The 49,662-nt window shown below is 45.4% G+C and carries 44 protein-coding genes; 30 read left to right on the top strand and 14 right to left on the bottom strand.

Features of this window, described 5'->3' with window-relative positions; genetic code table 11:
* Window positions 1-213: 213 nt before the first annotated feature.
* Window positions 214-1,017, bottom strand: a complete 804-nt coding sequence (locus tag QUB70_RS15035; RefSeq protein ID WP_332981482.1) for an SDR family NAD(P)-dependent oxidoreductase — start codon at window positions 1,015-1,017, stop codon at window positions 214-216.
* Between the two features lie 404 nt (window positions 1,018-1,421).
* Between QUB70_RS15035 and QUB70_RS15030 the strand changes: the two genes are divergently transcribed.
* Together QUB70_RS15030 and QUB70_RS15025 are read left to right on the top strand one after the other, a co-directional pair.
* Window positions 1,422-2,348, top strand: a complete 927-nt coding sequence (locus tag QUB70_RS15030) for a DMT family transporter (protein ID WP_332981483.1) — start codon at window positions 1,422-1,424, stop codon at window positions 2,346-2,348.
* Window positions 2,349-2,873: 525 nt separating this feature from the next.
* Window positions 2,874-3,731 carry an Hpt domain-containing protein gene (locus tag QUB70_RS15025; protein ID WP_332981481.1) on the top strand — a complete coding sequence of 286 codons (858 nt, stop codon included), beginning with the start codon at window positions 2,874-2,876 and terminating at the stop codon, window positions 3,729-3,731.
* Between the two features lie 124 nt (window positions 3,732-3,855).
* On the opposite strand, the gene QUB70_RS15020 is transcribed toward QUB70_RS15025, so the two are convergent.
* On the bottom strand, window positions 3,856-4,245 hold the full coding sequence (locus tag QUB70_RS15020; RefSeq protein ID WP_332981480.1) for a hypothetical protein: 390 nt from the start codon (window positions 4,243-4,245) through the stop codon (window positions 3,856-3,858).
* A 488-nt stretch (window positions 4,246-4,733) separates the two neighbouring features.
* Here QUB70_RS15020 and QUB70_RS15015 point away from each other — a divergent pair, with 488 nt between their 5' ends.
* The 3 genes from QUB70_RS15015 (at window position 4,734) to QUB70_RS15005 (ending at window position 10,022) form a co-directional block, all read left to right on the top strand.
* The gene (locus tag QUB70_RS15015) at window positions 4,734-7,280 is read left to right on the top strand and encodes an ATP-binding protein (RefSeq protein ID WP_332981479.1); all 2,547 of its coding nucleotides are present in this window, start codon (window positions 4,734-4,736) and stop codon (window positions 7,278-7,280) included.
* 122 nt (window positions 7,281-7,402) lie between these two features.
* Window positions 7,403-8,866, top strand: a complete 1,464-nt coding sequence (locus tag QUB70_RS15010) for a CIA30 family protein (RefSeq protein ID WP_332981477.1) — start codon at window positions 7,403-7,405, stop codon at window positions 8,864-8,866.
* 277 nt (window positions 8,867-9,143) lie between these two features.
* Complete coding sequence (locus QUB70_RS15005; protein ID WP_332981475.1) at window positions 9,144-10,022, top strand: carbohydrate ABC transporter permease; 879 nt, start codon at window positions 9,144-9,146, stop codon at window positions 10,020-10,022.
* A 202-nt stretch (window positions 10,023-10,224) separates the two neighbouring features.
* Here the strand turns inward: QUB70_RS15005 and QUB70_RS15000 are convergent, their stop codons facing one another.
* Window positions 10,225-10,926, bottom strand: coding sequence for a DUF4079 domain-containing protein (locus tag QUB70_RS15000; RefSeq protein ID WP_332981474.1), 702 nt, complete (start codon window positions 10,924-10,926; stop codon window positions 10,225-10,227).
* Window positions 10,927-11,374: 448 nt separating this feature from the next.
* On the bottom strand, window positions 11,375-12,163 hold the full coding sequence (locus tag QUB70_RS14995) for a YHS domain-containing (seleno)protein (protein ID WP_332981473.1): 789 nt from the start codon (window positions 12,161-12,163) through the stop codon (window positions 11,375-11,377).
* A gap of 389 nt (window positions 12,164-12,552) precedes the next feature.
* Between QUB70_RS14995 and QUB70_RS14990 the strand changes: the two genes are divergently transcribed.
* The 3 genes from QUB70_RS14990 to QUB70_RS14980 all read left to right on the top strand — a co-directional run bounded on the left by QUB70_RS14990 (window position 12,553) and on the right by QUB70_RS14980 (window position 15,500).
* Window positions 12,553-13,164, top strand: a complete 612-nt coding sequence (locus QUB70_RS14990; protein ID WP_332981471.1) for a cupin — start codon at window positions 12,553-12,555, stop codon at window positions 13,162-13,164.
* 204 nt (window positions 13,165-13,368) lie between these two features.
* On the top strand, window positions 13,369-14,823 hold the full coding sequence (locus QUB70_RS14985) for a sensor histidine kinase (RefSeq protein WP_332981470.1): 1,455 nt from the start codon (window positions 13,369-13,371) through the stop codon (window positions 14,821-14,823).
* Window positions 14,820-15,500, top strand: a complete 681-nt coding sequence (locus QUB70_RS14980) for a response regulator transcription factor (protein WP_332981469.1) — start codon at window positions 14,820-14,822, stop codon at window positions 15,498-15,500. Before QUB70_RS14985 ends, QUB70_RS14980 begins: the two co-directional genes overlap by 4 nt.
* 93 nt (window positions 15,501-15,593) lie before the next feature.
* Here QUB70_RS14980 and QUB70_RS14975 read toward each other — a convergent pair whose 3' ends face one another.
* Window positions 15,594-16,016 (bottom strand): DUF6335 family protein, encoded by a 423-nt coding sequence (locus QUB70_RS14975; protein WP_332981467.1) that lies wholly within the window; start codon window positions 16,014-16,016, stop codon window positions 15,594-15,596.
* A gap of 246 nt (window positions 16,017-16,262) precedes the next feature.
* Window positions 16,263-16,469 (bottom strand): hypothetical protein, encoded by a 207-nt coding sequence (locus tag QUB70_RS14970; protein WP_332981466.1) that lies wholly within the window; start codon window positions 16,467-16,469, stop codon window positions 16,263-16,265.
* Window positions 16,470-16,631: 162 nt separating this feature from the next.
* On the opposite strand from QUB70_RS14970, the gene QUB70_RS14965 reads away from it, so the two are divergent.
* From QUB70_RS14965 to QUB70_RS14945, 5 genes are all read left to right on the top strand, one after another.
* Window positions 16,632-17,045 (top strand): peptide chain release factor 1, encoded by a 414-nt coding sequence (locus QUB70_RS14965; RefSeq protein WP_332981465.1) that lies wholly within the window; start codon window positions 16,632-16,634, stop codon window positions 17,043-17,045.
* 161 nt (window positions 17,046-17,206) lie between these two features.
* A complete protein-coding gene (locus QUB70_RS14960; protein WP_332981463.1) occupies window positions 17,207-18,052 on the top strand; it encodes an ABC transporter permease in 846 nt (281 codons plus the stop codon).
* Between the two features lie 151 nt (window positions 18,053-18,203).
* A complete protein-coding gene (locus QUB70_RS14955) occupies window positions 18,204-19,061 on the top strand; it encodes an ABC transporter permease (protein ID WP_332981460.1) in 858 nt (285 codons plus the stop codon).
* Window positions 19,062-19,112: 51 nt separating this feature from the next.
* Complete coding sequence (locus tag QUB70_RS14950) at window positions 19,113-20,174, top strand: ABC transporter substrate-binding protein (RefSeq protein ID WP_332981459.1); 1,062 nt, start codon at window positions 19,113-19,115, stop codon at window positions 20,172-20,174.
* Window positions 20,175-20,468: 294 nt separating this feature from the next.
* Complete coding sequence (locus tag QUB70_RS14945) at window positions 20,469-21,557, top strand: ABC transporter ATP-binding protein (RefSeq protein WP_332981456.1); 1,089 nt, start codon at window positions 20,469-20,471, stop codon at window positions 21,555-21,557.
* 146 nt (window positions 21,558-21,703) lie between these two features.
* On the opposite strand, the gene QUB70_RS14940 is transcribed toward QUB70_RS14945, so the two are convergent.
* Entirely contained in the window at window positions 21,704-23,842 is a 2,139-nt protein-coding gene (locus tag QUB70_RS14940; RefSeq protein WP_332981455.1) for a protein phosphatase 2C domain-containing protein, read from the bottom strand.
* 334 nt (window positions 23,843-24,176) lie between these two features.
* Between QUB70_RS14940 and QUB70_RS14935 the strand changes: the two genes are divergently transcribed.
* Together QUB70_RS14935 and QUB70_RS14930 are read left to right on the top strand one after the other, a co-directional pair.
* Complete coding sequence (locus QUB70_RS14935; protein WP_332981453.1) at window positions 24,177-24,608, top strand: NfeD family protein; 432 nt, start codon at window positions 24,177-24,179, stop codon at window positions 24,606-24,608.
* A gap of 291 nt (window positions 24,609-24,899) precedes the next feature.
* Entirely contained in the window at window positions 24,900-25,874 is a 975-nt protein-coding gene (locus QUB70_RS14930; protein WP_332981452.1) for an SPFH domain-containing protein, read from the top strand.
* A gap of 391 nt (window positions 25,875-26,265) precedes the next feature.
* Here the strand turns inward: QUB70_RS14930 and QUB70_RS14925 are convergent, their stop codons facing one another.
* A complete protein-coding gene (locus QUB70_RS14925; RefSeq protein WP_172184862.1) occupies window positions 26,266-26,658 on the bottom strand; it encodes a Fur family transcriptional regulator in 393 nt (130 codons plus the stop codon).
* Between the two features lie 626 nt (window positions 26,659-27,284).
* Between QUB70_RS14925 and purS the strand changes: the two genes are divergently transcribed.
* From purS to QUB70_RS14910, 3 genes are all read left to right on the top strand, one after another.
* The gene (purS, locus tag QUB70_RS14920) at window positions 27,285-27,569 is read left to right on the top strand and encodes a phosphoribosylformylglycinamidine synthase subunit PurS (RefSeq protein ID WP_332981447.1); all 285 of its coding nucleotides are present in this window, start codon (window positions 27,285-27,287) and stop codon (window positions 27,567-27,569) included.
* A gap of 526 nt (window positions 27,570-28,095) precedes the next feature.
* Complete coding sequence (gene purQ, locus QUB70_RS14915) at window positions 28,096-28,797, top strand: phosphoribosylformylglycinamidine synthase subunit PurQ (protein WP_332981446.1); 702 nt, start codon at window positions 28,096-28,098, stop codon at window positions 28,795-28,797.
* 323 nt (window positions 28,798-29,120) lie between these two features.
* The gene (locus QUB70_RS14910; protein ID WP_332981444.1) at window positions 29,121-29,924 is read left to right on the top strand and encodes a DUF4058 family protein; all 804 of its coding nucleotides are present in this window, start codon (window positions 29,121-29,123) and stop codon (window positions 29,922-29,924) included.
* Window positions 29,925-30,025: 101 nt separating this feature from the next.
* On the opposite strand, the gene QUB70_RS14905 is transcribed toward QUB70_RS14910, so the two are convergent.
* Entirely contained in the window at window positions 30,026-30,613 is a 588-nt protein-coding gene (locus QUB70_RS14905; protein ID WP_332981442.1) for a hypothetical protein, read from the bottom strand.
* A gap of 124 nt (window positions 30,614-30,737) precedes the next feature.
* Between QUB70_RS14905 and QUB70_RS14900 the strand changes: the two genes are divergently transcribed.
* The 3 genes from QUB70_RS14900 to QUB70_RS14890 all read left to right on the top strand — a co-directional run bounded on the left by QUB70_RS14900 (window position 30,738) and on the right by QUB70_RS14890 (window position 34,053).
* Window positions 30,738-33,047: a calcium-binding protein gene (locus tag QUB70_RS14900; RefSeq protein ID WP_332981440.1), complete on the top strand. Its 2,310-nt coding sequence runs from the start codon at window positions 30,738-30,740 to the stop codon at window positions 33,045-33,047.
* A 335-nt stretch (window positions 33,048-33,382) separates the two neighbouring features.
* Window positions 33,383-33,709: a hypothetical protein gene (locus QUB70_RS14895; RefSeq protein WP_332981439.1), complete on the top strand. Its 327-nt coding sequence runs from the start codon at window positions 33,383-33,385 to the stop codon at window positions 33,707-33,709.
* Window positions 33,706-34,053, top strand: coding sequence for a type II toxin-antitoxin system PemK/MazF family toxin (locus QUB70_RS14890; RefSeq protein ID WP_332981436.1), 348 nt, complete (start codon window positions 33,706-33,708; stop codon window positions 34,051-34,053). The genes QUB70_RS14895 and QUB70_RS14890 overlap by 4 nt, the downstream gene beginning before the upstream one ends.
* Window positions 34,054-34,285: 232 nt before the next feature.
* Here QUB70_RS14890 and QUB70_RS14885 read toward each other — a convergent pair whose 3' ends face one another.
* From QUB70_RS14885 to QUB70_RS14875, 3 genes are all read right to left on the bottom strand, one after another.
* Window positions 34,286-34,738: a type II toxin-antitoxin system VapC family toxin gene (locus QUB70_RS14885; protein WP_332981433.1), complete on the bottom strand. Its 453-nt coding sequence runs from the start codon at window positions 34,736-34,738 to the stop codon at window positions 34,286-34,288.
* Between the two features lie 2 nt (window positions 34,739-34,740).
* The gene (locus tag QUB70_RS14880; RefSeq protein ID WP_332981431.1) at window positions 34,741-35,016 is read right to left on the bottom strand and encodes a hypothetical protein; all 276 of its coding nucleotides are present in this window, start codon (window positions 35,014-35,016) and stop codon (window positions 34,741-34,743) included.
* A gap of 232 nt (window positions 35,017-35,248) precedes the next feature.
* The gene (locus QUB70_RS14875) at window positions 35,249-37,813 is read right to left on the bottom strand and encodes a PhoD-like phosphatase (protein WP_332981429.1); all 2,565 of its coding nucleotides are present in this window, start codon (window positions 37,811-37,813) and stop codon (window positions 35,249-35,251) included.
* A gap of 149 nt (window positions 37,814-37,962) precedes the next feature.
* Between QUB70_RS14875 and QUB70_RS14870 the strand changes: the two genes are divergently transcribed.
* The 3 genes from QUB70_RS14870 (at window position 37,963) to QUB70_RS14860 (ending at window position 43,214) form a co-directional block, all read left to right on the top strand.
* Window positions 37,963-40,143 carry a CBS domain-containing protein gene (locus QUB70_RS14870; protein WP_332981427.1) on the top strand — a complete coding sequence of 727 codons (2,181 nt, stop codon included), beginning with the start codon at window positions 37,963-37,965 and terminating at the stop codon, window positions 40,141-40,143.
* Between the two features lie 625 nt (window positions 40,144-40,768).
* The gene (gene bchL, locus QUB70_RS14865; protein WP_332981425.1) at window positions 40,769-41,635 is read left to right on the top strand and encodes a ferredoxin:protochlorophyllide reductase (ATP-dependent) iron-sulfur ATP-binding protein; all 867 of its coding nucleotides are present in this window, start codon (window positions 40,769-40,771) and stop codon (window positions 41,633-41,635) included.
* Window positions 41,636-41,669: 34 nt separating this feature from the next.
* Window positions 41,670-43,214, top strand: coding sequence for a DUF5331 domain-containing protein (locus tag QUB70_RS14860; protein WP_332981424.1), 1,545 nt, complete (start codon window positions 41,670-41,672; stop codon window positions 43,212-43,214).
* Between the two features lie 75 nt (window positions 43,215-43,289).
* On the opposite strand, the gene QUB70_RS14855 is transcribed toward QUB70_RS14860, so the two are convergent.
* Complete coding sequence (locus tag QUB70_RS14855; protein ID WP_332981423.1) at window positions 43,290-43,589, bottom strand: hypothetical protein; 300 nt, start codon at window positions 43,587-43,589, stop codon at window positions 43,290-43,292.
* 110 nt (window positions 43,590-43,699) lie between these two features.
* On the opposite strand from QUB70_RS14855, the gene QUB70_RS14850 reads away from it, so the two are divergent.
* From QUB70_RS14850 to QUB70_RS14835, 4 genes are all read left to right on the top strand, one after another.
* Window positions 43,700-45,109 carry a ferredoxin:protochlorophyllide reductase (ATP-dependent) subunit N gene (locus tag QUB70_RS14850; RefSeq protein WP_199292772.1) on the top strand — a complete coding sequence of 470 codons (1,410 nt, stop codon included), beginning with the start codon at window positions 43,700-43,702 and terminating at the stop codon, window positions 45,107-45,109.
* A 113-nt stretch (window positions 45,110-45,222) separates the two neighbouring features.
* Window positions 45,223-45,927, top strand: a complete 705-nt coding sequence (locus QUB70_RS14845) for an AbiU2 domain-containing protein (protein WP_332981421.1) — start codon at window positions 45,223-45,225, stop codon at window positions 45,925-45,927.
* 134 nt (window positions 45,928-46,061) lie between these two features.
* A complete protein-coding gene (locus QUB70_RS14840) occupies window positions 46,062-46,331 on the top strand; it encodes a type II toxin-antitoxin system HicA family toxin (protein WP_332955243.1) in 270 nt (89 codons plus the stop codon).
* Window positions 46,315-46,668, top strand: a complete 354-nt coding sequence (locus tag QUB70_RS14835) for a type II toxin-antitoxin system HicB family antitoxin (RefSeq protein ID WP_332981420.1) — start codon at window positions 46,315-46,317, stop codon at window positions 46,666-46,668. The genes QUB70_RS14840 and QUB70_RS14835 overlap by 17 nt, the downstream gene beginning before the upstream one ends.
* A gap of 136 nt (window positions 46,669-46,804) precedes the next feature.
* Here QUB70_RS14835 and QUB70_RS14830 read toward each other — a convergent pair whose 3' ends face one another.
* Entirely contained in the window at window positions 46,805-47,689 is an 885-nt protein-coding gene (locus tag QUB70_RS14830) for a hypothetical protein (protein ID WP_332981419.1), read from the bottom strand.
* Window positions 47,690-47,860: 171 nt separating this feature from the next.
* On the opposite strand from QUB70_RS14830, the gene QUB70_RS14825 reads away from it, so the two are divergent.
* Window positions 47,861-48,919 carry a hypothetical protein gene (locus QUB70_RS14825; RefSeq protein ID WP_332981417.1) on the top strand — a complete coding sequence of 353 codons (1,059 nt, stop codon included), beginning with the start codon at window positions 47,861-47,863 and terminating at the stop codon, window positions 48,917-48,919.
* Between the two features lie 67 nt (window positions 48,920-48,986).
* Window positions 48,987-49,634 (top strand): retropepsin-like domain-containing protein, encoded by a 648-nt coding sequence (locus QUB70_RS14820; protein ID WP_332981416.1) that lies wholly within the window; start codon window positions 48,987-48,989, stop codon window positions 49,632-49,634.
* Window positions 49,635-49,662 lie beyond the last annotated feature (28 nt).

Genomic DNA, 49,662 nt, shown 5'->3' with positions numbered 1-49,662 from the left:
ATCGCTGTGTTTCTTTAGGATGCTCTTCAATATGATTGAGTATGTCGCTCATGTTTCTGTGTCAAAAAAGCTTTATGATGTGATCTTACCACGAAGTGTTACTATTTTGCAAGAGGTCTAGTAGATGCTCACTGTGCTTAATTCGTAGGTGCGCACTGCGCACCTTACTAATGAGTCATGACTAATGATTAATGATTAATGACTAATGACTAATTATAACTTGCCCTTTGCCATTGCCCACTGCATCAAACCGGGGAACAACCGATAAGCTTCCGACGCGAAAAAAGCAGGGCCGACGGTAATTTCTGCACGCTGATTTTTCACAGCATCCCAGATAGCTTTAGCAATATCTTCCGGCTGAGTTACCCAGTCAGATTTTAGCATTTGGCTCATTTGCTGGCGGCGCAATTCGACTGCGGGTTCGTCTCGATCGCGAAATTGAGCTCTTTCTAAAAAATCGCTGTTAATCAAGCCCGGATGCACGGCGCAAACGTGAATGCCTTGAGGCGCTAATTCCAATCGCAAAGTTTCTGTTAAACCGGTTACTGCATATTTGCTGGCGCAATAAGCAGTCATTTGAGGCAAGGGCATTTTGCCGCCAATGGAACCAACATTGACTATCGTCCCAGTTTTTCGTTCCAGAAAATGTGGCAAAATTTCTTGAATTGTGTTAACGCAGCCCCAAAAATTGGTATTCATTAATTGCTGCCAGTCTTCGGAGGTAGTTTGCTCGATCGCCCCCGCGAGACAAATCCCAGCACTGTTAACCAAAACATCGATGTTCCCGCAGGCATCTAGGGCTTTTTGGACGATCGCGCGCACTTGTTGAATGTCGCCAACATCCCCCGCAATAGCGACAGCCGAAGTGCCTTCGCGCTGCACTTGAGCCGCTGCTGCTGCCAATCTCTCTGGCCCGCGTGCCACCATCACTACATCGTAACCTTTACTTGCAAATAACAGTGCTGTTGCTTTGCCACTTCCTTGAGAAGCGCCTGTAATCAAAACTGTAGGAGCCATAGATAGTTATAAATTGTAAGTGGGGAAATCGTTTCCTGCGCTCTTGAGACTCTAACAGAGCTAAGGTGCTTTTTGGCTCACTCTATATAGTTTTTCTTAATTATACTAATTTTTAAGGATGCGCGATTTGGCTTTTTTAACGAACCGCGAAGACGCTTATGACGCGAAGGAAGACAGTCGGAGAAGGGAATAGAATAGAAAGTGTTCAGGATTTGTGCAAAAATTGCTCTGTAAATTTTATTTTTGGTAATTACTCACATCTTGCAACATTCTCAATAAGCTTTTTATGAACAGGCAAGATGCCTGTTCCACAAAGAGTGAATTTTCTTGTGGGACAGGCATATTGCCTGTTTCTGGCAATGGTGCAACATCTCAGTAATTACCAATTACCAATTACAAAAAAAATGAATCTTCCGAAACAACCGCCGAATTGGTCGATCGCCCTATTGTTAATTATCGGTGTTTTAGCCGTATCAACTTCCTCAATCTTAATCCGGCTGGCGAACTTGAAAGCAGGCGCGGGCGGCTTTGGTTTCAGTCTGGTACTCGCCGCCTCTCGCCTGACTTTATCTGCTTTAATTTTGCTTCCGGCTTGGCCCAAAATTCAGTGGAACGCCCTGCAACCGGGAGCTCGGCGCTATGCTGCTGCTGCGGGTTTGTGTCTCGCCCTGCACTTTGCTCTCTGGATTACCTCACTTTCTTATACTTCGATCGCCGCCTCGACAGCCCTCGTCACCACAAATCCCGTCTGGGTAGCGCTGTTGTCGCGCTTCTGGTTCGGCGAAAAACTCAGCAAAATGTCGATCGCTGGCATTACTGTAGCCCTGGCTGGGGGAATGGCGATCGCCCTCGGGAGTGCGGGCGCTGAAGGTGCCGGCAACAGCCAACTTCTGGGCAATTTCCTTGCTCTGGCAGGTTCCTGGGCTGTCAGCTTGTATTTGCTTCTGGGCCGGGAAGCTCAGCGGCGGGGACTGGGAATTGGTGGCTATATCGCGATCGCCTATACTGTTGCTGCGATCGTCCTGCTGCCTCTCCCCCTCGCCTTCGACACCAGTTATACCAATTATCCGCACATTGTATATTTTTATATTTTGTTAACGGCCGCCTTGCCTCAATTAGTCGGCCACACTATTTTAAACTGGGCTGTAGTGCAGATTTCCCCAACTCTGGTAACTCTTGCTATCTTGTTTGAACCGGTGGGGGCGAGTTGGTTGGGTTATTTGCTGTTTGGGGAAGTGCCCGCGCCGGCGGTACTCGCAGGTGCTGCGGTGCTGCTGTTGGGGGTAGCAACCGCTACTGTCGGAGCAAAAAAAATCACAGTCAACAGTTAAGAGTTAACATTTTTCAACATTGCCACTACAGTTGGCGTGAGTCAGAATAAAACAAATTAGGGCTTAAAAACACAAATAACCGATCGGTGAAATATCGATTCAAAACTATCAAATGTCAGACTAAGGACTAATGACTAATGACTAATGACTAATAGACCTCTTGCAAGAATAACTAGGACGGGCAAGATGCCCGTCCCACAATTTTTTTTTTCTTGTGGAATGGGCCCCAGAGCCCGTTCCAGAATTTGATTAAAAGGATTTTTGCAAGAGGTCTAATGACCAATGATTAATGATTAATGACCAATGACTACTGACTACTGACTACTGACTACTGACTACTGACTACTGACTACTGACTACTGACTAATGACTAATGACTAATGACTAATGATTAATGACTAATGATTAATGATTAATGACCAATGACCAATGACCAATGACCAATGACCAATGACTACTGACTACTGACTACTGACTAATGACTGATGACTAAGAATACTTGGGTGCTTTTCGGAAAATAAAATTATGCTGCCAGAACAACTACAGCGCATTATCGGCTACTTTCTCGAAGAAGCCGCAGAACACATCCAAATCATCGAACAAGGCTTGCAGGGTCTGCAAAACACCGTGCCAGCTCCCCAAAGGATACATCAGCTCATCCGAGCCGCGCACTCAATTAAAGGGGGAGCAGCTATGCTCGGATTTAGCAGCATTCAGCGAATAGCCCACCGCTTGGAGGATTATTTAAAACTGCTCCGAGAATGTCCGATCGCCGTTGATAGCAGGCTGCAATCGCTGTTAACCGAAGTTTTTGAGATTTTAGCAGCCCTCGTGTCCAAGGTTTCTAAGAGTTTTGGGCTCGGCCGCGAAGACGCAAACCAAATGCTCTCCCTCGCCGAACCGGTTTTTGACGAACTCGACGCTTGCCTGAGAGTGCTGATTCCCACTCGCGTGACTGTGAGGGCTACTACGGACGAACATATTCACATTTTCTCCGGTTACTGCACCTCCCCGGGCGAATTTTCCTCGGCGATTGTCTCGCGCGTCGGTTTGCTGGGAGGCACTATTACCCGCCACGAGCACGAAGGCGAGGGCATTCGCCTTTGTATTGACATTTACCTGCCGCCTTACAGCAGGATCGAAAACATCCGCCAAGCTGTCGAACTCTCAGGCGCTATTATCGGGACTGTTCAGACGCAGCGCGACTTTTCGCTGCTGGCGGCTGGGGATTATCCGGTTTACCAAAGTGCGATCGAACCTCCGGCAATTTGCACCGGATGCCGCTACTATTACGGCAGAAGCGACGGCGGCCACCTGCTCAACTGCACGATCCATCCCGGCGGCCCGGAAACAGAAGATTGTCGCGATCGCGAACCGGAATAAGCAGTAGAAAATCTGGACTCTGAGCCCAGATTTGGAACCAGGGAAAACTTTCTTCTCAAACCAAAATTCTCCCTGATATCTTTCACATTACCCCCGGCAAAATTCTTTTTGAGTTCCTAGATAACTAACTCTTTCTCTCCCAGATAACTAAATCCTTCTTCTTTCTGAAAGCTCCACTAACAACTGATACCGCAACTCGAATTAATTGCATCATGCTTGCAGGATGAGCGATCGCCCAGACATTGATTGTCAAACAAGTGATTCCCATAACTAGCAAGATGTATGTCGGAGGCATTACTACCCCGATCGCGAACCAGGTAAAAACGTGAAATATCATTGCTGTAGCCCAAATACTGGCCACAACCGCAGACGCCCAAACTTGTATTCGAGGTCGGTTTAGTCCTGTCAAAATCGCTGTCTGCAAAGTAGTCAGCAAGTTGGCCGGAACTAAAAATGCACAGATACCTATGCAGTAGGTATAAGAAAACTCAGTAACTGTATTGAAGTCGAGCATCGGTCTAATTGTCGGGCCTGTTGGATATACTTCTTAAAGAGCTTAACGTGACTTGACTTTCAAATCTTGTCACCCTTACTTTAACTTAATATTTTCGTCAGTAGGTCGCTCTGGAGACGCATTTTTCTCCTTCTTTTCCTGCTTGTAAAATTTTACCACAAATTTAATATTTGTGGAGAATTATTAAAACTACTTGAAGAATGGCAACAATTGCTGCGATAATTAAGATCGGGTTGGGATCGCAATTGAAGAGCCCAGTCCATAGAAATATCTAGAAGGCGGGTGCCGGTCGGCAACACAGCGGCAGGCGGATTTTAGACTCAATCATGTTCGACTCGCTGATTCTGGGATGATTGATTGTCAGCGTCGGTCAAGGAATCGAGCTGATGTGCGATCGAACATGATTGAGATGATTGAAAAGCCAATTTGAACTCAAATCTAAAATCCACAGAACCCAAAGAGAAATTTTACAGCGGAAAACAAAGAAAATGGATCTACAAATCACAATCCCAGCACTCGAAGAAGTTGACTTGACAAACTGCGACAGAGAACCGATTCATATATCGGGACACATTCAGCCGCACGGGGTGCTACTTGTTGTACGAGAACCTGAACTAGAAATAGTGCAACTCAGCGAAAACACCCAAGATATGTTAGGAATTGATGCGGAAAGTGCGATCGGTCGAAATTTGAGCTTATTATTCAATCGAGTTCAACTAAAAAAACTCAACCTTTGTTTGCGTAATGAAAACTTAAAAACCGTTAACCCCATTAAACTATCTGTCACAAACAAAGGTAAATATTTAGAATTTGACTGCATCCTCCACCGAGTAGAAGAAGTATTGATAGTCGAGTTAGAATTAGCCACAAACCCAGAAAATGTTTCTGTTTTTAGTTTTTATCATTCAGTGAGAGCCACCGTCAGCAAAATTCAAAGCGCCCAAAAACTCAAAGAATTATCTCAAATAACTGTAGAAGAAGTCAGGAAAATATCGGGTTTTGATAGAGTGATGGTCTATCAATTTGACCGCGAAGGCAACGGCGCTGTGATCGCTGAAGACAAAGCAGAAAAGCTGAGTCCTTTCTTAGGATTAAACTACCCCAGCTCAGATATTCCCAAACAAGCCAGACAACTGTATGCGTTAAATTGGCTGAGGTTGATTCCAGATATTAATTATCAACCAGTCCCCATTGTTTCAGGAAACAATGCTGTTACGAATCAGCCCCTAAACCTCAGTTTCAGCGTGTTGAGAAGCGTTTCTCCCATTCACATAGAATACCTGCAAAATATGGGCGTTGCAGCTTCGATGTCAATCTCCTTAATCAAAGACAAAAAACTGTGGGGATTGATTGCTTGCCACCACTATACACCAAAACACCTCAACTATGAATTGCGCGCAGCCTGCGAATTTATCGGACAAGTAATGTCCTTAGAACTGCAATCAAAAGAAGGAAACGAAGACTACGACTACAAACTACACTTAAAATCGATTCAAACCAAGATTTTTGAAGACCTATCCACCTCCGAAAACTTGTCACAACTGTTAGTTAAATGTCAGCATAATTTGCTGGAAGCAGTCAACGCCCAGGGAGCAGCAATAGTATTTGGAGACAATTGCTATCCAGTCGGGCAAACACCTCAAGGAGAATCCCTCAAATACTTAACTCAGTGGGTGCAAAATCACCTAAAAAAAGAAATTTTTTATACAGACTCGCTGACCAAATGCTATCCAGAAGCTGAGGAATTTAAAGACACGGCTAGCGGGTGTTTGGCCATAGCAATATCGCCGACTCAGAAAATATACATTTTGTGGTTTCGCCCCGAAGTAATTAAGACCGTAAATTGGGCGGGCAACCCCAACAAATTAGTTGAAACCGATGAAGATGGCAACCCTCGACTGTCTCCTCGAAAATCCTTCGCTATGTGGAAAGAAAATGTGAAGTACAAATCTTTGCCTTGGAAACAATGCGAAATAGACGCTGCATTGGAACTGAAAAAAGGAATGATTAATATAGTGCTGTGCCAAGTCGATAAACTCGAAAAATTAAATACAGCACTAGAAGCATCAGTCGCCAGAGAACGGGAAAAAACTGCTAATTTAAAAACAGCGATGTCCGAGCTTAAGCGGGCGCAAACTCAATTGGTGCAAAGCGAAAGAATGTCAAGTTTGGGACAGTTGGTGGCGGCGGTAGCTTATGAAGTCACTAACCCGATTAACTTTATCTACGGAAATCTTAGTTATGCCAACGAATACAGTCAAAAAATGATCGATTTATTGCAGCTTTACGAGCAGCACTATCCGTCGCCTTCGCCAGAAATTCAAGCACAAATAGAAATAGCAGAATTAGAGTTTATAGTTGAAGACTTACCGAAGTTGCTGGGTTCAATGAAAGTAGGAGCTAACCGCATCAGCGAGATAGTTCAGTCGCTGCGAAACTTCTCTAGAATTGACGAAGCCCAGATTAAACCAGTTGACATTCACGACGGATTGGACAGCGCTTTGTTGATTTTGAGCAACCGACTCAAACCGAAGCCCGTGAAGCAAAGCTATCCCGTAGGGAATCGCCCAGCAATTCATCTCATCAAAGAATATGGCTCTCTGCCTTTGGTTGAGTGTTACGCAGTTCAAATCAACCAAGTATTTATGAATGTACTGGCAAATGCAATTGATGCTCTCGAAGAGGCCTTTGTCAACAATAATTTATCGTCGCACGGCGGGGGCAAAGAAGAGCCAGTTAAGTACGGACAAATTCGGATCGTGACAGAAGTTTGTCCTGGAGAAAAAGCCGTAGCAATTCGGATCGAGGACAACGGTTGGGGCATGGAAGAAAAAGTTCGCCAGAAAATTTTTGAGCCTTTTTTTACCACAAAACAGGTGGGCAAAGGTGCGGGGATAGGTTTGACAATTTGTCACGAAATTGCGGTGGAACAACACGGCGGCAAATTGAGCTGCATTTCAGCCCCCGGAGAGGGAACCGAGTTGATTATTGAGATTCCCTTGAGCCAAACTCATGCCACACCCATTGTCAAGTGAAAAAAATTCCGCGCAGGCGTTGCTATCCCGAAAGTAGGAAATCGACAAAATTCAAAAATCGAAAATTCGATTAAAATACAAAAGCAGCTAAGTAGATTTGAGCCAATTCAGAGGAAGCGACTGTGACTGAAAAAAATACCGCCCAATGGGATGCCGGCCGGTTTCTCAAAACCTTGGCTTATTTCGGCGTCATTCCCTTCATTGGCAGCATTAGCTGGCTGCAACAACTATTTGGAAGCAGCAGCAAAACTAAAAAAGACCAACCCAAACTGATACTGGTAGCCGGTGCCACCGGCGGCGTTGGGAAGCGAGTTGTTAGGCGGCTGCAACAGCGGGGATATAAAATACGCTGCCTCGTCAGAGATGCTAAAAGAGCAACAGAAATTCTCGGCAAAAATGTCGAGTTAGTCGAGGCAGATATCACTCTACCAGAAACACTTACACCGCTAGTAACCGAGGGCGTAGAAGCCGTTATCTGCTGCACCGGCACTAAAGTTCAACCGATAGAAGGAGACACCCCAAATCGGGAAAAATACTATCAAGGCATCAAATTTTATATGCCGGAAGTTGTGGATGTTCCCGAAATTGTCGAATACAAAGGGCTGAACAATTTAGTGCAAGCTGTTCGCAGCCAGCTAATTAAAGCAGGCGAAAAAATCATTTTCGACTTCACAAAACCCAGCCAAGATTTAAAAGAAACTTGGGGTGCTCTCGACGACATCGTGATGGGCGGCACTAGCGAAAGTTCGATCGTACTTACAGACAATACGGCTATATTCACAGGCAATGTTTCTACTGCCAACTCGGGCGGCTTTGCTTCGGTGCGTACCCGCAACTTCGATCCTCCGCTCAATCTCGCAGGATTTAGCGGTCTCCAACTGCGCGTTAAGGGCGACGGCAAGCGCTACAAATTGATTGTTCGCAGCGAAGCTAAATGGGATGGAATTGGCTATTGCTATTCGTTTGATACTGTTTACAATATCTGGATTACTGTCGTCGTTCCCTTCGATGAGTTAATTCCAGTATTCCGCGCGAAAACTGTTAAGGATGGCTCTAAATTTGATGCCAGCAGTATTTTTTCTTTTCAGTTAATGTTGAGCAAGTTTGAATATGACGGCGCGCTCAATCCGAAATTTACACCTGGTATTTTTCAACTGGAGTTAGAATCTATTAAAGCTGATGGGGGACAGACTTTGCCGCGATTTGTGATGGTGAGTTCGGCAGGAGTTACCCGCCCGGGCCGCCCGGGACTTATTTTGGAGGAGGAACCGCCTGCTGTCAGGATGAATGATATGTTGGGCGGAATTTTGACTTGGAAGTTGAAAGGGGAGGATTGCGTGCGATCGAGCGGCATACCTTATACTGTTGTCAGGCCTTGCGCTTTGACTGAAGAACCGGGAGGCAAAGCTTTAATTTTTGAGCAAGGAGACAATATTAAGGGCAAAGTCAGTCGGGAAGATATTGCAGAATTGTGCGTGGAGGCTTTGGAACAACCCCAAGCTTGTAATGTTACTTTTGAGGTAAAAGAGGGGGGAAATGCTAGTTCTCCCGGAGACTGGCAGGCTTTGTTTTCTGGGCTGAAATAAGATAAATGAAAGGCGAATGGAATTCGCGTCTACACAGACAAAACCCGCCTCCGCGGGTTGAATAAAAAGATCGGACGGCGGTTGAAGAGACGGCGAATGGAAGACGGCGAATGGAATTCGCGTCTACACAGACAAAACCCGCCTCCGCGGGTTGAAGAGAGGGCGGGTGTTTGGAAATTACGTTGTTTTCTTCAGTCCGCGGAGGCGGACATCGTTTGTATAGACGCGGTTTCAACCGCCGTCTGCATCTACGAACCTAGACTAATTACCAATTATTATGTATTTAAATTTCTTCCGACGCTATTCGACGCCTTATTTGTTTTTGCTGCCGGCTTTATTTATTTTGAGTTTGACTGTTTTGTGGCCTGCGGTGCAAGCTTTTTATTTGAGTTTTACCAACTACGAATATGATTTGACTCAAATGCCGCAGTGGGTGGGGTTGAAGAATTTTAACAGGTTGTGGGGCGATCGCACATTCTGGCAAACTTTAACGAATACGCTGCTGTATCTGATCTGCGTTGTGCCTGTATTGGTTGTTGTGCCGTTGGGAATGGCGATTTTGTGCAACCAAAAACTCAGGGGGATGAACTGGTTTCGAGCCGCATACTACACGCCGGCGGTGATTTCAATGGTTGTCGCCGGGATTGCTTGGAAGTGGCTGTTTGCTGAGACTGGACTGCTGAATCAGTTGGGGGAATTGTTGGGTTTACCTCCTGTTTCTTGGCTGGCCAATCCGAAGTTAGCAATCTTTAGCGTGATGGCAGTTACTATCTGGAAAGGATTGGGTTATTACATGGTGATTTATTTGGCAGGGCTGCAAGCTATTCCGGCAGAACTTTATGAGGCGGCTGCTATTGATGGTTCTGATGGTTTGGGAAAGCACTGGGATATTACTGTGCCGCTGATGAAGCCGTATCTAGTTTTGGTAGCGGTAATTTCGGCGATTTCTGCTACTAAGGTTTTTGAAGAAGTTTATATTATGACTCAGGGCGGGCCTCGCAATAGTTCTAAGACTGTTGTTTATTATCTTTACGAACGGGCTTTTAAGGATTTGGAAATTGGCTATGCTTGTACGATCGGGCTGGTTTTGTTTTTGCTAATTTTGGGTTTGTCGATTTTGCAAGTTAGCCTTCAGGGTTTGACTCGCAATGATTGAGATTTATGGCTGATTGGTAGTGACTGATATCTTGCACCATTCTCATCTCAAAAACAGGCAAGATGCCTGTTCCACAATACATCACATCTCAAGAACAGGCAAGATGCCTGTTCCACAATACATCAAATTTCTTGTGGGGTGTCCCGCCCGCCCTTCTAATTTCTACTAATTTTAGACTGGAATCTCGAAATAATGCGATCGCTCACGGCTTTGGGCAGGTCTTATTGGCGAAATCACAGCTATAAATATAGGGTTTCTGCCAGGATAGAGGAATTTCTAATAAATCCCTGGTTCCGGTCATTCCCTGTCCCAGAAAGAGCAGCACAGCGATCGAATTCAAGATCACGTGGATAGTGCGCCAGCGATTCGATCGATCTTTGTAAATATCTTGAATGATGGCAAGGGAGAAAACCATAAGCAGCGCAGCGGTGATGCCAATGTAGTAGTGAGACCAATACCATTCATTGGTTCGCCGATAAACGCCATCTTGAGTGCCAAGAATCACCAAACCAGTACCTGTTAGCGTCGCAAATATGCCCCGCCATAAAGCGGGTGTAGCTCGATAGAGCATGACCAAAGAGGCAATAGTCGCCACAAACATCAGCACAATGAAAATAACCTGAAACGAGTTTTTGCTCCAAACCTGTTCGCTCAAGATATGCTCAAAAATCGCGTAGCCTAAACCCAACAACGTCACTCCTACCACCGAACCCGACAGAATTCGACCTGCTTTGACGTGTTCTTGACCGACTACAGGTGGAATTTTGCTCTTATCCCCCGATGCAATTTGCTTCCGACGCTGCATAGTTTGCCACGCCATATTGAGAACAATACCGAGCATCGGAAAAACAATCGCTACAGCTAAAATAGGATGCAGTAAAGCCAGAAAATCTTTAAATTCCATAAATCACCTTTTTGTTGAGGAGGGTTGGCTTCATCAACCTGGTTTTTGCCATACATCATATCATATCCGGCGATCTAACCACAGTAAGTTTGTAGTCAGGACTAATAGTAATTGTTCACCCGCATAGAGAGGAATTCAGTCCTCACTACAAACAGGGTTTATGAGGGGTAATTCACCGGATATCTTGACCGATAAGAAGATATAGCAGTTGTCATTGGGGTGAGTTACAGCTTTCTCGATTACGCAATTGCCCAATTACAATTATCTTGTTTTCCCTCCTGCCAATGAAAAGTGCTGGAGGTAATGTCAGTGGTGGTTAGCGACTAATTAAGCTGCCGCGCATTTAAATTGTATATTCAGGGCGGGCGGGACGCCCACCCCACAACAGTTTGATTGTTTCTTAACATACAATTTAAATGCAGAACAGCTTACCTGCATCAATTTGAGTTTAGCGAAACAGTTCTTTGTTATTCAGAATAGCGGGCCAATTTTTGTTTGCTGAAGCAATGTGACCAGGAATATCGCCCATCCACTGTGCTTGTACTGTTTTATCGTAGTTGAGATAAAGCTTCCCATTAACGATTTTCCAGGCGTCAGGCTGGCTCACAACAAGATGCGCTTCACTGGTTCCCTGGGCGCAATATCCACCGTATTGAGGAGCATACTTTTCAGGATTTTTAGCAAACATATCACGGTTTGCTGCACTAGCAAACATCCAAGTTGTTCCACCCCAATTATGTTTAAATTGGCTAACTCCCATAACTAATTTGCTTTGGGTGAAATAGGCTACGACATCCTGACCATCAAGAGCCATACCTTTTTCGGTGTAATACTTAGGATGAACAGTTGTTGTGCTGCTTTTACCAGCGCAAGGATTGGCTTTACCAGCGCAAGGATTGGCTTTACCCGCACAAGGATTGGCTTTACCAGCGCAAGGATTGGCTTTACCAGCGCAAGGATTTTCTTTACTAGCGCAAGGATTGGCTTTACCAGCGCAAGGATTTTCTTTACTAGCGCAAGGATTGGTTTTACCAGCACAAGGATTGGCTTTACCAGCACAAGGATTGGCTTCTGCAACCTTGGATGCAACGGTTGTAGAGTTTGAGTTTGTTGAAGACTTGAAGTTGCCGTAGCTAACATTAGCTGTTACCAAACCTAGAATGGTGGCAATGGCGATCGTGGTAATGTATTTTACTTTCATGTGTCTAATTTCCAGATAAATTGTTAATAGTTCCATGCCAGATATTTGCTTGAGGCTTCTTGCTCTCTGGCAATTATTCTGGCTTTTTGTTGTCCTCAAGACTTGAGGTTGTTTACATTAACACTCAAGAAAATGAGTGCTAGATGAGGAAGAGATGGATGGGAGATAAAACTCTGAATGCTTTATACGTCCCTTTCTTCAGCAAAAATTCATCTGGGAATTAGGAACGCATCATCTAGTTGGCAGGAATGTCTTATAGAGTGGAGATTAACCCTGACTATAGCCTTTCTCAAAAAGAGGAGGCATGACTGACAGCTTACATAACCACTACACGTATAGGGCTGAAGCCCAACTACGTACCTCATCTTTCTGAGAACCGCTATATCTTTTAGTAGTGCAGTAATTTAACCGCGAGTTGAGAAATTATGACAGGAAAAAACTGGTTAGTGACTGATGATGGACAGTGCCATGTTTGTGAGACTACAAGTCAAATTGAAGATTTTGCCCATCCCTACCGACTTTACCGCTTTCTAACTGACTTGGAAGATGTATTAGACCAAATTAGTGATGATTATTTACGACTCCAGGCAATTTGTCCCCTTGTTCGCAGGTTGTTAGATAGTTCTTCCTGGTTTCAAATTGCTTTACTTGAGCCTGACTCTGAGACAGGCTGGGCAGTACAAACGCTTTATGATGAACCATTTTTTCCTCTGACTGTGCAGTTGGTTGCTTGGGCTCCGGGTGCTGTTTCCCCGATTCACAATCATGCGAGTTGGGGATTGGTGGCGCTACTTGGTGGACAGGAGAAAAATACTTTTTGGGAGCGATCGCCAACTCGCAAGTTTCCCGATAAAATCAAAACAGTGGGCGATATTTTGCTTGCTACTGGTGACATTTTGTGCTTAATGCCAGATGCGATTCATCATGTGGAATCGCTCGGAGATGAACCAACCATTAGTTTTAATCTTTATGGTGTAACAGATTACGATCGACGATTTGAGTTTAACCAGATTCAAGGCACTGCGGAAAACTTTTAAGTGAGCATCCTGATGAATTTTTCGCTCTACAGTCCTGGACGCACTCATACCAAAGAAACCGGGTTTTTTAGCGAATCTCCGATGCTCCAACGAAAGATTTCCGTAAAAAAACCCGGTTTCTGACCGTACAGTGCGTTCAGGAATAATCTAGGTGGAATTTTTCCTAATTTTAATGCTTAATTCTCCTCACTACCTGACTATATAATGAAGCTAGTTCGCCAAGTTAGAGCCGCTATTAACCATCTCACGGACAAGCGAATTTCCACCTCTTCGCTTCAGTTTCGCCTGACACTGGAATTGCTGGTGCTCTCGATTTTTGCACTTAGCAGTGTGGCATTTTGGGCCGGATGGCAAAGGTCGCAAAATCTAGTCGGCGCTCATAAAAAAACTCTGGAATACATTGGAATACGCTTTCCAGAACAGGTTGAGCTTTATAGTGAAATGGGTTCACTAGAAATTGGTTTAACCCGAAGCGTCCATAAAGCTTCCACAGGAGGAATAATGGTGTGGGTGAAGCGAAATGATGGGATGCTTTTGGTAAATTCACCTGATATGGATCTGCAATCTTCTAAGATTACGAAGATGATCTCGTTGACCGAAGTACCTGCTGAGCCGACTTTTGTTCAGGTGGGCGATCGCTATTTGGTGATTTGTAGCAGAACTCTGAGGATCAAAAATGAGTTACTGGGTACGGTATATTTCTCTCAAGATATCACTGATGAGCAACGTCAATTAAATGATGGGATTAGGAGTCTAATTGTTGTCAGTATTGTGGTAATCTTAGTGTTAATGTTGGCGATTTCCAATCGCATTCGTCATGCTCTCCATCCTTTGGAACAGATGAGTCAGGTAGCTAGCACTTTGTCTGCTGATAATTTGCAGGCGGCAAAACTCCAACTGCATCAGGCTCCCGATGAGATTTTAGGACTAGCACAAACCTTTAATGAGATGTTGTTTCGATTGTCGAGTTCTTGGGAGCAGCAACGCCAATTTGTCGGTAATGTTTCTCACGAATTACGCACTCCTCTGACGGTTGTCGTTGGTTATTTACAAAGTTTGCTGCGACGCAGCACTAACTTAAGTGACTATCAGCAACAAGCACTGGAAACAGCGGTTGGGGAAACTGAACGCACGATTCGGATGTTAGAAGATTTGCTCGATTTGGCACGGGCTGATAGCGGCAACTTGCACTTTCGTTTGAATCCGGTGATGCTGAATACTCTGGTGGCTGAGGTGGCCGAAATGAGTCAAAAAGTTAGCAATCGGAAAATTATTTTGGTGTCAAATGATGAGGATGTTGTAGCCTGTGCGGATCAGGATCGTTTACAACAGGTGTTAATTAACTTAGTCGATAATGCAATCAAGTATTCTGCTCCAGAACAACCTGTTGAGTTAGTATTAGAAAAGAAGGAACAGCAGGTGATGATTCATGTGGGCGATCGCGGAATTGGTATTTCTCTCCCCCATCAAAACCGGATTTTTGAGCGGTTTTACCGGGTGGATGAGTCAATGACGCGCTCTAGAGACGGTACAGGGTTGGGATTGGCGATCGCCAAAAGCCTGATCGAAGGCATGGATGGACGTATCACGCTCCGTTCTAAACCGGGAGAAGGTAGTATTTTTACTATCACCTTACCTATCTGGAATCCGCAGCTATGAGCGATCGCATTCTCCTTGTTGAAGATGACCCTAAACTGGCAAAGTTCATCGAATCTGAACTTAGTCTTGAAGGATATCATGTCACTGTCGCCCCAAATGGATTGGATGGATTAATGCTAGCCCGTGATGTTCAACCGGATTTATTAATTTTAGATTGGATGCTTCCGGGTATCTCTGGATTAGACATCTGTTTGAGGTTGCGATCGACTGGTATTCAAGTACCAATAATTATGTTAACAGCAAAAGATGAAGTACCCGATCGCGTGACGGGATTAAATGCTGGAGCCGATGATTATGTTACTAAGCCTTTCAGTATGGAAGAACTCCTCGCGAGAGTGAAAGCACGTCTGCGCCGAACTCAACCAAATGACCCGGATCAGCTACAATTTGAAGACCTAATCTTAAACGGTTTAACCCGTGAAGTTTATCGAGGCAGTCAACTAATTGAACTCACTGCCAAAGAGTTTGATTTGTTAGAATTTATGCTGCAAAATTCCCGTCAAGTCATTACCCGCGATCGAATTTTAGAGAAAGTCTGGGGTTACGATTTTATGGGCGAGTCAAATATTATTGAAGTGTATATTCGTGCGTTACGGATTAAGCTAGAAGTAAGTAACTCAAAACGCCTGCTGCATACTGTTCGGGGAGTTGGATACGTGTTGCGAGAGCAAAAGTGATGAGGGGCGGATTTGCAAATACTTGGCATATGAAGTGTGGACAATGCTGAACCCGCTCCTATTATACTACCTATTTTTGGGTAAAAAATAGACCTATAAATCCGGTCTTTCCTGATAATCTTCCGCAGAACTCGGGTCTAATTCCCACCGACTTTCATCTCGATGTTCCAGCATATCTGTTGTGTGCAAAATAGCTCCGTCCGCCATTTCAATGCCCGCCGCAGCTCCGAGTTCGTCAACCATATCTTGGTCGGGAGTGGGAGCGCTTCCCCCCACCAATTCCTCGCCTGTGGCACTTTCTTGTTCCGCAACAGCATCGCCCTCCTCGCCGCCGATTTGGGAACTGCTGGAACCGTATTCCGAACTGCTATCGTTCAAGGTTGTGATTTCATATTGGTTCAATCCCGGTTCAGCGATAACGCCGGTGCCGTAAGATTCGGTAATTTCTTGAGGCAAATCTCCCAAATTATCCCGTTCTGTTGTTGTTTTTGCGTTGGGTTTCTTTTGCTGTGCCACGATACTTGTCTCCTGTTTATTTTGGAATTCAATTTACTTAAAAAATTCGTAGTTTGGCGATTGGTTTTAGCTGATTTTTTTTTAGTAATTGCCAAGGGCTGTAATTAATTGAAATTATAATTGCTCTTGAAAATTTTCGCTTCTATCCCAGGAAATATATTAATTTTACTCAGCTATTTCCTTGGGAATACAAAAAGCGATCGCCCTTTGGAAATGGGCGATCGCTTTTTAATAGGGAGGCTAATTCTATTCGGGAAAATCAGGAATTACCCATTTGGGGGGTTCCGTCCGTTTCCTTCTCACCGCTTCCTCTGCTATTTCTAGCATTTTTTCCAGAGAAGTATTTTCAATAAAGTTGGACGTTGCTTCTGCGTATTCCCGCTTCGGGCACTTGTCGCCCAGAACGCAGCCATTGACGCAAGCTACAGCACAATCGACAGTGTTCTCCACCATAACTTTTTTCCTTTCGCGGTTCCAACAACTAATAGGCACGTACTCTGGGTTTATTTGTCAAGAGACTGCCCTCAATCTTTATTTTACTTAAAGAGGAGGAAGATGTCGATCGCAGTTCGCGAAACTGTTATAAAATCAAAGCAACCTACCTAATTTACCGATGTGAGTAATTTTCTGCGCCGCTTAAAACTTTTACCTTGGCGAGAAATGCTGCAAATTGCCGCCCTCGTCAACTCAATCGTGATTGGACTGGAGCTATTTTTAGCGTGGGGTTTCATGCAGTCGCGGCCATTCCGCAACATTCTGACGCTTGTCTTCGGTTCTGGGCTGGGGATATTGATACCTTTCGCTACAGCAGTGGGAATGGGAGCTTTAGCAGTTTACTTTTTAGAGTATTGGCAGCAGCAATTTTTGCTCAACCGGACTAATTTGTGGGTGTTAGCTTTGTGCGTGCTCTTGGGTTTGGTGTTAAAGTCATTCCTGCCCATACCTCCTTTTTTAGCAAGTTTATCGGAAGCTGCACTAATAGGAGTTACGGTGGGAGTTTTTTGGAAGGGCCGGCCTTATTGGCGATAGTCATGCCATTTTAGATTTTAGATTTTAGATTTTAGATTTTAGATTGGCTGTGACTGATGAATATTCGGGTTTGGGGCTTGTCTACAGTTACATTTTTTTGTGAAGATAGTATCATTAGTCAAATGTGTTGCATTATGTGCTAAATTTGGCTTGACTGAATAATGAGTGTTAAAAACCGCCAGCAAACTAACCTGTTGCTGCTCTTATTTCCCGCTACCGCATGGCTGATCTTTTTCTTCATTCTGCCGGTGCTAATTGTACTTGTGTACAGTTTCTTAGAACGCGGTACTTACGGCGGCGTTACTTGGATATTTACTCTCAGCAACTACCAGCGTTTGTTCAGCGGACTTTTCTTAGGAGTAATTGGGCGATCGCTCTGGCTGGCTTTTCTGACAACAGCCGCTTGCTTGTTAGTTGGCTATCCCCTAGCCTTTTTCATCGCCACCCGTCCTCCCCGCTGGCGAAATGCTTTGCTTTTGCTGGTAATTATTCCATTTTGGACTAATTTTTTAGTGAGAACCTACGCCTGGATCATACTGCTGCGTAGCGAAGGAGTAGTTAACACAGCCTTGCAAAGCCTGCAAATTATTAGCGAACCGTTAAACTTGCTTTTTACGCCTTTCGCTGTGGCGATCGGTCTTATTTACGGCTATTTGCCTTTCATGGTTTTGCCTTTATATTCTAGCATAGAACGCTTCAATTTTGTATTAGTAGAAGCTGCTCAAGATTTAGGGGCAAACGATATTCGGACTTTCTGGCGCGTGTTTTTACCCTTGACAACTCGCGGTATTGTTGCAGGCTCTATTCTAGTTTTTGTTCCCGCAGTGGGCGCTTTTATTACACCAGATATATTGGGCGGTTCTAAAACAGTTATGGTGGGAAATTTGATCCAAAATCAGTTTATGAAAGCCCGCGACTGGCCTTTTGGATCGGCGCTTTCTATGCTGTTGACGGCGATCGTATTGATTCCTGTTTTAATCTACTTCCGCGTGTCTGATGAAAATTAAACAGGTAGATTGAGATTTACAGTTTGGTGGGGGCGGGTTTATGAGATTATTGGTCTTAGGCACAGATTGTCTGTAAAACCCGCCCCTACATACTAATGACTAATGACTGATGACTAATGACTAATGACTGATGACTAATGACTAATGACTAATGACTAAAACAAAACTAGATTTACTCGTGCGCGCGATCGGCAAAAAGTGGCTTTGGGTACAAGCTGCACTAGCATTTGCCTTTCTTTATTTGCCAATTCTGATCTTAATTATTTACTCCTTCAATGCTTCCAGATTCAACGCAGTTTGGCGCGGTTTTACCCTCGATTGGTATCGCAGCTTGTTTAGCAATGCAGGCGCGACGATTGCTACGAGCACCAGCGCCGGAATTTGGCCAGCACTAAACAACAGCTTGCTAATTGCAGCTATTTCGACTGTGTTAGCGACAATTTTTGGTACAATGCTCGCGCTAGCACTGGAACGCTTTCATTTTCCGGGGCGCAAAGCAGTAGAAGCTTTGCTGTTTTTGCCGATTATTATGCCCGAAATTACGATCGGCATTTCGCTGCTAGTTTTCTTTACCCTAGTATTTCGGATCGTAGAAAATCTCACGGGAATTCGCCTCAATCTCGGCTTACCTACAGTAATTATCGGTCACGTTGTCTTTAATATTTCATTTGTGACTATTACTGTCAGGGCGCGTTTGGCGGAACTCGATCCGATATTAGAACAAGCAGCTTTTGACTTAGGCGCTAACGAATGGCGGACTTTTTGGCGCATCACTCTCCCTCTGATTTGGCCCGCTATTTTCAGCGCGGCACTGCTGGCTTTTACTCTGTCTCTCGATGATTTTGTCGTGACATTCTTTACCACTGGCGTCGGTTCGATGACGCTGCCATTATTTGTTTACGGCATGATAAAATTTGCAGTGACGCCAGCGATTAATGCCATTTCAACTTTGATGTTGTTGGCTTCCTTGTTGCTGGTTGTATCATCGTTAAAAGTTTATAAAAATTAAAAAAATTGCTTTTTGTGTCATAATTATTGTCGTCTGCAACTAATACAACCTATGAAACGCCTGCTGACTTTCCTACTTTTGTTTGTGATGAGTGCAACGGTGACTTTCGGCTGTAGCCCCACAGGTGGCAACCAGCAGCAAGTGCTCAGCATTTACAACTATTCAACTTATATTGCCCCCGAAGTTATAGCTCAATTCGAGAAAGAGAACAATGTTAAAATTCAATACGACACTTTCGAGAACAGCGATGCGCTCTATGCCAAACTCAAACAGGGAAATCCAGGTTACGATGTAATATTTCCCGCTGATTACATGGTTAAAATCATGGCAGCAGATAATATACTTGAGCCGTTAGATTTCCCAAAAATTCCTAACACAATAAATCTCGATTCGAGATTTATTAACCAAACATTTGACCCTGGCAACAAATATTCGTTGCCTTATCAGTGGGGAACAATGGGAATTGGCTACAACTTGAAAGCAACCAAGGGCGATATCAACAGTTGGGCGGCGATGTTCGATTCTAAATATACTGGAAAAATAGCATGGCAAGATGATGCCAGATACACCTTTGCCGGCGTTTTGATGTATTTAGGATTCGACCCCAATACAGCTAATCCCGAAGAGATTAACAAAGCCCGCGATTTGCTGATTAAAAGTAAAAATATTATTGCAGCTTTTGTCCCCGACACGGGTCAAGCTCTGCTGGATCAAGGAGAAGTAAATCTGACAATGGAATGGAGCGGCGATATTTTTCAGGTAATGAAAGAGAATCCAAATCTCCGCTACGCTATTCCCAAAGAAGGAACAATAATTTTTTCTGACAACATGGCAATTCCCAAAGGTGCACCTCACAAAGAGTTAGCTGAGAAATTCATCAACTTCATTTTGCAGCCAGAAGTAGGTGCTAAAATTTCTAATTTTACCCACTATGGCTCGCCCAACAAAGCAGCAATAGACAAAGGTTTAATCGACCCAAAAGATTTGAAAAATCCTCAAATTTATCCGCCGGATGAGGTGTTTGGCAAAATGAAATTCTTGCAGGATGTCGGGAAAGCAACCGCATTGTACGATCGAGCTTGGACGGAAGTTAAAGCAGGGGCGGGAAAGTAAATATAAAACAGGTTGCTGCCGGGGCGGATTTACTTAAATTTTTAGCTTTTTTTGGAGTTGCACCATTCTCTAGAACAGGCAAGATGCCTGTTCCACAAAGAATAAATTTCTTGTGGAACGGGCCGGAGAGCCCGTCAAGAACAGGCAAGATGCCTGTTCCACAAAGAATAAATTTCTTGTGGAACGGGCCGGAGAGCCCGTTCCTCAACAAGTAATTGAGAATGGTGCAAGATATAAGTTTAACCGGACTCGAACTCAGATTTTTATTACTTATCCCCCAAACATACTAACAAAATGCACGCTGTCGAAGTTTTAGAAGTTTCCAAAGTATTTAAAAGTGTCCGCAGTCAAGATTTCTTAGCTGTAGACAACCTCAACCTGCAAATTTACGATCGCGAATTCTTTTCTTTACTCGGCCCTTCCGGCTGCGGCAAAACTACAACTTTGCGAACGATCGCGGGTTTTGAAATTCCCACAGCGGGCGAAATTTACATTCACGGCCAACCGATGCAAAATCGCCCGCCATTTCACCGCCCAGTGAATACGGTATTTCAAAATTATGCTTTATTTCCGCACATGACAGTAGCACAAAATGTCGCTTTTGGGTTGGAAATGGAGAATTTACCTCAGCAAACAATTCGCGATCGCGTTGTTGAAGCCTTAGCATTAGTACAGTTAACGGATGTAGAAAAACGGTATCCCCGCCAACTGTCAGGGGGACAGCAGCAGCGAGTAGCGCTAGCAAGAGCATTAGTCAAACAGCCTTCTGTTTTGCTGTTGGATGAACCTTTAGGAGCGCTGGATTTAAAATTGCGTAAAGAGATGCAATTAGAATTAAAAAAAATGCAGCGAAAATTGGGAATTACATTTATTTATGTGACTCACGACCAAGAAGAAGCGCTAACTATGTCGGACAGAATTGCAGTGATGGAGGGTGGAAAACTGCAACAAGTCGGAACGCCTGTTGAGATTTATGAATATCCTAAAACGCGGTTTGTTGCTGATTTTATTGGCGACAGCAATTTTTTAAGCGGGCAAGTAGTAGAAAAGCAAAACGGTAAAATAATCGTGTTGGTTGACCAGCAGTTGCCCGTGTTAGTTGCGACAGCAGAAGATTTGCCCGCTGGGAAAGTTGTCACCCTGGTGTTGCGGCCAGAAAAAGCTGCTATTTTCCCGGCTAATTGTGAGGCTGAAAATAGCTGGCCGGGAACAGTAGAAGAGGCTATTTATATTGGCACTGACACGCGCTATACGGTACGGTTGACTGCTAAAAGCTCGATCGCCCTTCGCCGACAAAACTTGCACAGAGATGACTTGCAGCGGCACAAAGTCGGCGATAGCGTTCGAGTTGTCGTGCCGCCGGAAAGTATCTGCATTTGTTAAAACTCACATCTTGCACCACGATCTAGAACAGGCAAGATGTCTGTTCCACAATAAAATTCATCTCTTGTGGAACAGGCATCTTGCCTGTTCCTAAACAAGAATAGTGCAACATCTCAGCTGAAACGTTCTGTTTAATTCGCCCTGCTTTACTGGGGCGATGGCGAAGGAGTTTCCGCTTCGGGCAAGGGAATTTCCCCAGGAGTCGAGTCTGGCGACGGCGAGGGACTCTCGGCACCGGGCGAGGGAATTTCCCCAGGAGTCGAGTCTGGCGACGGCGAGGGACTCTCGGCACCGGGCGAGGGAATTTCCCCAGGAGTCGGGGCGGTAGTTTCCGGGGGTGGGGGAAGTTGTGCGGGCTCTGGCTGTGGGTTTTGGAGGCTTCGCACCCACAAACCTAAAGCGCCGCCCCCTAACATCAGGGCCAACAGCCCCAGCAGGGGCAGCCAAAGCTGGGACTTCTGTTTTTGAACAGGTTCCGGGGCGGGGGGAGTTTCGGGATACAGCAACTGTTTGGACGATTCTGAAAGCTGAGATTCTGGAATCCTCCCGGACTTCTGGAGGGACGCCGGGAGGGACATCGGCAGCGACACCGACGCGGATGACACCGGCGCTGACACCGACGCTGACGCAGCCGCCGGATGAAACAGTACCAATCTCTCCGGCGACATCCGACAGTGAGTCGCCACCACGGAGGTGTTGTCGTAACCGTTTTTTTCGTTGGCGAGGCGAATCCAAGACTGAACCGCCACTTCCAAAGACATTTGACCATCGAGCACCGGAGGGCCGTAATTTTCCCAAGAGTGTTCTACCCAGTCGTTGTCGCTCAAACCGTCGGAACACAGCAGCAGTAAGCCTTCCTCTTCGACAATAAATCGCTGAATTATTGGGCGCAGGAAATCGCCGTCCCGCGTACCCAAAGCTTGAGTCAAGGCTCCTGCATCCGATCGCAGTTGAGTTTCCCAGTATAAACTGTGTCCTAGCTGGACTTCCCTTGACGCTACATCGTCGTCCACAGTCAGCCGCTGACAGTAATTTTTGCCAATCCAATAAGCGCGACTGTCTCCAACATTGACTAAATAAAGTTCGTGACTGTTATTCGAGGGCAAATCCTCGGAATTTTTCACTTTTTGAGGCAACTGGAGGGCCATCACCAAAGTCGTCCCCATCCGCTGTCGCAACTCTTTTCCCTGCTCGTTATTTTGAGCGGAAATCACATTATTTACAACTCTCACTATTTCTTCGAGTTGCTTGATTACCATTGCTGGCGTCATCAACTCTTGTTGTTCAGCGATTTCTGCGAGCAAATTTTGGATTAAAGCTTTCAGGGACTGGACGGCTAATTGACTGGCAACTTCTCCTCCTTCGTGGCCTCCAACCCCGTCGCAAACCATTGTCAAGTAAGGAATTAGTTTCTCTCCCCCTGAAGTTTTGCTAGATTGCAAATCAGCAGCAGTCGGATAGCAACTGTCTTCATTTTGGGAGCGCTGCGGCCCGGTATCGGTCATGCCGACTACTTCTAAGTGCAGAGGCAATTGAGCGGCTTGTTCTAATAGTAAATCGTTGAGTTCCAGGGCGATCGCATCAAAATTCATGCTGCTGCGGCGCATAAACTGACAAATCTCTCCAAGTTTCGACTGCACAGAAGGTTGCGCCGATTCCACCAAACCTGACCACACATCTCCCAAATCGCGCAGCGTCGGTACAAAATTGCCGGGGTGCAGTTCCAGCAGGCGTACCCGCCAACCTTCCACCCGCAAATTTTCCGGTACCAGCAAACTCGAAGCGACTCCCTGTTCCGACAGCGGCGCCCACAGTTGGAGCATTTGCCACAGCCAGTAAACTTGGCGCGCGGCGCTTGTCCCAGACCAAGATTGTAAAATAGAAGGATACAGGCGACCGAAATTATTGATGGGCACATTTTCCAACAACAGCACCTCTGCCTCGGACGGTGCTTCCCCCAGCGAACAAAAACCGTATACTTCAGGCGTATGCAGCCGTTGGGGATACAAATGCAGGTAAGGCATAATGCTATCCGGCAGTTGTTCCGGGACGCTGGGAGGCACAGCAGGACGGCTGTCGAGCCAGATTTGGGGTGCAGTGACAAAGTATCGATCGGCTATTACCTTACCTGCGGGCACTTCCTCGGCTGCTGGGCCCACCGCCCACAAATATCGATAAATTAAATCGGTTTCGCAAGCTGCACACTGCTGGCGGCCAAAGGTATTGCGGGGATCTGCACAGCTAAGATTCGGGCAATAAATGGGTTCGGAGAAACTGCTGATCATATCGAAATAGTTTGTGTAAAAAGATTCTGAAGATATATGATTCGCAAGCCCAAATTCATGAGCTTGACAATAAACTGATTTTAGCCCCTATCAATTTCTTAACTGCCTTTGGGCCCCTAGAAATTGTAGTTTCTGCCAGTCTGCACCGGCTAAAATTGTAATCTAAGTTACTAAACTTTGACTTGGAGTACGATGGAAGCCTCAAGCTGATACCGCGGCGCGAAAAATCGCTCTCAGGGCCCGCAAGTCGCAAACCCTTGCAGAGTCAGTTGTTTGCATTTTTTAAATCTTAAATTTCCAATCTAATATCTAAATAGTATCACCTATTCTTTTTATGATCTTGACTCCCACACTCCTTTGGCTGCTAGCTGGGTCTTTGCTCTGTTTGGCAGAGCTATTTCTCCCGACTGCTTTTGTCGCTTTTATGATGGGACTGAGCGCCTTCGCCGTAGCTGGATGCTCTCTAGTTCTACCTTACGTTAATTTACAAATATTTCTGTGGATGGTATTTTCGACAGTTTTTGTGCTGCTGTCCCGGCGGTTGATACCAAAAGGCAAGGTAAGGGCGATCGCAGATTCTCAGGAAGCAAAAACTTTAACAGAAATTCCCCCCGGAGAAGCCGGCCGAGTCATTTATGAGGGGAATTCTTGGCAAGCTCGCTGCGAAGACACGAAGGCCACTATCCCCCCCAACCAAAACGTAATTGTCGTCGGACGGAAAGGCACTACTCTGATAGTTTTGCCAGAAAATCTCTTGCATTCTTAAACAAAATGCGTAATTAATCACAGATAATTAGTAGTTAGTCATTAGTCAGTAGTCAGTAGTCATTGGTTATTAGTCAGCAGTCATTAGTCATTAGTCAATAAGCTGTTTCGCATTTAAAGGAGGATAGTAGGGTGCGGAGCGTAAATAAGTGTTTCCCATGTAGAGTAAGTGTTCTAGCTGACGCACCTTACCTCGATCGTTAATGGTTTAAATGCTCCACAGCTTAGTCATTGGTTATTAGTCAACATTTAACAGTTAACAGTCAACAGTCAACATTTATAGGAGGCGACAGTGGAACAGTTTTTTTTACTCGTATTTTTAGCACTAGGCGGGTCAGCCCTCGCAGGTTCCGTCAAGATTATCAATCAGGGAAATCAAGCGCTGGTGGAAACTTTAGGTAAATACAGCGGCAAGAAACTGGAACCCGGTTTGAATTTTGTCAAGCCCTTTCTCGATCGCGTCGTTTACGAGCAAACAATTCGGGAAAAAGTCTTAGATATTCCCCCGCAAGCTTGTATTACCCGCGACAACGTTTCCATCACCGTTGATGCTGTGGTTTACTGGCGGATTGTAGACTTGGAAAAAGCTTGTTACAAAGTAGAAAATCTCCAGTCAGCAATGGTAAATATGGTGCTGACTCAAATTCGCGCCGAAATGGGTCAACTGGATCTCGAACAAACCTTTACCGCTCGTTCTCAAATTAATGAACTCTTGCTCAGAGATTTAGATATTGTTACCGATCCTTGGGGAGTGAAAGTAACGCGGGTAGAACTGCGCGATATTATCCCTTCTAAAACTGTACAGGAATCGATGGAATTGCAGATGGCAGCCGATCGGCGGAAGCGGGCGGCAATTCTGACATCCGAGGGCGAACGGGAGTCAGCAGTTAACAGCGCCAAAGGTAAAGCTGAAGCGCAAGTTCTGGATGCGGAAGCCCGCCAAAAAGCGACTATTTTGGAGGCGGAAGCTCAACAAAAGGCGATCGTCCTGAAAGCACAAGCAGAACGCCAAAGTCAGGTTTTAAAAGCTCAAGCTACTTCTGAGGCTTTGCAAATAATCGGCAAAACTCTGCAAACTGACCCCAATGCCCGGGAAGCTTTACAATTTTTGTTAGCTCAAAACTATCTGGATATGGGCTTGAAAATTGGCAGCAGCGACAGCAGCAAGGTGATGTTTATGGACCCGCGCAGCATCCCCGCTACGATGGAGGGATTGCGATCGATTGTTGGGGAAGGTAATATTAATGAGGTGAAAAAATTGTCTTAGTTAGAAGCGGCGATTGAAATCGCTCCTACAAAAACAAAGTCCGCCGACGCGGACTAAGAATTAATTCAACCCGCGGAGGCGGGTTTCGTCTGTATAGCAGCGATTTCAATCGCCGAGTAACTTTTAATCAAATTTTCGGACGGGCTAGAAGCCCATCCCACAAGAAAAAAAAGTTGTGGGATGGGCTTTGAGCAGCGTCCTAATTATTTTTGTAAGAGATTCACTAATGACTGATGACTAATGACTGATGACTAATGACTGATGACTAATGACTGATGACTAATGACTGATGACTAATGACTAATGACTAATGACTAATGACTGATAACTAATGACTGATGACTGATGACTGATGACTGATGACTAATGACTGATGACTAATGACTAATGATTAAGATTCTTGAGCGAGAGTACACCGATCGCACAATCCGAAAAACTCCAAAGTGTGATAATAAATCTTGAAAGAATGAGATTGTTGCAGTTGGCTTTCTAAGTGGTGAACCGGGCATTCGTCGATCGTAATGGAGGCGCCACATTCCAGACAAGTGAGGTGATGTTGGTCTTGGTGGGCGGCACCGTAGAGAGACTCGCCACTAGCAAGCGTTCTGACGTGAACGAACCCCTCTCGCTTTAAACCGTCGAGGGAGCGGTAAACGGTTGCTAAGCCCATGCTTTGGTCGCTGTTACGCAGTTCTAAGTAGATATCTTGCGCTGAGAGCGATCGATTCAGGACTTTGAGCAAGTTTAAAATACGCTCCTGACTGCGGGTGTGGTTGGTTCTCATAATTTTTTTCTCGAATCTGCTGGAATCACATTTGTCCCTGTTTCTAGGCTATCTTACTTGGGGGAGTCATACCAAATCCTCGTATACAGAAGACTCGGCGGTTGAAACCGCGTCTACACAAACGATGTCCGGATGGTGCGCGGACTGGGGAATAAGAGGGTATTAAACGCTGATTTGGGGTCAAAGGTCGATCGCGCGCAACCTGGTTGTAGAATACAATGGCGCTAACTTGCACATCACCTATCGCAACATTCCCGTCAGTAACTCTTGGCTAAAGCCACTGAGCTTGTAAGAGAAATCAAGCAAGCTGTACTGACCAGCCTCAGTCTTAACTGACTACGTTATTTAGGTCATGACACCCTGGGATGCGAAGCTAGTCCCTTGCTCTGTCGCTAGTAGTTAAACAGTCTTAAAGTCACTGAGACAGTGCTGCTAGCCTGACAAGCCTTTATAACATTGGCGAAGCTAACTTTACTCCGAAAGGAGCAGAGGACAACCATATCCTCGCTGGAGGGGCAACCATACCCCTCTACCCTCGCCGGAGGGGATTCAAGGCGATTGAAATCGCCTGGTCGTTTTCGTCTCAGGACTAAAGTCTCTGAGCTTCCCACTTACCAAGTTTTTTTGTGACTCAGAAATATCTTGCCCAAATCTATGTTACCCTCCGCCCTTCGGTTTTAGACCCCGCCGGCACAGCCGTACAGTCTGGTTTGCAACACATGGGATACGACAATGTTGAGGGCGTGCGTATCGGGAAATACGTTGAATTGACGCTGACTGCTGCTGGTGAGTCCCAGGCCCGCGAACAACTCGATCGCGTTTGCGACCAACTTTTGGCCAATCCAGTGATTGAAAATTATCGCTTTGATTTGACTGAAATTCCTGTTGCTGTGGAGACTGTGGGGGCTTAAGTGCGATCGTCCCTAGGGTGTTTTTAAACCCGGAGATCCCCCCTAACCCCCCTTAATAAGGGGGGGACAAGAGGGTTCTCAAAGTCTTTGTTAAAAAGCCGGGACAAGAGCGTTGAAAGTCTCTGTCCTAGGGTATTTTTCAACCCGGAGATCCCCCCTAACCCCCCTTAAAAAGGGGGGGACAAGAGGGTTCTCAAAGTCTTTGTTAAAAAGCGGGGACAAGAGCGTTGAAAGTCTCTGTCCTAGGGTGTTTTTCAACCCGGAGATCCCCCCTAACCCCCCTTAAAAAGGGGGGGACAAGAGGGTTCTCAAAGTCTTTGTTAAAAAGCGGGGACAAGAGCATTCAAAGTCTTCGTTAAAAACACAAGAACTAGAACGACTCAAAGTCCCCCTTCTTAAGGGGGATTTAGGGGGATCTAGACTTTGATACAAGCGAGAGAAACCTAAGATTTCAGTCTTAAGTTGACACCTCTTCCTTCTTCCTTCTTCCCTCTTCCTTCTTCCTTCTTCCTTCTTCCTTCAGCTTATGAAATTTGGAGTTATTGTTTTTCCCGGTTCAAATTGCGATCGCGATGTGGTGTGGGTGACTCAAGGGTTGCTGCACCAACCGACGCGCATGATTTGGCACGAAGATACCGATATTTCGGATATTGACATCATTGTAATTCCCGGTGGTTTCAGTTACGGAGATTATTTGCGGTGCGGTGCGATCGCCCGTTTTTCTCCGGCGATGCGGGCTACTGCGGAACACGCGAAACAAGGAAAGCTTGTATTAGGCATCTGCAACGGTTTTCAGGTGTTGACTGAAGCTGGTTTATTGCCCGGTGCTCTGGTGCGGAATGCGGGATTGAATTTTATTTGCGATCGCGCTTCTTTGAAAGTTGTACGGGGTAATACTCGTTGGACTGCGGCTTATACTACGGGTGAAATCATCGATTTGCCGATCGCCCACGGTGAAGGCAACTATTATGCCGATGCGGATACATTAGCAGAGTTAGAAGACCACGAGCAAGTGCTGTTTCGCTACTGCACGGAAGCGGGCAAAATTAGCGATGCTGGCAATCCCAACGGTTCGTTAAATAATATTGCCGGTATTTGCAATCGGGCGGGCAATGTATTAGGAATGATGCCGCATCCAGAACGGGCATCCGATCCGATGTTGGGCGAAACTGATGGGGTGAAATTGTTTCAAGGGTTGTTGATGGCAACTGTTGCTGCTGTTTTGTAGTTAATATTTGTCTCTGATTTTAGGAACAGGCTTTCCGGCCTGTTCCACCATACATCAAGTTTCTTGTGGGGTGGGCATCTTGCCCGCCCAAAATCAACAGGCTTTCCGGCCTGTTCCACAACAGATTAAATTCATCTACAAATAGACATCTCCAATAATTACTGTGAGACAGGCATCCTGCCTGTTCTTGACAAGCTTTAACTGGTTCCCAGGCTGGGTCTGGGAACCTATATCCAGAGGCTCTGCGTCGCTTTAAAGCGACGCACCTACCAAATTAAAAATGCTAAAATGATTTGAGAGTCAATACATCGGAAAACAGTCCTATGCCTTCACCCTTTCCTGGAATGGACCCCTACTTAGAACACCCCGATTTCTGGCAGGAAACTCACAATCGATTGATTATCGCGATCGCTGATACCATCATGCCTCAAATTCGCCCTAAATATGAGGTGGCAATCGACAAACGCATCTATGAAATTACCGATCCAAATGACAGTGACAGCGACTCTCTTTTAGTAGGTATCCCCGATGTCGCGATTAAGCGTCAATCTAATAACCCGAATATTCCTACAGGTTCAGTTGCCACTTTAACTATAACACTTCCGACTACCGTCAAAGTGCCTGCTCCTGAAAAAATTAAACAGACTTATTTGGAAGTGCGAGAAATGGCAACGAAACAAGTTGTCACCGCAATTGAGATTATTTCTCCTGTCAACAAACGTAGTGGAGAAGGAAGAATTACTTATCTCAAAAAACGCCAGAGTATTTTAGGCAGCTTAACCAATTTAGTGGAAATAGATTTACTACGAAAATGGGAATCTATGCCCATCCTTAATAATTCTATTCAAAGCGATTATCGGGTTTTGGTGAGTCCCAGTAATCGCCGTCCGTTTGCCGAACTTTATGCTTTTAATCTCCGGGATTCTCTACCTATATTTCCGCTTCCCTTGCGCGAGGAAGATGTAGAACCTATTGTTAATTTTCCAGAAATATTTGCAGGTGTTTACGATCGTGCTGGCTATGATTATCGGATCGATTACAATCGAGAACCCGTACCGTCTCTATCGGAAGAAGATCGGGTTTGGGCTACCCAAATTTTGCAAGAAAAAGAACTTCGAGATAATTAATTATATTTTACTTTATATCTTAGGGTTAGTCGCGATCGACAATCTCTAAATCAACTTGAAAATTTCCCAGCGACGCACCCTACAAATATCTCGCATTTTAGCTATGATAATTCACGCAATATTGTTTCTACCGTCACATCTGGCAAACCAAGCAACAGAGCAATTTGACATGGTTCGATACCTTGACTGTGCAACTTACAAACGACATCAGCAACATCAATTTCGAGGCGTTCGATCTGAGTTTTGAATCTGGATTCAGTGGCGTATTTTTTGTCAGATTTGCTAGGTTCAGAAAGACAGGGGTTGAGGTTGAGGGTGTGGACGTATTCGACGTATTGATGAATATAATCTCTGCCGAAGTTTGAAGTATTGCTAATATTTCTACGATCGATCGCAGCTTTGAGATTGCCTTTTTGCATCTCTTCATCCATCACTACCGAGAGAGTTTTGAGCAACTTGTAGCCGACTTCTCGGACGTATTTGGTGGTGTAGCGGGTGTCACGAGCGATCGTTTCGTAGGTTTTCCCATCATACATTCCCTGAAACAGTAGCCGTTGCAGCGTGTTGAGATGTTTGCCAGTTTTCTCAAAGATCAGGGAATCAACTAATTTCAGCAGTTCGTTATTATCGTCAGGGACGGCTTGCAACGGGCGATCGTCGTTGGGCTGCATGGGCTGAGTGAATGCCAAATAAATTTTGTGAAACTTCGGGCTTTTTCAGTCTTTTTCGGGCTTTTTTGGTCAAGACATAAGTCAGAAAGATGAGGTAGATTCTGAATCAGTTTATTTGTACCAACACGAAGTGAGCGACACAATGCCTGAGAATTTAGCTCTGCTGGACAAAAGCGATGAAATACTGAACAGCGATCGCGGGGAGAGTCAAGAGGATTGCGGCTGTCCCTTCAAAAAAGCCGCGACTCAAGAGGCGGTATCGAATGCTCAGAATGTTCAGGGTATCCTCAACCCGGGGGGCAACGATACGCTAGAAGGTGCTGTCGCGCAAGACTTTTTGAATGGTAACACAGGAAACGACTTTATCTCCGGTTCTGCTGGGGATATCGGGCGATCGACTTCTCAAGTCAGCAGTGGCTCACTTTCGAGCGATGGTAGTGCTTACATTTTAACTGAGGGAAGCGACACATTTACGATCGCATCTGGCTTGCTGGATACTCTCATCGGCGGTTTGCGGGGTTTAGGCGGTGCGGATTCGATTACAGGCTCAGAATCCGGGGATATCGTCTATGGCGACGAAGGAAATGACCGAATTGAGGGCCTTGATGGTGCTGATTTGCTCTACGGCGGCGCGGGAAACGATTTTCTGAGTGGCGGTACGGGTCAAAATGGTCTGCTTGGCGGTGAAGGTGCAGACACCTTGCAGGGTGGTGAAAGTGCTGATGGTGTCAACGGAAACGCAGGTGATGACGTAATCTTCGGTGCAGGCGGAGACGACTTTTTGCGGGGTGGTCGCGGTAACGATATTATCAATGGGCAAGATGGCGATGACTTCCTGATTGGCGATTTGGGCAATGACACTCTGACTGGTGGTGCGGGTCAAGATGTGTTTTTTCTGCGCTCTGAGGCGGCTTTAGGCTCTCCTACGTTTGACTTAATCACCGACTTTCAAAGAACGATCGATTTCATCGGACTTAGCACAAATCTTAAGGAATCCGATATTGTTTTGGAATCGAAAGTGCAGCCGTCGGGTGGTTCTGCTTTGGATGTTAAGGTAGCTGCAACCGGGGCGTTGTTAGGCACTGTTTTGGGAGTTACACCAGAGGATTTAAGGGGTCGTTTCAGGCCTTATGATGTGGAACCCGATCGTCCTGAAGATAGAGTCACAATTGATTTACCGGAAGTAACAAAGCTATCTGATAACAAATTTCAGATGGAATTTCCGGCGAGTGATGGTAGCAAATATACAGTTATTTTTCAAGATGATGCTGACGGACGTTTCGTAGAATCAGTTATATTTGTACCCAATCCTACAACGGGTGTTCGTGGTAGCACAACGCGCATGAGTCGAGATGGTACAAGCGCTGATATCACGCTTGAGGGATCTAATGAAACTGTGCGACTTGAGAATCAAGCGAGTAAAGAACCTGGAAAGCCGGATCAAGGTGTCATATCGGGGATCAAAGATGGTCAGATTTTTGATTCTGTAACTTTTCCTCTGCCAATTGAGCCAACTCCAATACCTACTCCTCCTGAGCCACCAGTTACTCCTCCGACCGTTGGCGAGCCAGATTTTGCGACAAATTGTGAGCCGCTTAAAAAGTTCTGTGAAGGAATTGGCAAAGTGGCTAAAGTGGTCGATTTTGTTGCTAACGTTGCAGTAGTTACTGGTTTATTTTTTGCTGTTCCTAGCGGGGGAACTAGCTTATCACTTGACGTTATTGGACTAGGATTGAAGGGAGTATCAACGGCGTTGACGGTCATTGACTACAGTTGCAAACTTCTTACAGGTAGCGATAAAGACCTTGGTGATGCGGTAATTGACCAATTGAAGGGAATAGGAATTGAAAAAGCTCTCAAATCCGCAGGACTTGCAGAAGACTTAGAAAATGCTGTAGGAGGTACTTTAGATTTATCTTCATCTACTAAGGATCTCATTGATTCATTTGGGAAAGAAGAGCCGACTGAACCTTCTAAAACCAATTTTTTGCCTCAGATCCGAAAGTTTCTTACTAAAAAGTATAATTTTCCATTTGACTTTTGCGATAAACCTGCGACTACTCCTGAACCAGCACCAACTTGTTTGCCAGGATCAAACATTAAAGTAGAACTCATTCCTGACCGCATCCCCTATGGACAAACGGCACAATACACACTAACATACTGCGATTCAAAAAACGAAATAGACAATTTTCTCGTAGAACTTGGTACAAGGAGTGGAACACAAACCAAAATCATTCCCGTTTCCTCTTCCAGTGGCACGATAAGTTTTGGGATACGAAATAAGCCAAACGCTTTTGGGGACTGTGTTACATCAGGTCAATCCGTGAGAGTTTCAGGTAGAAGTGGCAGTCGTGAGTCACTTGAAATTGCAAATTTCACAAATTTTGGTCTTGATGGTGGATTACGTGATGGCCCCCTTTCCAGTTACTGTGATGTGGAGTTGGTTTAAGGGCGATCGGATTTGAGAGAAATGTCCGATCGAGTTTTTTGTGGATGGGCGATCGGGTTTTTTGTGGATGGGCGATCGAGTTTTTTGTGGATGGGCGATCGAATTTTTGGGTGGATGGGCGATCTAATTTGAGAGAAAGGTGCGATCGGGTTTTTGGGTGGATGGCCGATCTAATTTGAAATCCTCGGCGGTTGGAAACCGCGTCTACACAAACGATGTCCGCCTACGCGGACTAAGAAATAACGCAATCTTCAACCCGCGAAGGCGGGTTTTGTCTGTGTAGCCACGGTTTCAACCGCCGGGTTTTTTGGGTTTCAACCGCCGGGTTTTTGTGGATGGGCGATCGGGTTTTTTGGGTTTCAACCGCCGGGTTTTTTGTGGATGGGCGATCGGGCTATAATACAGAAAACTTGACAACAAAAATAACTGTCATGAGAGAGTTAATCCAACAAGAATTAGAAAAGCTCGATCGAGAACAACTCCAACAAGTATTTGAATTTATTAGCTTCCTGAAATTCCGTGCCAGATTAGTTACTATTCCTGCGATCGATGAAACTAACTTAGCTGCACTTTACAGCGAATTTGCCGAAGAAGACCGACAACTTGCGGAACTCGGAATCAGCGAATATGCAGAACTCCTCAAACATGAGGATTTGGCATGACAATCAGACGAGGTGAAATCTCGATTGCCAACCTCGATCCCACACAAGGTTCCGAACAAGCAGGCGTGCGTCCCACAATTATTTTTCAAAACGATACAATTTCGAGATACACAACTACTGTTATCAGTATTCCTCTCACAACTAATCTGCGTCGTGCCTCTCTTCCTTCCTGTGTTTTGATTCCCGGCGGCGAGGGAGGATTAGCTCAAGATTCTGTTGCATTGTGCCATCAACTGCGAGTTTTGGATAAAACAAGATTGCGAAATAAAATTGGTGAACTAAATCCAGAGATACTGGTACAATTAGAAAATATCGTATTATTTACCTTGGGTTACTTACCTTAAAAAAGAGCGATGGCTTACGCCCCGCTACGCTACGACTTTTGGGAAACGGGCGATCGATTAAGGCCAGATCCCCCCTAGCCCCCCTTAAAGAAGGGGGGGACAAGAAGCGCTCAAAGTCCCCCTTCTTAAGGGGGATTTAGGGGGATCTGACCTGGGCGATCGACGACAGATGCAAAAGGTTTTAGTGCGATCGGGCGATCGACTTTTGGGAAACGGGCGATCGACCTTTCATTTATTGTTCAGAAATAGTATTCGGATCGATCGACACAATTCCTTCGTTGGCGTAGTGAGTAAAATCCTTAACATTTAGCGTTAAAATGTGTGATGCACCGTTTGCTTTCATAATAGCCACAAGACGAGCATCATGTACCTGAACCCCCGAAACTCTGTAGGTAACAACTAACCTACGCCACTCCGAGTATGTTAAATATGTGTCGGGAAACAATGGAAAAAGACGCTCGATCCGCTGTAACAGGCGATCGGCATCAGCAGGAGTCAACCCAAAGCCATTTTTCTCGATCGGGCGAGTAACAACGTTCCAAAACTCAACGCAGTTTTGTGAGGCTACTTGCAGTTTATATCCATCCTGTCGCAAATTTTTTACGGCATTGCGGATTACAGGATATAAAGGATGAGAGCGATCGGAAAACCGCAGCAGAATATTCGTATCTACAAGGCATAACATTGCTAAGGATGCTCCTCGTAGATACCTTCACGACTTATGGCAAAATCTGATAGCACAGGCACATTACTTCCCAGACTTTTAATAAAATCATCAGCCAATTCATCTAAAAGTATTTCAAACTCGCGATCGCTAATTTCTGCATCAGAATCACTTACCTTTGATGACCGACCAGGCGCTGACTGCCAAGTTAGGAAATCAACAAAATTAAGAACCACTTCTAGCTGCGGTTTGCCTAAATAACGCAGCTTATCTACAATGCTTTCAATTACAGCTTCCATACATTTATAGTTGAGCTTTAATTGTGATTAATTTCACATAATCATAGCAGAAATATCAAATTTAGTCAAATTTCCACAACTGCGAGAGGATGGGAAAGGCGATGGCTTACGCCCCGCTACGCTACGACTTTTTGACAAACGGGCGATCGACTCTTCAACCCGCGCACCATCCGGGTTTCGTCTGTGTAGACGCGGTTGAAACCGCCGTCTCAACCACCGACAAACACCACAATCAATCAACCGCCGTCTCATCCAATCCCAGCGGCACAAAATACTGACTGTAAACCACACTATCCGGCTCCCATAGCGGCCGCCAATAAATATTTTGGATCACCGCTTTCTCCCCATCATCATCAGCCGGCCACTGAAAACTGACGATCGCAATATTGCTATATCCCACAATCTCATTACCCTCTTGCAGCCAGCGATTGCGCCACAACAGCGATATAAAATTCCACAACCTATGCAGGAATGACAATTGTTTATTTTTATGCGATCTATCTGACGCAGTTCCCTTTTCTAGCAGCAAAAACACCCGAGCTCTTTGCCGTTTCATCCAGTCAATCCGATACCCCCAATCAGGCAGAGATTGTCTGTTCCTGACAGCAGCTACCAGAGCTTTCTTTTTGCCAATTCTCGAAATTTTAATTAATTCCAGCGGCTCATTCCATCCCAAACATTCGTGCGATCGCTCAGGAAACAGCGACTTAATCTTAGTATGAATTAAATGCGTTTTCCACTCCTCATTAATCAAAGCACTAGCAGTCAACTGCGCCAGCACAGAAGATTGACAATTTGATTGATAATTCGCCATATTCAAAGGCTCAATATTCGATCGAGAATCGCCAAAATGACAATCAGACCAATAACTCAGCCGCACAGCAGCAGCATAGTGAATATCCCCGCTCAACACAATCACCCGATCGCGCTGCTTAAAAAACTCCGACAACAGCTTCACAAAAGCCAACTCGTGAAAATTCCAAGAATCCCCCGCATCGCTATTAAAAACCTTCCCCTGTTCCACATCCCGCTTTTGCACCGCATCAATAATCCACAAACCCACCAAATTAGTCGGCACAACTACCAGCGTCGCCTCAATCTCAAACTCCCCAGATTTATTCAGCAAATTAGTTTCATGCAAAGGCTGCTGAATTTGCTCCTCAAAACCTTTGTGAGTCAAAAGCATCGGCGGATCGATCGCGCTTTCCACCGGATACCCCCGCCAACTCCGCGTATCCAGCACAATCACCTCGTGCTTAAAACTTCTCACAGTAAAATGCCAATTCAAAACCTCACCCACACCCTCGCCATCCCGAGCCAAAATAAAAACATCTTCATCTAATTTCAACTTAGGCAAATGAGTTTTCGGATCGAGTCCTGGAATTCCCAAATACTTAGCCGCCTCCTCCCAAGCCGAAACATCAGTCCCCGCCGAAGCCGACCATTTTTCAGCAGTTGTTAATAATTTATCTCCCGGTTTTTCGCGATCGAACTGTGCGGGCGTATTTCCCCAAGCCTGAAACACAGCGTAAGCCAGCAAAGCATTCTGGACCACCCGTCTGCCCAGTGGCTTCCCCAGCACCCGGTAACACCACTCTCGATTCAAATACAAATCGTCGCTAACATCGTGGTCGTCGCAAATCATATAAGTAGGAATATTCGCTAGCGCCCTCCTCACCCTCCACAAATTTCGAGCAAAACCGTCAAGTTCAACAACTTCTCGATCCCAGACTTTTGCATCCTTAGAATTTGGACAAATATCCTTACCCTTGGGAAAACTCGTGCACCAGAGTACCGGCGACCAAACTAACAAATACATCGCGTAATATTCCCCCAAGCTAAATAAGTGACTTTTAGCATTGGCGGGTTTATTCACCAACATCGCCGTAAAGCCGCCAAAATCTCTGGCAATATCGCTGCGAGTCCCCGGCTGTAACTCAATTGGTTTTTTGGACTGATACTCAGCATCAGACGGTTTCTGGATAGGGGACTCTCTAAAAATTTCTCTCTCTTGGCCAACTGCATTTTCGTTTTCCGCATTTTTAGGTATACTGATACACAAATTCTTTTTAATTTGGGCATCATCCATCAGGGGCAGATTCTCTTCCCAGCCCAACAGGGTATCGCCAGCGTCAGTCAAGGCCCACAGCATCGCATCGGCAACATCGTCGCCGTAAATTTGGTCACCCGTTAAAAACAGTTGGTGAGGCCTGCTATTTGCCGTTCCTGCAAACTGTTCGATCGAATTATCCAAGATTGGCAGCGCATCTCTGCCGTCTCCGTGCGGCTTGCGACAAGAACCGTGAACGATACGCAAATAGTTTAAATCCTTTGGCGGTAGGGCAAAAGTCGGCAACCCGTGAGCGAAATAACCGATCGTCTCCGGCCCCAAAGCCGACAAATCAGGGGAGGTCGGCCACAGGCAAGAAATGAGATTTTCTTTCTCATTTTCTGGGACTGCAACCCTCGACGGCGACTCGCGACTGCTGGTAAACTCAATGTCATAAGCATAGATTTGCCCGGATGTCAAGACATTGCTGTCCATCGGTTTAGCAGTCACCGCCGCTACGTGCAAGTATTTGCCGAGCTGCACGGTAGAGTTCGCACCTTGGAGCAACGGCACCCCGACAATTTCACCGGTTCCGCCTTCAGTCGAATAAACCTTGAGTTCGACTCGGCGGGGTGCTTTCAGAGCCAGCCAAACTGTCACGGCCCGACTTTCAGTCCGGCGCAAAATCGGGCCCGCAAGGATGAGCGGCAAGTGATGAATTCGATGGTTTAAGGGAGTCCACGACATAGGATTTAAAAAATAAAAATTAAATAAGGGTGTTCTAGCAATCAGATTTTAGGCGATCGAGCATCTGTCACCCGCTTAATTAATGTTAAATCTGCCAACCCAAGTCTCCAAAATTGTAACAACTCATTAAGTAAAATTAATAATCAACCATGCTAAAAGAAGAACAATTACATCATTTTCTAAATTCAGTCCCGCAGCTAGCAATTAAACCATCAGAACCCGCCCTAGAACCCAACAGCCCGCCACTTTACTTGTCACCTTTAGATCGGGCGATCGACCGCCACCCCCTCACCGTGGCTCCAGAAACCCCGATCGCCCAAGTGTTGGCTCTCATGAACCCCATGCGGGTATCCTGTCAGCTTTGCGGCGAAAAACCACACGCTCTTCCGAGTCCGGCCAAGCGCAGTTGCGTCTTAGTCGTGGAAGACTCGCGGCCGATCGGCATTTTTACAGAACGAGATATCGTCAAGCTAACTACCGTCGCAGCTTGTGCGGTAGGACTGACAATTGCTGAGGTAATGACTCGATCGCCCATTACCCTCAAACAATCCAAGTCTCAAGATATTTTCACAGCTATATTCACCTTGCGCCAGCATCAGATTCGGCATTTGCCCGTAGTGGACGAGGACTCGCGGCTTCTGGGCATCATCACCCGCGAAGCCATTCACGAAGCGCTGCAACCGGTTAACTTGCTAACCAATTTGCGCTGCGTGGCAGATGTCATGACCAAAGAAGTCATTTGGGCCCCAAAAACTGCCTCAGCTCTCGATTTAGCCGAACTCATGGTCAAGCATCGAGTTAGTTGCGTCGTCATTGTCGAAGAGCAAATTCAGCATCCCGATCGGGCGATCGCACCAATAGAAAATTACCTTCTTCCGATCGGCATTGTCACCGAGCGGGATATTGTGCAGTTTCACGCCCTCGAATTAAACCTCTCGGAAATCCCGGCAGCAAGGTTCATGAGTGCGCCTTTATTTTGCATATCTCCCGCCGATTCCCTCTGGAGTGCCCATCAGTCGATGCAGCGGCACTGTGTCCGCCGTTTGGTAGTAGTTGGCAGTCACGGAGAACTTTTGGGCGTTGTCTCTGTGACAAATTTGCCGCAAGTTTTTAACCAATCAGAAATCTACGGGACGATCGAGCTTTTGCAGCAAGCAGTTGACGATAGAGCCTCCCAATTGCAGAAAGCCAACGAACTTTTGCAGGAAGAAATTTTAGAGCGGCAGCGGGCCCAAGAAGCCCTGCGCCAAGCTCACGACGACTTAAAAAAACAAGTTGAAGAACGCACCGCTCAACTTTTAGAATCAAATGAATTGTTGAGACGGGATATTATCAAGCGCCAGCGAGTCGAAGAAGTGCTGCGGCAAAAGCAAACTTGCTTGAAAAATCAAGCGCAGCAATTAGAGGAAACTGTGCGAAAGTTGCAGCAAACTCAAACTCAACTTGTGCAAACTGAAAAAATGTCTTCTTTGGGACAAATGATTGCCGGTATCGCTCACGAAATTAACAATCCTGTTAATTTTATCTACGGCAACCTTTCCCACGCCAACCACTACATCAAAGAATTGCTCCAACTGTTGAAACTTTACCAGCAGCACTATCCCGAACCAGTATCGGAAATTCGAGAAGTAGCAGCAGGGATGGAAATCGATTTTTTGGTGGAAGACTTATCTAAAATCCTGTCTTCTATGCAAGTAGGAACCGAGCGCATCCGCCAAATAGTTTTGTCGATGCGCAATTTTTCGCGATCGGATCAATCTAACATCAAGCTCGTTGATATTCACGAGGGGCTTGACAGCACTTTGATGATTTTGCAGCACCGCATCAAAGCTTACGGTGGACATCCACCTATTCAAATTATTAAAGAATACGGCGATTTGCCCCGCGTCGAGTGCTGTGCCGGTCAGATCAATCAAGTGTTTATGAATATTATCGGCAATGCTATTGATGCGATTGATGAAGCAATCCAGAAAGGCCGATGGGCAAAGGGAAATGGGAAAAATACACAGTCGCCAATTCCTAATTCTCAATTGAGTGTTCCGGCTATTACAATTCGCACTGAAGTTGTTGACCCCGGTTTTGTGGCGATCCGAATTTCCGACAACGGCGGGGGTATACCCGATGATATTCGCTGCAAATTATTTGACCCGTTTTTTACTACCAAACCAGTCGGCAAGGGTACTGGGTTGGGACTGTCGATTTCTTACCATTTAGTTGTGGAACAACACGGGGGGCGACTTGAGTGCGTTTCGGAAGTTGGACTCAGCACTGAGTTTGCGATCGAGATTCCGATCGTCAGTTGTCATGAGTCAGCACTCAATCGTCAGTAGTCTTTGGGAAGAAATAATATTCTCCCACTCCCCCGCCAATTCCTAAAAATTAACAATTTTTTACAAAGCACCAGAAACCCCAGCAAAATCACTCTTTCCCAATCTAAAATCTCAAATTTCAAATCTAAAATCCTATAACTTTGCCCTCCCCAGACCCAGATCGGCCGAACTCACTTCGAGTTTGCTAGATCCACCAGCTCGTTTGTGCCCGTTCAAGTTACGCCCACAAGCCATCAACTGCCTGCATCCTAGCCCCCAAGCCAAAAGCCCAGATTGTTTGATAAGTTAATTTTTGTTTTATTTTTGTACCTCTTTATATTAAGAAAGTATTCTAAAGTCAAATAAAAATGTAAAATTTTTATAAGAATAGATTTATGATTCAAAAAAACAGCTAAGATTCCCAAAGATGCAAAATAAACAAATTTACTAGCATTTTGATTTGGTCGCCCCCTTTCTTTTCCTCGCAAGTTAGCTAATAATGCTTTCAACGAGCTAAATTGCGCCGACTCCCCAATTCACAAGAAGGGCATTGGAGTTGGGTATTGCAAGTTTTGGGCGATCGCAACATCAAAGCGTGAAACCCCAGCCCCGATCGTTTTGATAGAAACCTATAGGAGAACAAAGAGTGAAACTCGCAGTTTACGGAAAAGGTGGAATTGGCAAATCGACAACAAGCTGCAACATCTCCGTTGCCCTAGCCAAGCGCGGCAAGAAAGTTTTGCAAATCGGTTGCGATCCAAAGCACGACAGCACATTTACCCTCACTGGCTTCTTAATACCCACAATTATTGACACCCTTCAACAAAAGGACTATCACTACGAAGACGTTTGGCCCGAAGATGTCATCTACAAAGGCTACGGCGGCGTTGACTGCGTAGAAGCAGGAGGCCCTCCAGCAGGAGCTGGCTGCGGCGGCTACGTAGTCGGCGAAACCGTCAAACTGCTCAAAGAACTCAATGCCTTCGAGGAATACGACATCATCCTGTTCGACGTGCTCGGCGACGTAGTGTGCGGCGGTTTTGCAGCCCCATTGAACTACGCCGACTACTGCATGATCGTCACCGACAACGGCTTCGACGCTTTATTTGCAGCCAACCGCATCGCCGCCTCAGTCCGCGAAAAAGCCCGCACTCACCCGTTGCGGCTCGCCGGTTTAATTGGCAACCGCACCTCCAAGCACGACTTGATCGACAAGTACATAGACTCCGTACCCATGCCAGTGCTGGAAGTGTTGCCCCTGATTGAAGACATCCGTGTTTCTCGCGTCAAAGGCAAAACTTTGTTTGAAATGGCCGAGACCGATTCTTCCCTAAACTACGTCTGCGATTACTACCTCAACATCGCCGACCAGATTTTGGCAATGCCCGAAGGAGTAGTGCCCAACGACCTGCCCGATCGCGAATTATTCTCCTTGCTTTCAGATTTTTATCTAAATCCAGTGCAACCAGTGGTCAAGAAGGAGGAAGATGAGCTAGACCTGATGATGGTTTAATAGGTCTAGCGATCAGGATGAGGATAAAGAGGTTATGGCTTTTTTTGATACTTTTTCAGTTGCTCTCAAACAGAAGTGGTTGGACTACTACCAGGTAAATCGGGCTTGGCTGCTCCTGCACATGACGGCTGACAACACGGTCGCCACACCCGACGGCGGGAAAAGGCCTGTTTCTTACCTCATCCTGGGAATTGCCGCTGCCCTGGAGCCGGAACTCCAGCAACTAATGCTGCCCTTCTCAAGACTCAAGGCGGATGCAGACAGCCTGATCGAAGTGTTGGGACTAAATTTTGACCCGGACATGGCACTAGGTATGCCCTCAAATACCGCGCCACAGACGGCCGACCAATCTCCAACACCCGCAGCCACAGCACCCGCAGCCGCAGCGACAGCACCCGCAGCCACAGCGACAGCACCCGCAGCCACAGCGATAGGAACCCCCCCCGCAGCGATAGGAACCCCCCCCGCAGCCACAGCGATAGGAACCCCCCCCGCAGCGATAGGAACCCCCCTCGCAGCGATAGGAACCCCCCCCGCAGCGATAGGAACCCCCCCCGCAGTTGCGGGAGGTGAAACAGCAGCCCCCGCAGCGACAGCAGCCCCCGCAGCCCTTATCGAGCAAGCTGCACCCGCTGATGCCAAATCTAATAAATTGGGCGGTGCGGCTTTAGGAGCAGCCGGAGTAGTCGCCGGAGTCGCCGGAGTCGCCGGTCTGGCAGCAGCAGCGTCAGCACTTAGCTCCGAGGAGGAATCCTTGGAGTTAGAGGAAGAAGCGGTCTCCGACTTCGACCTGGGCGATGACGAGGAAGAAGCGGTCTCCGACTTCGACATGGACGATGACGAGGAAGAAGCCTCGGCTTTGGACGGTCTCGACATGGGCGATGACGAGGAAGAAGCCTCGGCTTTGGGCGGTCTCGACCTCGACGATGAGGAAGACGCCGTATCTGACTTCGACCTCGGCGATGACGATGAGGAAGACGCCGTATCTGACTTCGATATGAGCGACGATGAGGAAGACGCCGTATCTGACTTCGATATGAGCGGCGATGACGATGAAGAAGCTTCGGCTTTGGGCGGTCTCGACCTCGACGATGACGATGAAGAAGCTTCGGCTTTGGGCGGTCTCGACCTCGGCGATGACGATGAAGAAGCCTCGGCTTTGGGCGGTCTCGACCTCGACGACGATGAAGAAGCCTCGGCTTTGGGCGGTCTCGACCTCGGCGACGACGATGAAGAAGCCTCGCAATTTGGGACTTTGACCTCTGGGGATCTCGAATCGGGAATATCCGATCCGTTTGGGGAAGAAGATGCAGAGTTTGTCGCCGAAGAAATACCCGATCCGTTTGGGGCACCTACCTCAGATGACCTAGATATGGATCTGGGCGACTTGGACGAAGACGGTATTGACGATTTCTCTGTATCTGATGACGATGACCTCGACGATCTCGGACTTGACGATCTGGGAGAAGCCACTACCGGAGATCCTGACGAAGATGATTTAGATGCTCTAGGTCTAGGCGATTTGGATTCCGACGATGACGATGAAGAAATTTCGGGCTTTTTGTCGGATTTTAAGTGAGGTTGTGGCGATCGGCGGGGTCTCTTCTAGTCTGGAAGTTTCCCGCTCTATTTGTAAGTTGTGAGTTGCGAGTTGTTAATTTTTAATTAGCTCAAACTCACAACTGCCAAAAGGCTTTTTGCCGCGAGGGAGTTGAAGAACACTAAATCCCTGCTGTGAGGGATTGTATGCCCTCGCGCAGAACTTTTTAGCCAAAATTTTGGATGCGGCTGCTGCGGAAATATTGAGTTTGCTGCATCTATTTTTCAAAGAAATTACGCCAAAACCAGGTATTTCTATTATTGTTCGCTGCTTCAGGGCGATCGCACTTTCACAGGTGTTTTCTCGCCGCTGCGCCTGTTCGCGTTCGATACGAAAAACAACCTGAAAAACCACTTATGCTTGTCCGCAGCAAGAGATGCGATCGCAAAATACAGGTATTTCCTCGCTAGGCGAGCCTGTCCTGTTTGAGACTAAAAACAATTTAAAGGGAGAACATTTGAAATATGACTGCTATTACTACTAATGAACCAGAAGCTTTAAACTTTGAATGCGAAACAGGCAATTATCACACTTTTTGTCCGATTAGCTGCGTAGCTTGGCTTTATCAAAAAATTGAAGATAGCTTTTTCTTGGTCATCGGTACCAAGACTTGCGGCTATTTCTTGCAAAACGCAATGGGCGTGATGATTTTTGCTGAGCCTCGCTATGCGATGGCTGAGTTGGAAGAGGGCGATATTTCCGCTCAGTTAAACGATTATGATGAGTTGAAGCGGCTGTGCTTGCAAATTAAGCGCGATCGTAACCCCAGTGTAATTGTCTGGATCGGCACTTGCACCACCGAAATCATCAAAATGGATTTGGAAGGGTTAGCGCCGAAGCTGGAAGCCGAAATTGGCATTCCCATCGTCACAGCCCGCGCTAACGGCTTGGATTACGCCTTTACTCAAGGGGAAGATACCGTTTTAGCAGCGATGGCTGCTAAATGTCCTGAGAAAGCGCCCGTGATGGAATCTCAGAAACAAGAACGCAATGCAATCTCTCAACTGCTGAATTTCGGCAAGAAAAAAGAGGAAGTTGCAGCAGATGAATCGGAATATGTCAAGCACACACCGCTGGTACTTTTTGGTTCTTTGCCCGATCCGGTTGTCACTCAGCTAACTCTAGAATTGAAGAAGCAAGGAATCAAAGTTTCCGGTTGGCTTCCTTCCAAGCGCTACACTGAATTGCCAGTCTTGGAAGAAGGTTATTATGTATCTGGCATGAATCCGTTCTTGTCGCGCACAGCTTCTACGTTGATGCGCCGCCGCAAGTGTAAGCTAATTGGTGCGCCATTCCCGATCGGCCCTGACGGAACTCGCGCTTGGATTGAAAAAATTTGCTCAGTGTTGGGAATTGAACCAAAAGGTTTGGACGAACGGGAAGCGCAAATTTGGGCCGGTTTAGAAGATTACCTGCAAATAATTCGCGGTAAATCTGTCTTCTTTATGGGCGACAATTTGCTAGAGATTTCTTTAGCACGTTTCTTGATTCGCTGCGGCATGACTTGCCCGGAAATCGGCATTCCTTACATGGACAAGCGCTATCAAGCAGCCGAGTTGGCGTTGTTAGAAAAGACTTGTCACGAGATGGGAGTTCCTACTCCTCGGATTGTGGAAAAACCGGACAATTACAATCAGTTGCAGCGGATTTACGAGCAGAATATTGATTTGGTGATTACTGGTATGGCTCACGCTAATCCTTTGGAAGCGCGGGGAATTAATACTAAGTGGTCTGTTGAGTTTACTTTTGCTCAGATTCACGGCTTTGGTAATGCGCGGGATATTTTGGAGTTGGTGACTCGTCCGCTGCGCCGGAATAATTCGCTGAAGGATTTGGGTTGGGGTAATTTGGTGAAGAATGAAGCGAAGGTTTAATCTCTAGCTCATCTACTTCCGGTTTTCACTACTGTAAAAACCGCTATAATTATATAAGTGGGGTAGGTAATGCCTACCCTACTTTATAAGTTCATCAATAAAAGGCTATCAAAATGACAGTTGAACAAGAAGAATTTGGTGAGATGGTTCACTCTATTAATGATAGGCTATCCGATGCTCAATACTATTTGTCGGTAGCTTATGATTTATTGTATGGTTTGGGTAGTACACCAGAAAAATACGCTAAAGCACGTCATTTCTGGACGATGACTGCCTTGGGATTTCGTGACCTGTGTGTATTATATTTGTGTCAAGTATATGACTCACATGATGATGCTGTAAGCGTTCCCAAAATTTTAAAAATTGTTGATAGTAATTATAAATCATGGAAAAAAGCCTCCCAAAAAATAGGTGAGTTAGACATAAAACAATTAGAGAAAGACAAAATTAAATTCAAAGATAAAAAAGCGGATGACAAAGATTACGATCAGAATCTAGATGGATTGAAAAAAAAACTTTTTAATCAGAGAGACAAAGCAATAGCTCACTATGACAAGGCAGAACTTTTTAAATATAAAAAAGCTTTAGGTGTTAGGGAAAAAAACAGGAATATATTAAAAAATGAGGAAGATGAAAACGCGCCCTTCTTGCCAATGCCTGAAGAGATGACTAGGCTTAAACAAGATGAGTTGCAAAAACTGATCGATGAGGCGAGAGCAATATGTCATCGTTATATGTCTCTTTTAAATATTGAAATTCCTTCCCTAGAGATTCAAGAGGATTACAATAACTTATTAGATATAAGTACAACCCCCTAATGAAACAGGACTTACGCATTGTAACGGTAGTATCAGACCTTGAGATTCTTCGCTATCGCTGAGAATGACAAAAAATCGTTATCACTGCGTAAGTCCTGGAAAGCTGTGATAGATAGTCGGAAAATTTGGTTAAGATGAGTAAGTTAGGAAAACTGATAGAACAATTTTTATCAAACCCGTCTGAAGTGCGGTTTGACGATGTGTGCTATATCCTAACTGCTTTTGGGTTTGAAGAAAAGCGATCGAAAGGAAGTCACCATTCTTTCCGAAATGCCGATGGATTAAAGATTACAGTCCCTAAAAAGGGCGGTCAGAAGGTAAAAGGAGTCTACGTCAGGCAAATTGTGGCATTATTGAAGTTAGAGGAATGGAGCGATGAATCAGAAGATGAAAGTCAAGCTTAAATCCCTAGATTATTACTTGAGCCTGAAATATCCTATCAATTTTTATCCCGAACCTGAAGGTTATACAGCTATAATAAAAGACCTTCCTGGCTGTATGTCTCAGGGTGAAACTTTGTCCGAAGCGATGGAGAATATTCAGGAAGCTAGGGAATTGTGGATAGAGACTGCTTATGAGTGCGGCGATGAGATTCCTTTACCTACAACGGAAGTTGAGTATAGCGGAAGTCTATCTTTACAAATTCCTAAATCTCTACATTTAAGTTTAGCAGAAAAAGCGGAAAGGGAAGGAGTTAGTCTTGACCAGTACATTCTGCTTGTGTTAAGTAAAGCAGGCTAAAAGATAATCAAATAAGGATTATCAAGTTTGAGGCACGCTTCAAGGGCGATCGCTCTTTTATTTTTTTTTATGAACCGCTGATGCAGGCAGATTAACGCAGATTAACGCGGATGAAGAGCGCGATCGTACTTTTGAATCAATTTACAATTACGCCAAATTTTAATAACATTCTAGGCAAATAATCATCCAAATTCTTGATGTGTTCATCTGTTAACTCAATCAGGTTGAGTTCGTACTTCTGATATAGTTCTTGCTTCACTTTCTTGCGCGCCACATACTCCGGGTTGTTCTCATATCCCCAGTATTCAATATACACTTTCCCCCCAGGAATATAAAAGTCACAGTAAGCTTCTTCCTCTATAGGTAGTCGGCGTTCATAGGCGTGAACTAGCTCCGCCATATAAAGCCAATTATCAATCAAAACTTCAGCTTTAGACCGCACAAAATGACCGTCGGTTGTTCGATGCTGTGCACTCGCCCGAAACTTCTCGCGGAACCCTAGCTTTGTGTTTACTTCTGTTTTGACCTGTTCTGAATTGTCACCTTTAAGACTCTCAATAGTCGCTAGAAAAACTTGATTTGTCAGTATAGATTCTGGCCAAAGCACATACGGAGTGTTATCTTGAGGGTATGTTTTTTGCACCGCCCCAAAACCTATTCCCCGCTTAGTGGCTACCCAGCCGTTGCGCTCTTTGTTTACCAATCCTAACTCTGCTAAAATTGGGTTTACTTTGTGCTTTGATATTTCTAGTTTCTCGCTGATGCTGGTAGCGGACAGAAGTGAGGGGGAAGAGGATTGTTGGGGTTTAGGTTTGGGCGCTGACACGGGTTGAGCGTTGTTAGCTTTCCAATGTTCGTAGCATAATTTGTGACCGGGTTTTGAAACTGCTTGATTGCATCCCGCCGCCGTGCAGGTTTCTGCTGAAATGGCAGATAAAGCTTGATTTATGGCTGCTAGCTTGCGGAGCAAAGGATCTAAGGTCATATTAACAGCTTGAGATATATTCAAAAATAGTACCACTTTAATTTCTATGCAGTCAAGAATTAAAAACTGGCGATTCCCTTTGGGGTAGCTTCGCGCGGACTTTTCCCCAACCTTTCCAGAATCCCAGGCCACACGCCCGTAACACGATCGCAGGTACGATCGCCTATAATCGAAACTAGCCCAACTCTCATCAGTTGAGAAACCGCCATGAGTCAAGACAAGGAAAAAATTAGCTATTCAGAGAAAACAGAACGTCTCCGAGTTATCGGTCAGTTTATCAAAACTGTGACACCGATGATTTGGACGATCGTAATTCTGGTAGTCATCATTCCCATGTTAGGTAATTTTATAATTTCCAAGTCATTGACAAATACTGCAACCACAGCAGTTGTAGTCTCGCCGCCGCACGATTTTAGCAAAGTCAACCAAGACGTTAAAAACGCTATCCAAACAGCCCGTACAACTGCCGAAACTTTCGCATCTAAAGAATTGGACAAATGGGAAACCGAAGTAATTGCGCGAGTTGACAGCAGTTTTCTCGATTGGTACTTCGATTACTTCAATCAAAAAAAGATGGAGTTTACCGTACCTTTCAACTTCATCAAATCAGCCGTACTCAATAGGTTTGATATGAATGCAGCGTCTCAAGCTGTTTCGGAAAAATTAACCGAAGACTTTCAAAGAGAATTTGCCAACCGCGTGCTGGTTCCCAAAAATGCTCAACTGCGATTTCAATTAATCACTCAAGATACTGCTAACTTGTACATAGCAGAAGTTAGCAAAAATGTGAAAGTAGTTCAAAATAATTATAACATACCCCAAGTACAGTGGGACAAATATCTCAACGATATTGCCACCACAATTAGCGATAAAGGAAACGTCTCGAATTTATCATTAAAAGCATTAGTTGGCGGCAGCGGCTACTTAATTGCTAAGCCGTTAATTTTGGGAATGGCCGCAAAAATTGGCAGCAAAGTTACGGCAAAAGTTGCCAGCAAAGCCGCCGCCAAAATGGCAACAAAAACAGGCGGTACTGTTGCGAGTCAGTTGGGAGTAGGTTTAATCGATCCGATTGTCGGTGTCGGGATTATCATGTGGGATTTGTGGGATTACGATCGCACCGTGAAAGTGGAAAGACCGATTTTGCGCGAACACCTTGTAGGTTACTTGAAAGATGTCAAAAAGTCTCTGCTCACAAATCCTGAAACCGGAATTATGGCAGCAATTTATCAGTTAGAAAGCGGGATTATGAAGTCGCTTTCGTAAATGCCTAATCTCCTGTAGTTTGTGTATCAAAATTCATAGTAAAGAACAATCCTAATGAGCAAGCAATATGCAAATAACACTTTTTAAACAAGAAAGCCGTGAGATGCTAAAATGGTTGACTCAAAACCGTCGGATGTTATTAGAATTATATCGCAATCAATATGTTGCTTATAATGCTAATCGATTAATTGCTCACAGCGAAAATTTGCGTGAAGTTTTGGATTTAGCCAAAGCTTCAGGAGAAACTTTTGTAATTTACTTAGTTCCCCGTCAAACAGCTTCTATTCAAATTTTACCCATTCGTTTTCGTACAATTACTCGTCACGATTGGCAGCACAACTATCGTGTAAATTTAAAACATAGAGATTGGGAGATTTCTACAATGATGTTAGTAGACTCTGGCGCAGAATTAAGTTTAATTTCATTAAAGGTTGGTCAGGATTTAGGATATGCTTTAGCTGATGCAGAATCAACTTTATTAGCAGAGACTATAGGTGGCAGAGTCAACTATGTTTTACGCGATGTTGAAATGACAATAGATGGACATACTTTTATTGCTCCTGTGGCATGGTTGCAAAATAATACAGGGGGAGAACAATTGCTTTTGGGTCGAGAAGTTGTGTTCGATCGGTTTAATATTGAATTTAAGCAGGCTGATGAGGAAATGGGTGCATCTCACTTTGGCAAATATATCAAATTGAAAGTTGACCGTTGAGGTAAGCACAGCGAAGAGAAAGGATAGA

Source organism: Microcoleus sp. A003_D6 (genome assembly GCF_036702825.1).
Lineage (GTDB): Bacteria > Cyanobacteriota > Cyanobacteriia > Cyanobacteriales > Microcoleaceae > Microcoleus.
The sequence above is the reverse complement of the archived record's forward strand: the minus strand, read 5'-3'. Positions and strand labels throughout refer to the sequence as shown.

What these genes read in the sequence shown, in the direction of transcription:
- QUB70_RS14910 (WP_332981444.1), top strand. Translation starts at nt 29,121, where the DNA reads ATGCCTTCACCCTTTCCTGGAATGGACCCCTACTTAGAACACCCCGAT.
- QUB70_RS14890 (WP_332981436.1), top strand. Translation starts at nt 33,706, where the DNA reads ATGACAATCAGACGAGGTGAAATCTCGATTGCCAACCTCGATCCCACA.
- purQ (WP_332981446.1), top strand. Translation starts at nt 28,096, where the DNA reads ATGAAATTTGGAGTTATTGTTTTTCCCGGTTCAAATTGCGATCGCGAT.
- QUB70_RS14935 (WP_332981453.1), top strand. Translation starts at nt 24,177, where the DNA reads ATGATCTTGACTCCCACACTCCTTTGGCTGCTAGCTGGGTCTTTGCTC.
- QUB70_RS14960 (WP_332981463.1), top strand. Translation starts at nt 17,207, where the DNA reads ATGAGTGTTAAAAACCGCCAGCAAACTAACCTGTTGCTGCTCTTATTT.
- QUB70_RS14835 (WP_332981420.1), top strand. Translation starts at nt 46,315, where the DNA reads ATGAAAGTCAAGCTTAAATCCCTAGATTATTACTTGAGCCTGAAATAT.
- QUB70_RS15035 (WP_332981482.1), bottom strand. Translation starts at nt 1,017, where the DNA reads ATGGCTCCTACAGTTTTGATTACAGGCGCTTCTCAAGGAAGTGGCAAA.
- QUB70_RS14870 (WP_332981427.1), top strand. Translation starts at nt 37,963, where the DNA reads ATGCTAAAAGAAGAACAATTACATCATTTTCTAAATTCAGTCCCGCAG.
- QUB70_RS14970 (WP_332981466.1), bottom strand. Translation starts at nt 16,469, where the DNA reads ATGGTGGAGAACACTGTCGATTGTGCTGTAGCTTGCGTCAATGGCTGC.
- QUB70_RS15030 (WP_332981483.1), top strand. Translation starts at nt 1,422, where the DNA reads ATGAATCTTCCGAAACAACCGCCGAATTGGTCGATCGCCCTATTGTTA.
- QUB70_RS14825 (WP_332981417.1), top strand. Translation starts at nt 47,861, where the DNA reads ATGAGTCAAGACAAGGAAAAAATTAGCTATTCAGAGAAAACAGAACGT.
- QUB70_RS14925 (WP_172184862.1), bottom strand. Translation starts at nt 26,658, where the DNA reads ATGAGAACCAACCACACCCGCAGTCAGGAGCGTATTTTAAACTTGCTC.
- QUB70_RS14945 (WP_332981456.1), top strand. Translation starts at nt 20,469, where the DNA reads ATGCACGCTGTCGAAGTTTTAGAAGTTTCCAAAGTATTTAAAAGTGTC.
- QUB70_RS14820 (WP_332981416.1), top strand. Translation starts at nt 48,987, where the DNA reads ATGCAAATAACACTTTTTAAACAAGAAAGCCGTGAGATGCTAAAATGG.
- QUB70_RS15015 (WP_332981479.1), top strand. Translation starts at nt 4,734, where the DNA reads ATGGATCTACAAATCACAATCCCAGCACTCGAAGAAGTTGACTTGACA.
- QUB70_RS14845 (WP_332981421.1), top strand. Translation starts at nt 45,223, where the DNA reads ATGACAGTTGAACAAGAAGAATTTGGTGAGATGGTTCACTCTATTAAT.
- QUB70_RS14995 (WP_332981473.1), bottom strand. Translation starts at nt 12,163, where the DNA reads ATGGAACTATTAACAATTTATCTGGAAATTAGACACATGAAAGTAAAA.
- QUB70_RS14985 (WP_332981470.1), top strand. Translation starts at nt 13,369, where the DNA reads ATGAAGCTAGTTCGCCAAGTTAGAGCCGCTATTAACCATCTCACGGAC.
- QUB70_RS15025 (WP_332981481.1), top strand. Translation starts at nt 2,874, where the DNA reads ATGCTGCCAGAACAACTACAGCGCATTATCGGCTACTTTCTCGAAGAA.
- QUB70_RS14885 (WP_332981433.1), bottom strand. Translation starts at nt 34,738, where the DNA reads ATGTTATGCCTTGTAGATACGAATATTCTGCTGCGGTTTTCCGATCGC.
- QUB70_RS14850 (WP_199292772.1), top strand. Translation starts at nt 43,700, where the DNA reads ATGACTGCTATTACTACTAATGAACCAGAAGCTTTAAACTTTGAATGC.
- QUB70_RS15005 (WP_332981475.1), top strand. Translation starts at nt 9,144, where the DNA reads ATGTATTTAAATTTCTTCCGACGCTATTCGACGCCTTATTTGTTTTTG.
- QUB70_RS14860 (WP_332981424.1), top strand. Translation starts at nt 41,670, where the DNA reads ATGGCTTTTTTTGATACTTTTTCAGTTGCTCTCAAACAGAAGTGGTTG.
- QUB70_RS14950 (WP_332981459.1), top strand. Translation starts at nt 19,113, where the DNA reads ATGAAACGCCTGCTGACTTTCCTACTTTTGTTTGTGATGAGTGCAACG.
- QUB70_RS14895 (WP_332981439.1), top strand. Translation starts at nt 33,383, where the DNA reads ATGGGCGATCGGGTTTTTTGGGTTTCAACCGCCGGGTTTTTTGTGGAT.
- QUB70_RS14840 (WP_332955243.1), top strand. Translation starts at nt 46,062, where the DNA reads ATGAGTAAGTTAGGAAAACTGATAGAACAATTTTTATCAAACCCGTCT.
- QUB70_RS14955 (WP_332981460.1), top strand. Translation starts at nt 18,204, where the DNA reads ATGACTAAAACAAAACTAGATTTACTCGTGCGCGCGATCGGCAAAAAG.
- QUB70_RS14900 (WP_332981440.1), top strand. Translation starts at nt 30,738, where the DNA reads ATGCCTGAGAATTTAGCTCTGCTGGACAAAAGCGATGAAATACTGAAC.
- QUB70_RS14980 (WP_332981469.1), top strand. Translation starts at nt 14,820, where the DNA reads ATGAGCGATCGCATTCTCCTTGTTGAAGATGACCCTAAACTGGCAAAG.
- QUB70_RS14880 (WP_332981431.1), bottom strand. Translation starts at nt 35,016, where the DNA reads ATGGAAGCTGTAATTGAAAGCATTGTAGATAAGCTGCGTTATTTAGGC.
- QUB70_RS15020 (WP_332981480.1), bottom strand. Translation starts at nt 4,245, where the DNA reads ATGCTCGACTTCAATACAGTTACTGAGTTTTCTTATACCTACTGCATA.
- QUB70_RS14990 (WP_332981471.1), top strand. Translation starts at nt 12,553, where the DNA reads ATGACAGGAAAAAACTGGTTAGTGACTGATGATGGACAGTGCCATGTT.
- QUB70_RS14875 (WP_332981429.1), bottom strand. Translation starts at nt 37,813, where the DNA reads ATGTCGTGGACTCCCTTAAACCATCGAATTCATCACTTGCCGCTCATC.
- QUB70_RS15000 (WP_332981474.1), bottom strand. Translation starts at nt 10,926, where the DNA reads ATGGAATTTAAAGATTTTCTGGCTTTACTGCATCCTATTTTAGCTGTA.
- QUB70_RS14940 (WP_332981455.1), bottom strand. Translation starts at nt 23,842, where the DNA reads ATGATCAGCAGTTTCTCCGAACCCATTTATTGCCCGAATCTTAGCTGT.